Origin of the sequence: Mesonia sediminis (assembly GCF_042684705.1) — a bacterium.
Lineage (GTDB): Bacteria > Bacteroidota > Bacteroidia > Flavobacteriales > Flavobacteriaceae > Mesonia > Mesonia sediminis.
On sequence record NZ_JBHULZ010000041.1, the window covers coordinates 761237 to 818766 of the forward strand.

At 37.7% G+C, this 57530-nt stretch carries 56 protein-coding genes; 25 read left to right on the top strand and 31 right to left on the bottom strand.

Annotation, left to right across the window (positions count from 1 at the left end):
• Positions 1–351, bottom strand: a 351-nt coding sequence (locus tag ACFSQ0_RS11480; RefSeq protein WP_379048395.1) for an HU family DNA-binding protein, incomplete at its 3' end; no start/stop codon positions are given.
• Positions 352–1335: 984 nt separating this feature from the next.
• On the opposite strand from ACFSQ0_RS11480, the gene ACFSQ0_RS11485 reads away from it, so the two are divergent.
• From ACFSQ0_RS11485 to ACFSQ0_RS11505, 5 genes are all read left to right on the top strand, one after another.
• Positions 1336–2097: an NERD domain-containing protein gene (locus ACFSQ0_RS11485; protein ID WP_379048396.1), complete on the top strand. Its 762-nt coding sequence runs from the start codon at positions 1336–1338 to the stop codon at positions 2095–2097.
• Positions 2098–2376: 279 nt separating this feature from the next.
• Complete coding sequence (locus tag ACFSQ0_RS11490) at positions 2377–3645, top strand: chloride channel protein (RefSeq protein ID WP_379048397.1); 1269 nt, start codon at positions 2377–2379, stop codon at positions 3643–3645.
• A 373-nt stretch (positions 3646–4018) separates the two neighbouring features.
• Positions 4019–4576, top strand: a complete 558-nt coding sequence (locus ACFSQ0_RS11495; RefSeq protein ID WP_379048399.1) for a hypothetical protein — start codon at positions 4019–4021, stop codon at positions 4574–4576.
• Between the two features lie 329 nt (positions 4577–4905).
• Positions 4906–5334 carry a hypothetical protein gene (locus ACFSQ0_RS11500; protein WP_379048401.1) on the top strand — a complete coding sequence of 143 codons (429 nt, stop codon included), beginning with the start codon at positions 4906–4908 and terminating at the stop codon, positions 5332–5334.
• A gap of 112 nt (positions 5335–5446) precedes the next feature.
• Positions 5447–6130: a hypothetical protein gene (locus ACFSQ0_RS11505; protein WP_379048403.1), complete on the top strand. Its 684-nt coding sequence runs from the start codon at positions 5447–5449 to the stop codon at positions 6128–6130.
• Here ACFSQ0_RS11505 and ACFSQ0_RS11510 read toward each other — a convergent pair.
• The 3 genes from ACFSQ0_RS11510 to ACFSQ0_RS11520 form a co-directional block, all read right to left on the bottom strand.
• Positions 6127–6825, bottom strand: a complete 699-nt coding sequence (locus tag ACFSQ0_RS11510) for an SOS response-associated peptidase (protein ID WP_379048405.1) — start codon at positions 6823–6825, stop codon at positions 6127–6129. The two genes, ACFSQ0_RS11505 and ACFSQ0_RS11510, sit on opposite strands and share 4 nt — an antisense overlap.
• Before the next feature lie 1342 nt (positions 6826–8167).
• Positions 8168–8488, bottom strand: coding sequence for a type II toxin-antitoxin system RelE/ParE family toxin (locus ACFSQ0_RS11515; RefSeq protein ID WP_379048406.1), 321 nt, complete (start codon positions 8486–8488; stop codon positions 8168–8170).
• Positions 8470–8712, bottom strand: a complete 243-nt coding sequence (locus ACFSQ0_RS11520; protein WP_379048408.1) for a hypothetical protein — start codon at positions 8710–8712, stop codon at positions 8470–8472. Before ACFSQ0_RS11520 ends, ACFSQ0_RS11515 begins: the two co-directional genes overlap by 19 nt.
• Before the next feature lie 1423 nt (positions 8713–10135).
• On the opposite strand from ACFSQ0_RS11520, the gene ACFSQ0_RS11525 reads away from it, so the two are divergent.
• The 6 genes from ACFSQ0_RS11525 to ACFSQ0_RS11550 all read left to right on the top strand — a co-directional run bounded on the left by ACFSQ0_RS11525 (position 10136) and on the right by ACFSQ0_RS11550 (position 16475).
• Positions 10136–11425 (top strand): ABC transporter ATP-binding protein, encoded by a 1290-nt coding sequence (locus ACFSQ0_RS11525; protein ID WP_379048410.1) that lies wholly within the window; start codon positions 10136–10138, stop codon positions 11423–11425.
• Between the two features lie 95 nt (positions 11426–11520).
• Complete coding sequence (locus tag ACFSQ0_RS11530; RefSeq protein ID WP_379048412.1) at positions 11521–12636, top strand: ATP-grasp domain-containing protein; 1116 nt, start codon at positions 11521–11523, stop codon at positions 12634–12636.
• Entirely contained in the window at positions 12626–13270 is a 645-nt protein-coding gene (locus ACFSQ0_RS11535; protein WP_379048414.1) for an acetyltransferase, read from the top strand. The genes ACFSQ0_RS11530 and ACFSQ0_RS11535 overlap by 11 nt, the downstream gene beginning before the upstream one ends.
• Positions 13267–14412: a dTDP-4-amino-4,6-dideoxygalactose transaminase gene (rffA, locus tag ACFSQ0_RS11540; protein WP_379048416.1), complete on the top strand. Its 1146-nt coding sequence runs from the start codon at positions 13267–13269 to the stop codon at positions 14410–14412. Before ACFSQ0_RS11535 ends, rffA begins: the two co-directional genes overlap by 4 nt.
• Positions 14409–15584 carry a TDP-N-acetylfucosamine:lipid II N-acetylfucosaminyltransferase gene (locus tag ACFSQ0_RS11545; protein WP_379048417.1) on the top strand — a complete coding sequence of 392 codons (1176 nt, stop codon included), beginning with the start codon at positions 14409–14411 and terminating at the stop codon, positions 15582–15584. The genes rffA and ACFSQ0_RS11545 overlap by 4 nt, the downstream gene beginning before the upstream one ends.
• A gap of 141 nt (positions 15585–15725) precedes the next feature.
• Positions 15726–16475, top strand: coding sequence for a DUF4382 domain-containing protein (locus ACFSQ0_RS11550; protein WP_379048419.1), 750 nt, complete (start codon positions 15726–15728; stop codon positions 16473–16475).
• 1217 nt (positions 16476–17692) lie between these two features.
• On the opposite strand, the gene ACFSQ0_RS11555 is transcribed toward ACFSQ0_RS11550, so the two are convergent.
• The 5 genes from ACFSQ0_RS11555 to ACFSQ0_RS11575 form a co-directional block, all read right to left on the bottom strand.
• The gene (locus ACFSQ0_RS11555) at positions 17693–18547 is read right to left on the bottom strand and encodes an ABC transporter permease (RefSeq protein ID WP_379048421.1); all 855 of its coding nucleotides are present in this window, start codon (positions 18545–18547) and stop codon (positions 17693–17695) included.
• A complete protein-coding gene (locus tag ACFSQ0_RS11560; RefSeq protein ID WP_379048837.1) occupies positions 18544–19527 on the bottom strand; it encodes an SDR family oxidoreductase in 984 nt (327 codons plus the stop codon). Before ACFSQ0_RS11560 ends, ACFSQ0_RS11555 begins: the two co-directional genes overlap by 4 nt.
• Positions 19528–19805: 278 nt before the next feature.
• On the bottom strand, positions 19806–21092 hold the full coding sequence (locus tag ACFSQ0_RS11565; RefSeq protein ID WP_379048423.1) for a nucleotide sugar dehydrogenase: 1287 nt from the start codon (positions 21090–21092) through the stop codon (positions 19806–19808).
• Positions 21093–21104: 12 nt separating this feature from the next.
• The gene (locus ACFSQ0_RS11570; RefSeq protein ID WP_379048425.1) at positions 21105–23555 is read right to left on the bottom strand and encodes a GumC family protein; all 2451 of its coding nucleotides are present in this window, start codon (positions 23553–23555) and stop codon (positions 21105–21107) included.
• Positions 23556–24347, bottom strand: a complete 792-nt coding sequence (locus ACFSQ0_RS11575; protein ID WP_379048427.1) for a polysaccharide biosynthesis/export family protein — start codon at positions 24345–24347, stop codon at positions 23556–23558.
• Positions 24348–24459: 112 nt separating this feature from the next.
• Here ACFSQ0_RS11575 and ACFSQ0_RS11580 point away from each other — a divergent pair, with 112 nt between their 5' ends.
• The 8 genes from ACFSQ0_RS11580 to ACFSQ0_RS11615 all read left to right on the top strand — a co-directional run bounded on the left by ACFSQ0_RS11580 (position 24460) and on the right by ACFSQ0_RS11615 (position 33167).
• Complete coding sequence (locus ACFSQ0_RS11580; protein WP_379048429.1) at positions 24460–26319, top strand: ABC-F family ATP-binding cassette domain-containing protein; 1860 nt, start codon at positions 24460–24462, stop codon at positions 26317–26319.
• A gap of 36 nt (positions 26320–26355) precedes the next feature.
• A complete protein-coding gene (locus tag ACFSQ0_RS11585; RefSeq protein WP_379048431.1) occupies positions 26356–27126 on the top strand; it encodes an O-methyltransferase in 771 nt (256 codons plus the stop codon).
• 43 nt (positions 27127–27169) lie between these two features.
• A complete protein-coding gene (locus ACFSQ0_RS11590; RefSeq protein ID WP_379048433.1) occupies positions 27170–27874 on the top strand; it encodes an ABC transporter ATP-binding protein in 705 nt (234 codons plus the stop codon).
• A complete protein-coding gene (locus ACFSQ0_RS11595; RefSeq protein ID WP_379048435.1) occupies positions 27864–28049 on the top strand; it encodes a hypothetical protein in 186 nt (61 codons plus the stop codon). The genes ACFSQ0_RS11590 and ACFSQ0_RS11595 overlap by 11 nt, the downstream gene beginning before the upstream one ends.
• Before the next feature lie 151 nt (positions 28050–28200).
• Complete coding sequence (locus tag ACFSQ0_RS11600; RefSeq protein WP_379048437.1) at positions 28201–28779, top strand: cob(I)yrinic acid a,c-diamide adenosyltransferase; 579 nt, start codon at positions 28201–28203, stop codon at positions 28777–28779.
• Between the two features lie 124 nt (positions 28780–28903).
• Positions 28904–29125 carry a DUF2795 domain-containing protein gene (locus ACFSQ0_RS11605; protein ID WP_006989959.1) on the top strand — a complete coding sequence of 74 codons (222 nt, stop codon included), beginning with the start codon at positions 28904–28906 and terminating at the stop codon, positions 29123–29125.
• Positions 29126–29210: 85 nt separating this feature from the next.
• Positions 29211–32570, top strand: coding sequence for a preprotein translocase subunit SecA (secA, locus tag ACFSQ0_RS11610; protein ID WP_379048439.1), 3360 nt, complete (start codon positions 29211–29213; stop codon positions 32568–32570).
• A 120-nt stretch (positions 32571–32690) separates the two neighbouring features.
• Positions 32691–33167, top strand: a complete 477-nt coding sequence (locus ACFSQ0_RS11615; protein ID WP_379048441.1) for a DUF4199 domain-containing protein — start codon at positions 32691–32693, stop codon at positions 33165–33167.
• Between the two features lies 1 nt (position 33168).
• Here ACFSQ0_RS11615 and ACFSQ0_RS11620 read toward each other — a convergent pair whose 3' ends face one another.
• Genes ACFSQ0_RS11620 through ACFSQ0_RS11635 form a run of 4 tightly spaced genes read right to left on the bottom strand, consistent with a single transcriptional unit; the run spans position 33169 to position 36479 of the window.
• The gene (locus ACFSQ0_RS11620) at positions 33169–33861 is read right to left on the bottom strand and encodes a peptidoglycan DD-metalloendopeptidase family protein (RefSeq protein WP_379048443.1); all 693 of its coding nucleotides are present in this window, start codon (positions 33859–33861) and stop codon (positions 33169–33171) included.
• 60 nt (positions 33862–33921) lie between these two features.
• Complete coding sequence (locus tag ACFSQ0_RS11625) at positions 33922–35346, bottom strand: hypothetical protein (RefSeq protein WP_379048445.1); 1425 nt, start codon at positions 35344–35346, stop codon at positions 33922–33924.
• A gap of 1 nt (position 35347) precedes the next feature.
• The gene (locus ACFSQ0_RS11630) at positions 35348–35950 is read right to left on the bottom strand and encodes a hypothetical protein (RefSeq protein ID WP_379048447.1); all 603 of its coding nucleotides are present in this window, start codon (positions 35948–35950) and stop codon (positions 35348–35350) included.
• A complete protein-coding gene (locus ACFSQ0_RS11635) occupies positions 35934–36479 on the bottom strand; it encodes an RNA polymerase sigma factor (RefSeq protein ID WP_379048449.1) in 546 nt (181 codons plus the stop codon). Before ACFSQ0_RS11635 ends, ACFSQ0_RS11630 begins: the two co-directional genes overlap by 17 nt.
• Before the next feature lie 94 nt (positions 36480–36573).
• Here ACFSQ0_RS11635 and ACFSQ0_RS11640 point away from each other — a divergent pair, with 94 nt between their 5' ends.
• The gene (locus ACFSQ0_RS11640) at positions 36574–37134 is read left to right on the top strand and encodes a DUF2911 domain-containing protein (protein WP_379048451.1); all 561 of its coding nucleotides are present in this window, start codon (positions 36574–36576) and stop codon (positions 37132–37134) included.
• Between the two features lie 44 nt (positions 37135–37178).
• Here ACFSQ0_RS11640 and ACFSQ0_RS11645 read toward each other — a convergent pair whose 3' ends face one another.
• Positions 37179–37604: an organic hydroperoxide resistance protein gene (locus tag ACFSQ0_RS11645; RefSeq protein WP_147861306.1), complete on the bottom strand. Its 426-nt coding sequence runs from the start codon at positions 37602–37604 to the stop codon at positions 37179–37181.
• Positions 37605–37704: 100 nt separating this feature from the next.
• Between ACFSQ0_RS11645 and meaB the strand changes: the two genes are divergently transcribed.
• Positions 37705–38796, top strand: coding sequence for a methylmalonyl Co-A mutase-associated GTPase MeaB (gene meaB / locus ACFSQ0_RS11650; RefSeq protein WP_379048453.1), 1092 nt, complete (start codon positions 37705–37707; stop codon positions 38794–38796).
• Here the strand turns inward: meaB and ACFSQ0_RS11655 are convergent.
• The 5 genes from ACFSQ0_RS11655 to ACFSQ0_RS11675 all read right to left on the bottom strand — a co-directional run bounded on the left by ACFSQ0_RS11655 (position 38793) and on the right by ACFSQ0_RS11675 (position 42330).
• Positions 38793–39368 (bottom strand): phosphatase PAP2 family protein, encoded by a 576-nt coding sequence (locus ACFSQ0_RS11655; RefSeq protein ID WP_379048455.1) that lies wholly within the window; start codon positions 39366–39368, stop codon positions 38793–38795. The genes meaB and ACFSQ0_RS11655 overlap by 4 nt on opposite strands.
• A 4-nt stretch (positions 39369–39372) precedes the next feature.
• A complete protein-coding gene (locus tag ACFSQ0_RS11660; protein ID WP_379048457.1) occupies positions 39373–39600 on the bottom strand; it encodes a hypothetical protein in 228 nt (75 codons plus the stop codon).
• 12 nt (positions 39601–39612) lie between these two features.
• Complete coding sequence (locus tag ACFSQ0_RS11665) at positions 39613–40974, bottom strand: MATE family efflux transporter (RefSeq protein ID WP_379048459.1); 1362 nt, start codon at positions 40972–40974, stop codon at positions 39613–39615.
• Positions 40975–41061: 87 nt separating this feature from the next.
• Entirely contained in the window at positions 41062–41784 is a 723-nt protein-coding gene (locus ACFSQ0_RS11670) for a hypothetical protein (RefSeq protein WP_379048461.1), read from the bottom strand.
• Between the two features lie 117 nt (positions 41785–41901).
• Complete coding sequence (locus tag ACFSQ0_RS11675; protein ID WP_379048463.1) at positions 41902–42330, bottom strand: hypothetical protein; 429 nt, start codon at positions 42328–42330, stop codon at positions 41902–41904.
• A 170-nt stretch (positions 42331–42500) separates the two neighbouring features.
• Between ACFSQ0_RS11675 and ACFSQ0_RS11680 the strand changes: the two genes are divergently transcribed.
• On the top strand, positions 42501–43106 hold the full coding sequence (locus tag ACFSQ0_RS11680; RefSeq protein ID WP_379048465.1) for a hypothetical protein: 606 nt from the start codon (positions 42501–42503) through the stop codon (positions 43104–43106).
• On the opposite strand, the gene ACFSQ0_RS11685 is transcribed toward ACFSQ0_RS11680, so the two are convergent.
• Together ACFSQ0_RS11685 and ACFSQ0_RS11690 are read right to left on the bottom strand one after the other, a co-directional pair.
• Positions 43101–44630 (bottom strand): GH3 family domain-containing protein, encoded by a 1530-nt coding sequence (locus tag ACFSQ0_RS11685; protein WP_379048467.1) that lies wholly within the window; start codon positions 44628–44630, stop codon positions 43101–43103. The genes ACFSQ0_RS11680 and ACFSQ0_RS11685 overlap by 6 nt on opposite strands.
• A 68-nt stretch (positions 44631–44698) precedes the next feature.
• Positions 44699–45583, bottom strand: coding sequence for a PPK2 family polyphosphate kinase (locus ACFSQ0_RS11690; protein WP_379048469.1), 885 nt, complete (start codon positions 45581–45583; stop codon positions 44699–44701).
• A gap of 152 nt (positions 45584–45735) precedes the next feature.
• On the opposite strand from ACFSQ0_RS11690, the gene ACFSQ0_RS11695 reads away from it, so the two are divergent.
• The gene (locus tag ACFSQ0_RS11695) at positions 45736–46347 is read left to right on the top strand and encodes a hypothetical protein (protein WP_379048471.1); all 612 of its coding nucleotides are present in this window, start codon (positions 45736–45738) and stop codon (positions 46345–46347) included.
• A 43-nt stretch (positions 46348–46390) separates the two neighbouring features.
• Here the strand turns inward: ACFSQ0_RS11695 and ACFSQ0_RS11700 are convergent, their stop codons facing one another.
• The 6 genes from ACFSQ0_RS11700 to ACFSQ0_RS11725 all read right to left on the bottom strand — a co-directional run bounded on the left by ACFSQ0_RS11700 (position 46391) and on the right by ACFSQ0_RS11725 (position 52658).
• Positions 46391–47554, bottom strand: coding sequence for a sigma-54-dependent transcriptional regulator (locus ACFSQ0_RS11700; protein WP_379048473.1), 1164 nt, complete (start codon positions 47552–47554; stop codon positions 46391–46393).
• Positions 47555–48325 (bottom strand): DUF6268 family outer membrane beta-barrel protein, encoded by a 771-nt coding sequence (locus ACFSQ0_RS11705; protein ID WP_379048475.1) that lies wholly within the window; start codon positions 48323–48325, stop codon positions 47555–47557. It abuts the gene before it with no gap.
• 230 nt (positions 48326–48555) lie between these two features.
• On the bottom strand, positions 48556–49842 hold the full coding sequence (locus ACFSQ0_RS11710) for an ABC transporter permease (protein WP_379048477.1): 1287 nt from the start codon (positions 49840–49842) through the stop codon (positions 48556–48558).
• Complete coding sequence (locus ACFSQ0_RS11715; RefSeq protein ID WP_379048479.1) at positions 49835–50764, bottom strand: ABC transporter ATP-binding protein; 930 nt, start codon at positions 50762–50764, stop codon at positions 49835–49837. The genes ACFSQ0_RS11710 and ACFSQ0_RS11715 overlap by 8 nt, the downstream gene beginning before the upstream one ends.
• A 169-nt stretch (positions 50765–50933) precedes the next feature.
• Positions 50934–52061 (bottom strand): molecular chaperone DnaJ, encoded by a 1128-nt coding sequence (dnaJ, locus tag ACFSQ0_RS11720; RefSeq protein ID WP_379048481.1) that lies wholly within the window; start codon positions 52059–52061, stop codon positions 50934–50936.
• A gap of 15 nt (positions 52062–52076) precedes the next feature.
• On the bottom strand, positions 52077–52658 hold the full coding sequence (locus tag ACFSQ0_RS11725) for a nucleotide exchange factor GrpE (protein WP_379048483.1): 582 nt from the start codon (positions 52656–52658) through the stop codon (positions 52077–52079).
• Positions 52659–52817: 159 nt separating this feature from the next.
• On the opposite strand from ACFSQ0_RS11725, the gene ACFSQ0_RS11730 reads away from it, so the two are divergent.
• Positions 52818–53486, top strand: coding sequence for a YceI family protein (locus tag ACFSQ0_RS11730; RefSeq protein WP_379048485.1), 669 nt, complete (start codon positions 52818–52820; stop codon positions 53484–53486).
• Between the two features lie 52 nt (positions 53487–53538).
• Here ACFSQ0_RS11730 and ACFSQ0_RS11735 read toward each other — a convergent pair whose 3' ends face one another.
• Genes ACFSQ0_RS11735 through ACFSQ0_RS11750 form a run of 4 tightly spaced genes read right to left on the bottom strand, consistent with a single transcriptional unit; the run spans position 53539 to position 56124 of the window.
• Positions 53539–54441, bottom strand: coding sequence for a TIGR01777 family oxidoreductase (locus ACFSQ0_RS11735; protein WP_379048487.1), 903 nt, complete (start codon positions 54439–54441; stop codon positions 53539–53541).
• 55 nt (positions 54442–54496) lie between these two features.
• Positions 54497–55159 carry a tRNA (5-methylaminomethyl-2-thiouridine)(34)-methyltransferase MnmD gene (gene mnmD, locus ACFSQ0_RS11740; protein WP_379048489.1) on the bottom strand — a complete coding sequence of 221 codons (663 nt, stop codon included), beginning with the start codon at positions 55157–55159 and terminating at the stop codon, positions 54497–54499.
• Positions 55156–55608, bottom strand: a complete 453-nt coding sequence (locus ACFSQ0_RS11745) for a hypothetical protein (protein ID WP_379048491.1) — start codon at positions 55606–55608, stop codon at positions 55156–55158. The genes mnmD and ACFSQ0_RS11745 overlap by 4 nt, the downstream gene beginning before the upstream one ends.
• Positions 55609–56124 (bottom strand): DUF4920 domain-containing protein, encoded by a 516-nt coding sequence (locus ACFSQ0_RS11750; protein WP_379048493.1) that lies wholly within the window; start codon positions 56122–56124, stop codon positions 55609–55611.
• Positions 56125–56212: 88 nt separating this feature from the next.
• Here ACFSQ0_RS11750 and ACFSQ0_RS11755 point away from each other — a divergent pair, with 88 nt between their 5' ends.
• Complete coding sequence (locus ACFSQ0_RS11755) at positions 56213–57286, top strand: branched-chain amino acid aminotransferase (protein ID WP_379048495.1); 1074 nt, start codon at positions 56213–56215, stop codon at positions 57284–57286.
• The last annotated feature ends 244 nt before the right edge of the window (positions 57287–57530 follow it).

Below are 57530 nucleotides of genomic sequence, written 5' to 3' on the forward strand. Positions count from 1 at the left end.
ATGTTTGCTGGGACGGTAGTTTAAAGCTATACGCTTGATATTGCTTAAACTTACGTCTTCGGCTAAAACACTACCGGTTGAACCTACGCCAATTTGAAAATTGCCCAAGCGCCCTAATTCTACAATACGCCCTTGCTCTAACTCATCGAGCATATTATGTACAAAAGCGTGTAAAACGGCTAAACAATCGGGTTCACGCACGGTTGACTGATTGGAAATTAAATACGCAAGTCGGTCAAGATCACAGGTACCAGTGCTTACGGCCTGTAGATAATACAGTGGCGCAGCGGTTGGATCTTGAGGGTTCTTACGTGTTCTAACTTTTAGTTTTGCAAGTATGTTTTTGCTCATTGTAAAGGTTTTTTTAATTAAAATACACCTTTTGTGTTCGGGAGAGCGCTTACCGCTGGTAAGCTGTGGTCGCAGCAAAGGTTGAAACTGCTTCCTACTTGGTCTCTCGGTGGTTGTTCTAAAGCTAAGTCATCCTATTTCTTTTTTATTTACTTAGCGCTAAACTAGGGACTTAAGCAAAGAATGCCGGTTTAAATTTTACGAGTTTAAAGCAGAATTCATTGAGTTTCAAACAGAATTTTATGCGTCTACCCGAAAATCTTCCGAGTTTACTCGCAAGTTTCCCTACTAGCTGGTAGTCAGTTAGTTATAAAGCTAATTTTAAGCAGCATTTTAATCGGTTGCAACCGGAATTTTTAACCCTTTTCACTGTTCAGAGCATTGTATTCTCGTGACAATTGCATTAAACCTCCGTCTCCCACAAAATTGAATGAGTATAAAATATTGCTCGCTCACCTATGGTTTAGGGTGATAATTGGGGTTACAAAATGCAAGCTAAAAGCATACCTGCTTCGTAACTCCTTCGGTACTTCTTCGTTCATCCCTCGAAATATAAGGATTTATCGATGTTTTATCGAAGGAGTATCGAACTAGCTTCGAGGGAGCTATGGCGTATCCCTGGGTATTTTAAGCGATTTTTATGGCTTAAATAGGCTTCCCTATCGCCAAGAAATGCTAAGCGAGGCGGTACCAGCAAAGGGATGTTTGATTGATTTTGGTTAAAGTCATCAGGTGTTGAGTCGGTTGCCACTGCTTAAAGCGACCCCTTCGTGAGCATAATGAAAAGACTTGATTGCGCAGGTCAAGGCGAAAGTGAAAGGTCTGGGGCAATGTTTATTTAATTCTATTGCTTATTTTTGTTGCTATCGATTGGTCGTACCCTAAATAAAGCACCAAACCTATCTTGTCAAATTTCAAAGCAAATAAGAAAATTATCTGCTTTCATAGTTCAACCGGCACAGGTTTTTTAATTAGTTGATTAGAATGGCACTTTACTTACTACTTAGCCTACTTTTTCTTTTTCTTCTTTATCAACTTTTCAAATTAAACCTATCACCAAAAATTAAAGGTGCTGTAGGTGAATACCGTGTAGCGAACAAATTGAAGCGCTTAAATAAAAAAGAGTATATCATTTTAAACAATCTTTTTTTCAAAACAGCTACTGCCACTACACAAATTGATCATTTAGTGATTTGTAGGAGTGGAATAGTTGTGATCGAAACAAAGTATTATAAAGGATGGATTCACGGGTATGAAAAGGCGAGGTATTGGACTCAAACTATTTATGAGCACAAAACAAGATTTAAAAATCCGATTCAGCAAAACTGGGTTCACGTTTTTGCTTTAAAAAAAATTCTGAATACCACATATCCTGTTCAGTATTTCCCCATTGTTGTTTTTACAGGAAATGCTACTTTAAAGAATATCAGCAGTGAACTGCCCGTAATTTATGCTAGTCAACTGAAACAAACCATTAAGAAATTAAACGATCAAAAATTATTGTCGTATGAACAAATGCAAGATCTTGCCTCTAGCCTGCAATCTCAACATATTTCAGACACCAAAATAACGAAACAACACTCCGCTCAAATCCGAAAAAAAATTCAAATAAATGCGAGGTATGAAAAGCAAAAGGTGTGTCCTAGGTGTAAAATAAAATTAATAAAGAAAAAAGGCCGCTATGGAAAATTTTATGGGTGTGTCAATTTTCCTGAATGTACCTATACCTTAAGTCGTAATGCTTAATCTGATCGTCCACTTTAAATAGTACCATGCAGCCAAAGCGTCTATTTAAATAAAAACACTTTATATTATTGGTACAAATTCAGCTCGCTTAAGTATAAAAAAAACTTTTCAGTTCAATAGCTTAAAACAACGCATTACTTTTTAATTATGCCGATAAAAACTTACATTCGTCGCCGAACAAAATATAGCCGACTACAAAAGAATTGAAAATAAACTATTGACGTACAATTAGCTGATAATTTGCAGCACAAAGCACTCAGGTCACTTAAAAAACAGCTCATGAAATTAAAACAAGGCCGAAAAATTCTCCGTTACCGCGAGCGCCTGGACCAACCTTTAGGTTTTAACCCCTTTGTTTTTAGTCGGTCTTTTTTATTATGGGCTTTACTGGGGCTGCTGGGTGGTGTGATTGCCGGATTGTATTGGATTGTATTGGAATTTTTAACCCATCAAATCGCTTTTTTTCAGGGTTGGTTGGTCATTCCGGTGATGGCCCTTGGCGGATTGTTAGCCGGATTGATTATTCATTTTATCGGCGATCCGGGTGAAATCCACTTGATGGTGAATAACATCCGTTTCAACAAGGGTAAACTGGACCCCAAGAACAATCCGTCGATGATTTTATCTTCGCTACTTTGCGTAGCTTCTGGCGGAAGTTTGGGACCCGAGGCTCCATTAGTGCAAATCACCGGCTCTACCGGAACCTGGTTGGGTAAGCTGTTTCGGCTTAAAGGAGAAGATTTACGCTCGCTTAGTATTGCCGGTATGGCATCGGGCTTTACCGCACTTTTTGGCGCTCCACTAGGCGGCAGTCTTTTTTCTTTAGAAATTTTACACTATAAGTATGCGGTAGAATATTACCGCGCCATTATCCCCGCTTTTGTGGCCAGCTGTTTTAGTTATTTAGTTTTTGCGCTCATCATACACCTGGGATTGGGTCCGGTTTGGGATTTATCGGCTTATGCGTATTCTGGGATATTTGAATTTGCCTATGCGGTTTTGTTTGCAGGCATTGGCGCAATATTAGGTTGGGCTTTTATCGGATGTACCAAAATTTTTAAAGTTGCCTTCGAAAGAAAACCTCTACCCATTTACCTTAAAACACTAATTGGAGGCTTGCTACTTGGTAGTATTGCCTATTATTTTCCGATTACCCGCTACTTTGGTCACCACGAAATCAATACGCTTTTGAGCAGCCCTTATTCCCTAGCCTTTTTAGGCGGAATTCTAGTTTTTAAAATCATAGCGATTTCCATTACGGTTACTTCGGGTTGGCGGGGCGGTTTTATCATTCCTCTATTTTTTGTAGGGGCTACGGCTGGTTTGATTTTACATGAACTTTTTCCTAGTATTAATTTAAGCCTAGCTGTGGTAAGTTGTATGGCGGCGATCAATGCTTGCGTGACCCGAACGCCGATGAGTACTACTATTTTACTGGCTACCTTAACGGGATTTGGACACTTTATACCCATTTTATTCGCTAGCCTTACCGGATATTTTCTCGCACCAAAAACCCCTTTTATTGGTTCACAAATGAAAAAACAATAGACCTCTTTCTTGATAATCAAACTGAAATTGCTAAATACTAATTGCTGATACAAAATAAAAGCTTGGCCAATAAGACTTAAAAGCTACGGGATAGGCCTATACCTTATCTTTATTTTCCTAGATTAAGCCATACCTTTACGGATTTTATCTACACCAGTAATTTTATATCAAACTAGTTTTTCTGCTGGCTATAGCCCCAGACGTTTATTGACATCACAATAAAAATTTAAGTGATTTTAAAAAAAATTATGATTTTTAATCACTTTTTCTAAAAAGCGATTATATTTACGCAAATTTTAAGCTTAATTTAACACAAAACTAATCTTTGCCTTTTCTCCATGGTAGTAAAGGCTAATTTCAAACACACCTAAACATGAAAAATTTTATTTTTGGAATGCTATTTTTAGCTTCCTTTGCAAGTTTCGCCCAAGAAGAAGTTAAAGAACCAACTTTTATCGGAGAGGCGTTTATTCTAAAAGATAACAATGAAACCTTAGATTTACAAAAAGAACATGTGCAATTAAAAACCCGTGCTGGTGCTGGCGTTTACTTAGCAGGAATAGGTAAAGTGAAAACTAAAATTGATATTCCTAATTGTTGTTCGGATACCTCTTATCGTCCTAAGAAGGAAATAAAATTGGTGGTACGGGCAGTAGATAATGAAACGGATCCGTTATCGATTATTCAGGTTTTTAAATTCAAAAAGAAAAAGAAAAAGAGATTGGCTGAATTGTCTTCGGTAGGTACTTTTTCTGGTGGTTCTTCGAACAACTTGGATTATCTAAAGTTTAAAGCCGAAAAGTTTGGTAAAAATTCATACCTGCTTTCGATTGAAAATTTTGAACGTGGTGCTGAATATGGGGTAATGGTGAGCAATCCTAACTCATTAGACGAAAAACAAACCATTGTTTCTACTTTTGGGGTAATCTAAGCCAAATTATACATAAGGCCTCGTTTTTACTTTTTGACGGGGCCTCGCTTTTTTTATATAAAAACAAAGCGAAAAGTACTTCCCAACGCTTTTTTTCCAAGCATACTTATTCTTTTATCCCGTGTTTATTGCACAAAAGCTACTATAGATTACTCTAAACACCTCCCACCTGCATCAATTTTGTTTTAACCAGTGCCGTAAATGATTTTGCTAAAGCCATCCGCTTTAAGCGAAAAATAAAATCTAGTTAAATTCAACCTTCTTTTAACTTAAGCGGAAAAACTTGATAAAAATTTTATAACTTATCGCCTAAAACTTTTTAGCTTATTATGTTGAGTACCGAACAGAAAAAACTAATATATGCCATAGCGCAAGAATTGGATTGCGGAATGGATTGTTATTATAATGTAGCAACCAAAGAACTCATAAGCGTACCGGGCGAAGGCTATGAAATGAGTATGGATTTTGAAATGGAGGAATTTTTTGAGGAAGACCTCGAAAGAGTCAAAGAACAGGAGGAGGACTTTATTTTTATTGAAGCCCCAGATTCACGAACTTCTTTTGCTATTATGGAGTCTTTTGTAGACCAAATTGATGATTCGCGCTTTAGCACTCAATTGCAAACACTCTTGCAAAATAAATATCCGTTTCGGAATTTTAAAGCTAAAGTAGAAGGCTCTGCTTATCGACAAGCTTGGTTTGACTTTAAACAAAAGGCGCTAGAAAGGCATGTAGCTGAAATTTTGGACTTTAACTAATCCCTATTTTATCCTTGTTTGGTATTGGTATTGCCGTGATTTTTTGTCACTGAGTTACCTTATATGCTGCTTTTTTTTATTTTTGGCGCCTCGAGTCCGCTTATTTTTTGTCATGAATCAACCAGCCCATCACGCCTTTTACCGCAAAAGCGAATCTCAACAAAAACGATTTTTAGTGCGTTTAGCTCTGCTTTTCGTCGGGTTTATATTGCTAACCGTCGCGCTTGGTTATGCTACTGGCTGGTATTTGATACCGGTGCTGAGTATCACCTTAGGCTTATCGATTATCGCCCCGTTTTTCGATATTCCAGCACTGCAGAAAAAGGGTGATTTGGTATACTATTCTCCGCTTTTCCTAGCCGAAAAACCCAAAAATCAGTGCCTTAAAATTCACGCAGGCAGTTTATTTGACTACTATTTTGTACTCGACCGCAATAGCACGCCCCAACAACGAAAGGCTTTTATCATGCAGCAGTTTTTAAGTGGTTTATTGAATTTTATCGAAGCGCATCAAACACATAAGCATCTAAAAGTACGCGGCACCAGCTATATTATAAATGCACGCACAGCAGAAAAAATCGGCTTTAAGCCACAAAAAACAGACGGACTTCAATTGCTCATTTTGGGCTACAACTACTTTAACCTTGTAATAGCCAATTCACTTGCCAAGGGAAAATTTTCTTTTCCTAAACTGAACAGAACCATTAGCTTTGAAGCGGATATCTCAGCGCTTATCGAACATAAAGCCAGTATTCAAAACCTACACGATCGTTTACTGCGCAGCCAAAAAGCTTAATCTTGTGTTGCTATAGGCTTTAGGATTTGTGGTGTATTGGTATCGATTTGTCTTTTATAAAGGTCGCTACTCACCGCATGAGCTTTAAAATCCTGCTGTATAAATCCGTTGTTGATGAGCTCTTGAATATCGGCATCGCTAAGATTGGGATCGAGCCAATCTCCCTGCTTACTCGGATCTAAAACCAAAGGCATACGTTTTTTGGTGTTGTGAATTTCGGCGAAAAAAGGATTGGCTGCCGTGGTTAAAATACTTACGGTATAGGCTCCCGAAGCCATTTGCGTATAGATGCCTGCAAAGCAAAACAAGGCTTGCTGCGGTAAATAACAATAATAAGGTTGTACCCCACCCGCCTGATGATGGGGTTCAAAAAAACCGTCGGCCAAAACCAAACAGCGGCGTTGACGAGCAGCCGATTGATACATACGCGAACGCAAAACACTTTCGCTTTTGGCATTTAGGGTATTGTATTTTTTTCGAAAAGCCTTTACATCGGCTTCACCAAAGGGAGCCACTAGGCCCCATTGCATAGCATAAACCAAATGTGCCTCTTCTTGGGGTATCACAAATAAATTGGGATTGGTAAATCCCGAACGATGATAGTAAGGAGTAAACAAATCGGGATTTTTAAATTCAACCGAATACGTCTTTTGAATTTGTTTTTGCGTTTTATGCAAAGAGGTTTCATAACACATAGGGCTTACTTTTTTGAAGATAGCGGAAGATACATAATTTTATGGGATTATGGAATGGGTAAAACCCTGCTTTGAATCGCTTTTTTGCCGTGGGTTGAGGCTATGTGAGAATAGTCCAAATCACGCCTTGTTAGTTCGAGTTTCGGATTTTTGGGCGATAGAACAAAAATGCGAAGTATCGAGATCCCGAATACTCGGGACTCCCATAAGGTCGCACTAATTCGGTATAAAACCTACCTTGTCATGTCGAGTGCGATTTTATGGCGTGAGCCATAAAAACGTGTATCGAGACACGGTCGAAAAGTAGCGAGTTTATTTTCTTTTTCATAACCTACATCATAACAATTCATCAATCTTGCTATGTCCTAATTTTCATTTTCTTTACTTGTATAAAGAAAACGAAACAAAAGAAAGTACACTTTTTCTGAGGTATTTTTCAGGCAAGCTGAAAACCACTTGTATTTCGCTAAATTGGCTCCAAGGCTTCACCAATTCTTCACGCAAAACACAAGTTATACTGAAGAAAAAGATTGCAAAGCGCTGCTTTGAAACGCTTTTTTACGTGGGCTGCTGGATATTGTTATTTCTATATTCACGTGAATAAAAAAGCACTGCCAATTTTATGGCTATTTTCGATAGGCCGATTTTAAAAAGTAGTTATAATTATCACTTATTAGAAAAATAACCTGCCTTGTCAGTTCGAGTTTCGAATTTTTGGGCGATAGAACAAAAATGCGAAGTATCGAGATCCCGAATACTCGAGACTCCCAAAAGGTCGCACTAAATACGTAGTAGTATAAACCACGCCTTGTCACACCGAGTGAGGGTTTTTGACGGTAGACAAAAACTCTTGTATCGAGGTGCAGTCGAAAAGTAGCGAGTTTATTTATATTTTCAAAAGTTACTCTTTTACAATTCATTAATCTTACTATGTCCTAATTTTCATTTTCTTTACGGTGTATTCCTCTCGCTGCGCTCGTCGGATACAGGAGAAAACGAAACAAAAGAAAGTACACTTTTTCTAAGGTATTTTTCAGACAAGCTGAAAACCACTTGTATTTTGCTAAATTGGCTCCAAGGCTTTCCCGAATGCTCGGGACTCCCAAAAGGTCGCGACAAGTAGATAGAAGTATAATATCTAATTTTATATACTCAAGCCTATTACACTAAAACATTTAAACGCAAATCACAAGTTATACTGAAGAAAAAGATTGCAAAGCCCTGCTTTGAAACGCTTTTTGAATTGCGCTGCTGGATACTGTTAATTCTAAATCCACGCGAATAAAAAAAGCACTGCCAATTTTACGCGTTATTTTCGATAGGCCGGGTTTGAAAAGTATAGCTACTCCTTATTTTTGGAACTCAATATTTTTAGAAGTTTTTTAGGGCTTTGCCTATTGTCCCAAAAGGCTGTGATAATAATTTCTGTATCACTAAATTGATAGTAAATACTATAATTACCCAATGATGCCACTCTTGTACTCTTAAAATTTGTGGCTTTGTAGATTAGTGGATTCTCCGCTATCTGATGGGTTCTATCCGAAACTAATTTTAATAGTTTTTTCGAGTAGTTATTTGACTTGTTTCTTTTAACCCAATACGCTAAAATTCCTACGAACTGTATGTCAGCTGTGCGTGTCCAAATTACATTGCGTCGAGCCACTCCAAATTTCTTTTGTTCATCGCTTCTTGTGAAATCAGTTTCCCTTCTTTTATATCCCGTTCACTCATTTCTAGCATTAGTTGCTGTTCTTTGGTTAATTCAATAATTTCAGATTCAGATGCACTCGAAGTGATTATTTTATCAAGAGCGATTAAAAAGTCTTTATTTTTAATCGATAGAATTTTCTCAATTAATCCGTTTCGTATATTATCTACTGAGGCCATTTTTATTTGATTTATTGTATAAATATCCGAATAATTAATCATTTTTCCTAATGTCGTACCCGTTCCAATATAGTATTTTATAACTACAGTTTGGGGTTTACTTAGAGATATTAGTATTTCACTCTTTGCCGAGGTAATACGGAAAATTAGCGTATTTATTTTCAATTAAAAAACAACGCCTTCACCGTCCGATTTTCGGATTTTTGGGCGATAGAACAAAAATGCGAAGTATCGAGATCCCGAATACTCGGGACTCCCAAAAGGTCGCACTAATTCGGTATAAAACCTACCTTGTCATGTCGAGTGCGATTTTATGGCGTGAGCGATAAAAACGTGTATCGAGACACAGTCGAAAAGTAGGGAATATCTTTATAGTTACCATTATTATACGCTACTAATCGAAAGCCACAGATATCTAATAATTAATTCTCTACTTTTTTCCATCGCCGAAAAAAGTAGCAAACCCCGAAGTATCGGGACTACGAAAGTCTAGGCTTACGAAACTAGTGCTAAATTGTAAGTTTGCAAGCTAAATTTTAGGAACTCACCCGATTTCCAATCGGGCTCAAACAGCCTAAAATTTTTAACGCTTACTGCACTGCCAATTTTACGCCCTATTTTCGATAGGCCGGGTTTGAAAAGTAGTAGTAATCATCACTTTTTAGTAAAATAACCTACCTTGTCATGCCGAGTGGGAGTTTTTGACGTTAGGCAAAAACTCTTGTATCGAGGTAAAGTCGAAAAGTAGCGAGTTTATTTTCTTTTTCATAACCTACATCATAACAATTCATCAATCTTGCTATGTCCTAATTTTCATTTTCTTTACGGTGTATTCCTCTCGCTGCGCTCGTCGGATACAGGAGAAAACGAAACAAAAGAAAGTACACTTTTTCTGAGGTATTTTTCAGGCAAGCTGAAAACCACTTGCATTTTGCTAAATTGGCTCCAAGGCTTTCCCGAATGCTCGGGACTCCCAAAAGGTCGCGACAAGTAGATAGAAGTATAATATCTAATTTTATATACTCAAGCCTATTACACTAAAACATTTAAACGCAAATCACAAGTTATACTGAAGAAAAAGATTGCAAAGCCCTGCTTTGAAACGCTTTTTGAATTGCGCTGCTGGTGTATAAAATAACTCTAAAACACGCCTTGTCAGCTCGAGTGCGTTTTTATGGTGAGAACCATAAGAACGTGTATCGAAGTGCAGTCGAAAAGTAGCGAATACTTTTTTAGTTTTAATTGAACCACTTCTCGATACAACCCAGCAAGTCCAACTGCGGTATAAATGCCTGTTGGCTTATTTAAGTTTGCTTGAAGTGAGAGCAGAAAAAACAATATCTCGAAAAGCGGTGGGGTTTCTATTGAATTTCCTATTTTTACTTTTTGATTGAATTTTGTAAATCCAGCTTTCGAAACAGGCATGAGCGACATCATATTAAAAGCCGAAAACATCAGTAAACAATACCGTCTGGGCCTTGTTGGTACCGGAACCTTAAGTCATGACTTGAACCGCTTGTGGCACCAGCTGCGCGGTAAAGACGATCCCTATGCTAAAGTGGGTGCGGTAAACGACCGCTCGGCTAAGGCTAAAGAAGACTATGTCTGGGCACTGCGCGATATCAACTTTGAAGTAAAACGCGGAGAAGTCTTAGGCATCATCGGGAAAAACGGAGCAGGAAAATCGACTTTGCTTAAAATCCTTTCTCGAGTGACGGGGCCAACCACCGGAAGCATTAAAACCAAAGGTCGAATCGCCTCCCTACTCGAGGTTGGTACTGGCTTTCATCCTGAACTTACCGGTAGAGAGAATATATTTTTAAACGGAGCTATTTTGGGAATGACCAAAGCCGAGGTCAAAGCAAAGCTCGATGAAATTGTAAGTTTTTCGGGTTGCGAAATGTATATCGATACTCCAGTAAAACGCTACAGCAGCGGTATGCGCGTACGTTTAGCTTTTGCCGTAGCCGCACATCTAGAACCCGAAATATTGGTGGTAGATGAAGTCTTGGCCGTTGGCGATGCCGAATTTCAAAAAAAAGCCATTGGTAAGATGCAAGACATTTCTCAAGGTCAAGGCCGCACCGTATTGTTTGTGAGTCATAATATGGCTTCGGTAAAAAGCTTGTGTACCCGTGGGATTGTGCTTGAAAATGGTACCAGCGTCTTTGAAGGAAGCGCCGAAGAGAGTGTAGATTTTTATTTATCTAGGGGTAAAGAGCAGAATAAAGAAGCGCTTGCCAAAAGAACAGATCGACAAGGAAACGGTAAAATGAAACTCATTGAATTGGCTTTTTATAATAAAAATGATGCAGAGGTAAATCAAGTAATATCAGGAGAATATTTAAAAATTAAAATGCGTTTTGAAAAAAACAGCGATGCCATCGATTACAGTCGATTGTTTTTAGGTTTGGTATTTTTTGATGATCAAGAACAAAAGGTTTTGAGCTATTTGAGTGATGAAATGGGCGTTAGCTTAAAATCTTTAGAAACAAAAGATGAAATTACATTAGAAATTCCTCATCTCTATTTAAGAGCTGGAGTCTATGATATCTTAACCCAATTAGGAATTGGTACAGCGCAAGCTGAATTTATTGATGTTATTGATAGCGCCAACAGTATACAAATTCTGCCTGGCAAATTATGGCCTGAAGGAAAGTTAAACCGTCCTGGCAATTTTGCGGTTTTACCGGGCAGATTGGATATAGTATAATTATCTATAAAAATACGGTAATATCTAATATGATAAAACTAGCTATTTTAGGAGCCAGTTATTTGCAAAAACCTCTTGTATTAAAGGCTAAAGAAATGGGTTTAGAAACCCATGTATTTGCCTGGAAAGAAGGTAATGTAGTGCTAGATATTGCAGATTATTTTTATCCGATAAGTATCTTAGAAAAAGAAAAAATATTAAAAAAATGTCAGCAAATTGATATTCAAGGTATTCTATCAATTGCTTCAGACATTGCCATGCCAACAGTTAATTATATTGCTGAAAAGCTTAATCTTGTTGGGAATTCAACCGAATCAACACTTAACTCTACCGACAAATTTGAAATGCGGAAAACTTTAGCCGCTAACGGAATACCTTGTCCGGAATTTAAGCTTTATCAAACCGCTAATTTTGATAAAAAAGAAAAACTTGAATATCCGCTTATTGTCAAACCAACAGATAGATCTGGTTCAAGAGGAGTTAGCAAAGTGGTTAATTCGTGCCAAGTGAATGCCGCTATAAAAAAAGCACTCGAAAATTCGATTAATAAAAGGGTGATTGTAGAAGAATATATTAACCATAGCAGAGAGTTCTCTGTTGAAACTATATCCTACAAAGGCAATCACTATCCTTTGGCAATAACCGATAAAATAACAACCGGACCTCCTCATTTTGTAGAAATTGAACACCATCAACCAGCCCAAATAAATTCATTTGAAAAAAAAGCTATTTATAATTTAGCGCAAAATTGTCTTCAGGCTTTAGGAATAGAAAATGGCGCCTCTCATATTGAACTCGTTTTAGATAAAAATGATAATTTTAAGATAATAGAAATAGGAGGTCGGATGGGCGGAGATTTTATCGGTTCTCACCTCGTTCACTTATCAACTGGTTTTGATTTTTTAAAAGCGGTAATTGAAGTATCTTTAGACAGTTTTAATATAAATAACTACAAAAATAGTTTCAGTGGCTATGCGGGTGTGTATTTTAAATTTACTCCAGGAGGGATTGTAAAGGATATCTCAATAGACAAAAATTTAAACCCCCATTGTATAGAGGTTTTACCACTAGTAAAAATAGGAGATAAAGTTGATGAAGTATTGGATTCTTCCAACAAAAGAGCTGGCATTTTAATTTACCAACATCCAAAAAAGAGACTTGACTTAGAAATCAATGCTATTTTTAAAATTAAGGTTAAAGATGAAAAGTAATAAGAACAAAATTATCATATTGGGGGCTGGTGATTTAGGTCTTCAAATGGCCCATTTCATAACACATTATTCTAATGACGAGATTGTCGGCTGGTTAGACGATTCCAAAGAAAAAGGCGCAATGTTTTATGACAAACCAATTCTTGGGGGATTTGCCGAATTAGCCAATTTAAACAATTACGATGCTGTCTGTTTAGGTATTGGATACAAACATCTTACTTTTAAAAATAAGCTACTAAAAGAGCTAGAGTCTAAGAAAATCAAACTCTACACTTTTATACATCCAACAGCATACATAGATTGCAGTAGTAAAATTGAAGATGGGGTATTTATTTATCCGAAGGCCAATATTGACCAGCGCGTAATCCTTAGGGCTGGAACCATTATAAATAACTCTGCAGTAGTCAGCCACGATTCCCTAATAGATCGCTGTACATTTATTGCTCCTGGAGTTAATATTGCTGGAAACGTGCTAATAGGTGAATCTTGCTTTTTGGGTATCGGTAGCACCATAATAGAAAATATCAAAATTGCAAAGGGTGTGAACTTAGGCGCTAAGACTTTAATTTGTAGAGATATATTAGAACAAGGAACCTATGTGGGTGGGCCGAAACTAAAAAAAATTAGTAAATGAAAATTCCATTTAATAAACCTTTTCTTACAGGAAAGGAAACAGCTTACATAGAACAAGCAGTAAACCAAGGTCAGCTTTCAGGTAATGGTCCTTTTACCAAAAAGTGTCAGCAATTTTTTGAAACACGATATGGTTTTAAAAAAGCACTATTAACCACCTCTTGTACAGATGCGTTAGAAATGTGTGCTTTGTTGTTAGAAGGAAATCCGGGCGATGAAATCATTGTACCTAGTTACACCTTTGTTTCTTCTGCTTTAGCTTTTGAAAGGCAAGGATTTACCATAAAATTTGCCGATTCACAAAAGCAACATCCAAACGTTTGTGCTTCGAGTATAGCTGCCCAAATAACGGCTAAAACGCGAGCTATAGTGGTTGTGCATTACGCTGGCGTGGCTGTAGAGTTAGATGAAATAAAGCGGCTGGCTACGGAACAAAATTTGGTATTAATTGAAGATGCAGCGCAAGCAATTGATTCATTTTATATATGGAACGGCAAAAAGTATCCTTTGGGTAGTTTAGGAGATTTAGCCACCTTTTCATTTCACGAAACAAAAAATATCATTGCAGGCGAGGGAGGGCTATTAGCCATAAACAACGAGCAGTATATCGAAAAGGCTGAAATTATTTGGGAAAAAGGCACAGATAGAGCGTCTTTCTTTCGAGGCGAAATTGACAAATACGGTTGGGTTGATTTAGGTTCTTCATTCTTACCCTCAGAAGTTATTGCTGCATTTTTATATGCACAGTTAGAAAACCTCGACGAAATTCAAGCAAAACGACTATTGATTTGGCAACGTTATTTCATGGGATTGCAAGAGCTTTCAAAAATTGATAAGAATATTTTACCCAAATTACCTGTTTTCGCCACAAATAATGCGCATATGTTTTATTTGGTTTGTCAGGATGAGCAAAGCCGAACCGATTTGATTCATTTTCTTAAAGCAAACGGCATTCACGCGGTTTTTCATTATCAGAGTTTACATAAAAGCAAATACTATTTAAACAAATATGATGAGAGGCCAGAACTACCTCAATCAGATAAGTACACCGCTAATCTCGTAAGACTACCCTTTTATTACAGTCTTAGTGAAACCGATCAAAATTACATCATAGAAAAGGTACTAGAATTCTTCCAGAAATGATTCCTACTATTTTACATATCAGTCAGGATGAAAAATTTATTGAATCGGCTAAACATCAGTTTAATAAACTTTATGGTAAACAGAACCAATACTATATTCTGGTTAAAAATAAAACCGATTCTTTAAGGTATGTAAAAAAAGATGTACAAACCCATAAAATTGAAGCCGAAAACCTAGTTTCTTTATTAGATAATTTACGTCTAGGTTCAATCTTGATATTTCATAACCTACCAACGGCCACCTATTCGCTAGTAGATAAGGCCCATGAGAACTACACCTTGATTTGGATATTTTTTGGTATGGAGGTATATAATGATCATTATTTTTATTCACAAAACAAACTTTTTGGGACTTACACCAAAAAAATAGCGCCCTTAAAAAATACTCGAACTAAAAAAGTATTTAAAAATAAGCTTCGACCATATTATCGGTTAATTCAACCTAATTTACCTTTAGGACCACAAGAGCACAAAAAGAAAATAATGGAAAAGTTTGATTATATTGGTTTATTATATCGCGAAGATTTTGACAATATAAGACGAATCGTCAAACTTAAGCAACCGGAGCATCTGCATTTTAGCTACTATCCAATAGAGAAAATTGTAAATACAAAAAGCCCAATTTACCAACCAAAAGATATTATTTTAATTGGAAATTCTGGTCATCCTACCTCAAACCACTTTGATGTATTAAAACGAATAGATAGGTTTAAACTTATAAGTAAAAATGTGGTATTACCTATAAGTTATGGAAATGCACCATATATCAAAAATCTAAAAAAATATATTGAGGATAATATAACCACACCCCCCACTTATTTAGAGGAATTTTTACCCTTAAAAGAGTATAATAAATGGCTGGTACGCGTTTCAATTTTTATTCTATATACTAAAAGGCAACAAGGAGTTGGTAATACGATTGCTTTACTTTATCACGGCGCCAAAGTATTCTTGAGTAAGCATAACACTTTTTACCACTATTTAAAACGTTTAGGTGTTTTGGTATTCTGCTATGAAACCCAGTGTAATGCCAAAGAATTATCCGAAGGTCTTACACCAGAGCAAATCCTTCACAACCGTAAAATTTTATACCAAGCGCTTAACGAGCAACATCTGCTGCAATCTTTAGCCCAACAACTTCAGCCACTTTTAGAAGATGCAAAAGCAGATTAAAATCTTAAATATTTACTAACCACAAGTAAAAAAAAACTTAAAATATAGCGCCTAACAGGGATTTTAAGAAATGTTTATCAATGCGCCTATACTAAACCGAGAATCAGGCGTTATATTAGCACGAACAAAAAACACATACTTATGACATTAGTAAGAAATTTAAAATTAGCCGGTATGGCTTTAGCCTTAGGCGGAATTTTAACCGCATGTTCTAGCGACGATGACGGCGCAAAAAACACCAATGAGGGTCAGTTAAAAATAAAATCAACTGCCAGCTATTCGGGCGAAACCGCTCGTAATGCCAATGCGGTTGTGTTAAGCAGCTTTATGGTAAACTTCAAAGAAATCGAATTGGAGTATGCCGAGGAAGACAGCAATGGTGTAGACCTTTATTTTGATAGCGAAGATGAAGTAGAATTACGCGGACCTTTTGAAGTAGATTTGTTAGCGCAAAACAGCGTGAGCTTAGCGACCGTAAATGTTCCTAATGGTGTTTACGAAGAAGTAGAGTTTGAATTTGACAAAAGCGAAGACAGTAACTCTGCCCTTTTCGGAAAAAGTATGCAATTAGAAGGAAGCATCAACGGTACTCCTTTTGTTTTCTGGCATGATTTTGACGAAGAGATCGAAGTAGATTATGAAAATCAAGGTACCAACTTGGTAATTGACGGTAACAGCAGCGAATTGGTAATTAACTTTGATTTAGATGCTGTGGTAGGAATCAACGGTTTGGTTGATTTAAGTATCGCCACCGATTTAGATGGTGATGGTACCATTACTATAAGTCCAGAAGATCAAGACGGCAACCAAGCCTTGGCTGCTGCGCTTAAATCGGCTATCAAAGCACAAATCGAGTTGATGGATGATATGTATGACGATGATGAGGACTAATTTATAGTTCGCTTTCGCGGAATAAAAAACTGCGTTTCCCCAAAGGAAACGCAGTTTTTTTTTATCTAAGCTATACAGCATTATACTTTATGCTTTATCGCTAGTCAAAATGCGGCTTCACTCCTACCCGCTACCAGATTTTTTCTCCTTAAGCCCATTCCCTACCCAATAGACGTTTAGGTGGTACCGAGAAATGGTTTTCAGTGAGAACTAAAAAATTATACGTTACTTTTCGACTGCACCTCGATACAAGGGTTTTCGCCTATCGTCAAAAACCCTCACTCGGTGTGACAAGGCAGGTATTAAACGCCCTGTCACTTCGAGTGGGCCAGCCTAGCCAACAAGCATCTTTAATGCCGTAGTTGGACTTGCTGGGTTGTATCGAGAAGTGATTTAGTTGGAACTATAAAAGTATTCACTACTTTTCAACTTGTTCTCGATACTTCGCATTTTTGTTCTATCGCCCAAAAATCCGAAACTCGAACTGACAAGGCGTGTTATTTTACTAAAAAGGATAATTAGAAATACTATTTTAACCCGGCCTATCGAAAATAGCGCGTAAAATTGACAGTGCAGTAAGCGTTAAAAATTTTAGGCTGTTTGAGACCGATTGGAAATCGGTTGAGTTCCTAAAATTTAGCTTGCAAACTTACAATTTAGCGCTAGTTTCGTAAGCCTAGACTTTTTTGCTACTTTTTTCGGCGATGGAAAAAAGTAGAGGATTAAAAAATGGATTTCTTTGTTTTTCGATTAGCAGTGTATTTTAATGGAAACTATAAAGATATTCACTACTTTTCGACTGCACCTCGATACAAGGGTGTTTGCCTATCGTCAAAAACCCTCACTCGGTGTGACAAGGCAGGTATTAAACGCCCTGTCACTTCGAGTGGGCCAGCTTAGCCAACAGGCATTTTTAATGCCGTAGTTGGACTTGCTGGGTTGTATCGAGAAGTGAATGAAGTGGAATTATAAAAGTATTCACTACTTTTCGACTTGTTCTCGATACTTCGCATTTTTGTTCTATCGCCCAAAAATCCGAAACTCGACATGACAAGGTAGGTATTAAACTACTACCTACTTGGCACGACCTTAAGGGAGTCCCGAGAATTCGGGGCTTCGATACACGGGTGTTTGCCTATCGCCAAAAACCCGCACTCAGTGTAACAAGGTGGGTTTACTAACTGTATCTTCAAATGATTTAGCTTAAAACCAATCGGTTAAACCGTATCGATAAAATTCTTCTCGGTTCGGTTAAAAATTATGAGGCCGATAAAAAATATTAATACCGAGAAAACCAAAGCATATAGCAATCCGCCCCAGCTAAATTCGCCAAAATCAAGACTGATAAAACGGAATCCTTCGATGATTTGTGTAATGGGGTTGTACTCAAATGCCCAGCTTAGCTCTGGTAATTTCTCTTTGGCTTTGGCCAACGGAAAAGGCACGGCCGAAACGTACATCAGTAAAGAGGTAGCAAAGCCTACCAATACCGTTAAATCGCGATACTTGGTGGTAAAGGCCGAAATGGTCATTCCCAAACCGAGCCCCATCAGCGCCATCATCAGGACATAAACTGGGAACAAAAACAAGTAAACATTAGGAGCAATCGATTTTCCCGTGAGTACAAAATACAGGTAAAAACCTATGAAAATACCCAGCTGTATCCCAAACTTTAATAAATTAGAAATGGTAATACTCAAAGGCATAATGGCCCGCGGAAAGTAGACCTTACCAAAAATCGCTGCATTGCCACGAAAAATATTGGAAGTTCCCGTAAGGCAATCTTTAAAATAATTCCACGCCGTAATCCCCGCCAGGTTAAATAAAAATGAGGGGATGGCTCCGGTAGTTACGCCCGCCACATTATTGAAGATCAGGGTTAAAATTACCGAAGTAAAAAGCGGCTGTATGATATACCATAAAGGCCCTAAGATGGTTTGTTTATAAAGCGTTACAATATCGCGTTTTACAAACAAAATCAGCAAATCGCGGTAGCGCCAAATCTCCCGAATATTAAGATCGATGAGTTTTTTACGCGGACTTATTTCATACAACCAGTTTTCTTGTTTCATGCCTTTATAAACTTTTCCCAAGTAATGGCCAAACCTTCATCTACACGCACTTTAGGACTATATCCCATTTGGGTTTTAGCTTTGGTAATATCGGCTAAACTGTCGCGCACATCTCCTTTTCTTGGCGCACCGTATTGAGCTTCCACCTTTTTCCCAGAAGTATCCTTTAAACTCTCCCATAACTTATTTAGGCTAATACGTTCGCCTACCGCTACATTATATACCTCATTGGCCGCCTCATCGGGCGCAAACATGGCTTTGATATTGGCTTGCACCGCATTGGCTACAAAAGTAAAATCTCGGGTTTGTTCTCCATCGCCATTGATGGTGGGCGCTTTTTCTTCTTTTAAGGCTTGCATAAATAGGGGGATCACTGCTGCATAAGCGCCATTCGGACTCTGTTTGGGTCCGAAGACATTAAAATAACGCAATCCTATAAGTTGAGTGCCATAAGTTTTAGCAAACACATCGGCATACAATTCATTTACATATTTGGTTACCGCATAAGGCGATAAGGGTTTCCCGATAGTAGCCTCTACTTTGGGTAAAGCTTTAGAGTCACCATAAGTTGAACTCGAGGCGGCATATACCAATCGCTTTACGGAAGTACTTTCTTTTTGAGCGACCAACATATTAAGAAAACCACTTACATTCACCTCATTTGAAGTCACCGGGTCATCTATTGAACGCGGAACCGAGCCCAAAGCCGCTTGGTGACTCACATAGTCTATACCTTGCATGGCTTTTTGACAGGTAGCTAAATCTCTGATATCACCTTCGATAAATTCAAAGTTAGGCAAGTCTTCAAATTCCTGAATATTGGCATAATAACCATTAGAAAGGTTATCTAAAACCCGAACTTTTTTAGCTCCGTGGGTGAGTAGGTATTCCACTAAATTAGAACCTATAAAACCTGCTCCTCCTGTGACTAAAAATGAATACTCTCCTAAATCTCCTTTATGAAAGGCTTCTGAATACATCATGTGTGCTGCGCGTTTGTCTTTGCTTGCAAATATAGTTTTTTCTGTTTAATGCTCAGAGATGCAATGTCTTTTCTTTGCTCCTTAACTTTGCCAAAACTATTGCTTTGCTGTGGCAATTTAATAATAATACTGCTACTCACCTATGCAGGTATTTTACACTATGCTTTACGGAATAAACCCAACAAAAATCCCCCTTAAAGGGGGAATTGTTGACCAATTAGGCATATTAATTTTTCTTTTTCATTTGTACTTTAACCCGATAAGCATGCGTGAATTTATAAACGCGCATCGATATGATCAAGGGGTAAGCAAGACTTTACGTCAAAAACCACGGTTTCTGGCTTTTTAAGTCGGTTTAAATCCATTGTTAAAAACTCGTTATGACTTACACACAAAACTACCGTATCGTATTTTTTGTCGAGCTTATTGCAATCGCCAATGAGATTAATACCAAAAATACTTTTCACCTCATCGGGGTTGGCCCAAGGGTCGCACACGTCAACATTTAAGTTGTATGTTTTTAATTCTTCAATCACATCAATGGCCTTGGTATTGCGCACATCGGGACAATTTTCTTTAAAAGTAATTCCTAAAACCAAAGCGTTTCCGCCTTTGATCTGGGCTTCTTTTTTTACCATTAGTTTTATCACTTCTTGGGCCACATAGCGTCCCATCCCATCATTCATACGCCTTCCCGCCAAAATAATTTCAGGATTATAACCGGCTTCTTGAGCGCGTTGTGCCAAATAATAAGGGTCTACTCCAATGCAGTGCCCGCCTACTAAACCGGGAGTGAATTTGATAAAATTCCATTTTGTAGCGGCAGCTTCTAAAACCGCATCGGTATCGATATCGAGTAGTCTAAAGATTTTACTCAATTCGTTTACAAAGGCAATATTGATATCGCGTTGTGAATTTTCGATCACCTTTGCCGCTTCGGCCACTTTAATACTTGGCGCCAAGTGCGTGCCAGCGGTGATTACCGAAGCATATAATTGATCGATGCTTTGGGCAATCGCTGGTGTAGAACCCGAGGTCACCTTTAGAATTTGGGTTACCGTATGCTTTTTATCGCCCGGATTGATACGCTCGGGAGAATAGCCGGCATAAAAATCTTTATTGAACTTCAGCCCGGATACTTGCTCTAAAATCGGTACACAAACCTCTTCGGTTACCCCTGGGTAAACAGTAGATTCGTAAATCACCACATCGTCTTTTTTAAGGTATTTGCCTATGGTTTCACTGGCTTTTTCTAGCGGAGTAAGTACCGGGCGGTGGTTTTTATCGGTAGGCGTAGGTACCGTAACAATATACACTTGGGCGTCGTGCAAATCATCGGCTTGCGCACTAAGGCTAAGCCCCTTATCACCCGACAGGTGGAGCACCTCTTGCAGCAACTCATCACTTACTTCTAGGGTGTGGTCGTGACCGCCTTGCAGCTCATTTACACGTTGGGTATTGATATCAAACCCCAGTACCTTATATTTTTGAGCAAAGGCAACCGCTAAGGGTAAACCTACATATCCTAAGCCTATAATGGCAATTTTTGGAGAATTATTCATAGTGCAATAATCTTATTTCTTGTTTTTAAATAATCGGCTGTACCAGCTTCGTTTGATTTCGGGTTCGTGGTAACCGTTGCCATAGTTGCCATAACTGTAACCGTAACCATAGCCGTAGCCATAACCATAGCCGTATTTGGCTTTTTGCTGGAAGTAATTCAGTACAAAACTGATGTTCTTAACCTCGCCCGATTTGTATTTTTCGTTGATTACATTCAACATTCCCTTACGGGTATAATTTTGACGTACAATATATAAATTGGCATCTGAGAATTTAGTCAGATTCAAAGCATCCGAAACGAGTCCGATAGGTGGCGTATCCAGTATAATGTAATCGTAACGCTTTTCGAGTTGTCGAATCAGGTCTTCCATCTCTTCTTTCATCAATAACTCAGAGGGGTTAGGCGGTACCGCACCCGAGGTAATCACATCTAAATTATCATAGCGTGTTTGTTGTATAATATCATCGATACCATCTTGGTTGATTAAATAATTGACCACCCCTTTATCGTTATTGATTTCGAAATCGTCAAAAATTTTAGGCTTACGTAAATCCAATCCCATCAATAAGGTTTTCTTTCCGCTTATAGCAAATACCGAGGCCAAGTTCATAGATATAAAAGTTTTACCCTCTCCCGAAATCGAGGAGGTCACCAGCACGGTTTTACAACCTTTTAATTGTCTTTGGCGGTAGATAAATTGAAGACTGGTACGCAATCCGCGAAAGCTCTCGGCTATAGCCGATTTAGATTTATGATAAACCACCAAATTGGAAGATAAACGACTTTTGCCCACCATACCCAAAATAGAAATAGGCGATAGTTTTTCAACATCTTTAACGCTGTTCACCTTGTTATCTAAGAAAACAAGAATAAAAACAAACACCAGCGGTATGGCACTACCCAATAAAATGGCCATCACATAATTAAGCTGAGTATTGGGTCCTATTTTTCCTCCGCCTACATCTTTGGCCTCATCGATTACCTGCACATCGCTTACATTGGCTGCTTTTACTAAGCCGGCCTCGTTGCGTTTGTTTAAAAACAGGTTATAGGTTTGCTCGCTTATGGTGTAGCGGCGTTGAATATTCAACAGGTCTTGCTCGTCTTGCGGCAGTTGGCGCACTTTAGCTTCGAGCTGATTGATGGTACGCTTTACGGAATTGATCTCGTCTTGCAACAAGCCGGTTGAACTGGCGATATTCTCTAGCAATACCTCTTTGGTAGCATTGATTTGCCTATCGATATCTTTAAACTTGGGGTTATTGGCTTTGGCGCCGTATTCATAGGCGCTGCGCTGCTCAGACAATTGCACGATGCGCCCCACTCCGCTTGAAATGCTTGGCTCTTCGATACCCGAAACACTAGGTGCGGGCACATTAGAATAATCGGTACGCGACTGCAAATAGTCTTTTAAAGTATTGAAATAGTTTAGCTTGCGACTTAATTCTTGTTCTTGCTCATCGAGCACGGTTAGGCGGTCTCTTAGTTGTTGCGCTTCGCCAGTGATGTCTATAATCGAATTGTTCTTTCTAAAATCATTGAGTTCGTCTTCTACCCCACGTAATTCTTCGGCACGTTTTTGTAAACTGCTATCGATAAACCGAATGGTTTTGGTCGCAAAAAGGTTTTTTCTATCAAGCATATTACGGCTTAGTACGGCAGCGGTGGTATTGAGGTAATCTACAATTTTAGCTTTATTGTTTCCGCGTAAAGCGAGACTCAATACCGAAGAACCTTTTTCTTCTGGTCGAATTTGAATGTTTTGGTAGTTTTTAACCACCTGATTAAAATTATGTAACTCGATATAATAGGGCTTACCTATTATTAAAGGCATATCATTAGGCAAGAGTCGGCCTTTTAAAAAAGGCAGTTCGATAGGCTGCTTAAGTTGGTATTGTTTTTTAAAAGCTCCTGCGGGAAGCCCTACTTGTCCCAATTTCTTATCGCTATACCGCATTGCCGAAGCCTGAACGGCTTCTTCTAAATTATAGGAGAGCTCAAAATGCTTTTCGTCTTTAAAAACAACTTTAAGCGGTGTGTACAAAACCTGAAAAGCGCTAGTGTCCACTTCAAATTGAAAAGGCACCGAGCCATAGGCATCGATGAGCTGGTATTTACCTTCTTGCAGGTAATTGACATAGTAATTTAACTCCTCAACCACCTGCTCGTTATGCGAGCGTGTTTTTAAGGTGGTAACGGCGGTACTTACTTTATCGGAGGTTCCGCCCCAATTAAAGGTGAGGCTAGTGTTGGAGGTGAAAAACGGATTTTGATCGTCTTTGATGCTGATAAGCGAACTCAGTTGATAAACCGGTAATTTGCGTACATTAATGTAGTAGGCAATTCCCAAACCCACAGCAATACTAATGGCAAAAATATACCAATAGCTAAAGACTTTAAAGACAAAGCCTTTAAAGTCAAAATTTTGTTCTTGTTCTTGTAGGGCAAATTCTTCTTCCATCTATAAACGCGTTGACAATAAAATGATCGAAGTAAACAAAGTAACCACAGAAGCTATGGCGCTAAAGGTTTCTAAACCGTTGGCCCCAAAGCCTAGACTCTTTTGCGGCAGCGGTTTTACAATAATCAAATCGTTGGGTTGTATATAGTAATAAGGAGAATGAATAGCATCGAGATTGGTAAGGTCGATGCGGTGTACCTTTTGGCCTTCGGGATATTGACGTAAAATTACCACATCGGTACGGTCTCCCGTCACTTCGATATCGCCTGCATTGGCAATGGCCTCCATAATGGTAACTTGATCTTTGTAAATAACCTGGCTACCCGAACCAATTTCACCAATGGTAGTATAGCGAACGCCAGCCAGTTTTACAGTTACAAAAATATTGGCCTCCTCTTTAAAGTAATCGGCTAGCAAGCGTTTCTCAATTTTCTCTCGAATCTCGTCCAATGTATAGCCGAGTACATTTACTTCGCCTAAAGTAGGAACGCGAATATTCCCGTGATCATCTACTCGAAAACCATCGTAATACAAACGCTCTTCGCCAGTAGCCGAAATTTCGCTATCGTTTATGGGGTTAAACATCGCCACCAATTCTTGATCGAGTGCCTTGATACGGATACTCAACAAATCATTGGTTTGCACGCGATAAGGCGGTTGCAACTTGCGCACAGCCATCAAACTGTCTATTTGACTTTTTTCTTCTTGCAAATAGGTTAATCGTTGCGTACTGATACACGAGCTCAATCCCAGTATTAGCAATAAAAAGACGATTAATTGGCTGTATTTCATAGGCATAAATTAGGCTGTATAAGCCACAAATATAAGTTTTAACAAGTAATAATAAAACCCAAAAGAAGTAAACTCAAATATTTCTCGTTTATTTGTGTAAAAATCTTACGTTTTGAATTACGCTTCTATAGAAAATATCTCCAAAGCTTATGGAGAGCGGGTCTTGTTTACCGGACTTTCTTTTGGCATTAACCAAGGACAAAAAATAGCCTTAATCGCTAAAAATGGAACAGGAAAAACCTCTTTGCTCAATATTTTATCTCAGCAAGAATTACCCGATGAGGGGCAGGTGGTTTTTAGAAAATCGATCAAAACCGCATTTTTGCCACAAGAACCTCAACTCGACCCCAATTTAAGTGTAGAGCAAACAATTTTTAGCAGCGATAACGAGACTTTACGGATTATCGCCGCTTACGAAAAAGCATTAAAAAACCCCGAAGATACCGAAGCTTACCAAGCGGCCTTTGAAAAGATGGAAGCACAACAAGCTTGGGATTTTGAAACCGAATACAAGCAAATATTATCTCAGCTTAAATTAGACCGCTTAGACCAGCCGGTTGCTAGCCTGAGTGGAGGCCAAAAAAAACGATTGGCATTGGCGACGGTGCTATTAGACCGTCCCGATTTATTGATTCTTGATGAGCCCACCAACCACCTTGATCTAGAAATGATCGAGTGGTTAGAAGATTTTTTTAAGCGCGAAAACTTCACCCTGTTTATGGTTACCCACGATCGTTATTTCTTAGAACGTGTGTGTAATGAAATCATAGAATTAGAAAACGGAAACCTCTATACCTACAAAGGCAATTACTCATACTATCTCGATAAAAAAGAGGCACGAGTAGCGCTAGAAGAAACCAATACCGATAAAGCCAAGCAGTTGTATAAAAAAGAATTGGATTGGATGCGGCGTCAACCCAAAGCCCGTACCACCAAATCGAAATCGCGTATCGCCGATTTTAGCGACATCAAGGCTAGAGCGCATCAACGTCGTAAAGACCACCAAGTACAGCTCGAAATAAATATGGAGCGTATGGGTAATAAAATTGTCGAGTTGCACAAGGTGAGTAAAAGCTATGACGATAAAGTTTTATTAGACCAGTTTAGCTACAACTTTCAGCCGGGAGAGCGTGTAGGCATCATCGGTAAAAACGGAACAGGAAAATCTACCTTTTTAAATATCGTCACCGGCGCTTTAACGCCCGATGCGGGAAAAATCACACTAGGAGAAACTATAAAATTTGGCTATTACACCCAGAAGGGAATTGCCATAAAAGAAGGTCAAAAGGTAATCGATGTGATACGCGAGTTTGGCGATTACATTCCGCTTAAAAAAGGAAGGCAAATTTCGGCAGCGCAATTGCTGGAGCGATTTTTATTCGACCGTAAAAAGCAGTATGACTATGTAGAAAAATTAAGCGGAGGCGAGCGCAAAAGGCTTTATTTATGTACGGTACTCATACAGAATCCTAATTTCTTGATTTTAGATGAGCCTACCAATGATTTGGATATTGTAACCTTAAATGTGCTCGAAAGCTTTTTATTAGATTATCCGGGTTGCTTGATTGTAGTTTCGCACGACCGTTACTTTATGGATAAAATTGTAGATCATTTATTGGTATTTAAGGGAGGCGGAAAAATCGAAGATTTCCCCGGCAACTACTCCGATTACCGCGCTTACGAGAGCAGTAGCACCCCAGAACCAACGCCAGATAAAGACTCCAGCGCCAAAGCAGCTTACGCCGAACAAAAGCAAGCTAAAAAATTATCTTACAACGATCAAAAGCTGTTTAAGCGTCTAGAAAAAGAAATCACTCAATTAGAAAAAAAGAAAGAGCAGTTGCAGCAGGCTTTTTTAACAGAATTGAGCGAAGAAGAAATCAAAGAAAAATCTATTGCACTGCAGCAGCTCGAAAAAGAATTGGAAGAAAAAACCGAACGTTGGTTTGAACTGAGTATGGAGCTGGAGTAAAGCTATCCGCTTTAAGCGGAAACAAAGAAATAGAATATGAATCACTTGTTAAAATCATATCCTAGATTTTGGTTAAAAAGCACCAATGCCCACGGGGTACACTCTCCCTTTGTGTACGATTGGGTAACCCGATGTTTATACGACAAAAAAGACTACGCGGCTTATCGGCTTATCAAGGCATATCATAAAGCTATGCGTAGTAATCACCATGCGATTGAGGTAAAAGATTTTGGTGCAGGATCACGGGTATTTTCGCCTAATAAAAAAAGAAAGGTAAGTGCTATTGCTAAGCAAGCGGGTAGTACGCTTAAACGCAGTCAACTGCTTTATAGAATTTGCCGTTATTTTGATATCAAGCAAGCGGTTGAATTGGGCACTTCATTGGGTTTGGGAAGTATTGGGATGGCCGCTAATTCGGGCACGCAAGTACACAGCTTTGAAGCCTGCCAGGCCACGGCAAAATTAGCCCAAAACCAAATGCAAAAAATGCAACGCAACAATTGGCAGTTGCATTTGGGCTTATTTAAAGATACTTTAAAGCAAGTACCCGATAAAATTGATTTGGCATTTATAGATGGGCACCATGATGAGCAGGCTACTTACGCGTATTTTTGTACCTTGTTGGCGCATAAACACAACGACAGTGTATTTATTATAGACGACATTTACTGGTCGGCTGGTATGCAGCGCGCTTGGGAGCGGATTAAAAAGCATCCCGAGGTAAGGGTAAGCATAGATTGTTTTTATTGGGGCTTGGTATTTTTTAGAGCTGAGCAAGCTCGAGAAGAATTTAGCATTCGCATGTAACAAAGCTGCCGTGCTAACGTCTTATAAAACAGAAAGCAGAAGTATGAATAAAGTTATTGATATTACTAAAATTACCCGAGATTTTAAACTTGGCCAAGAAACCGTACACGTTTTAAAAGGCATAGACCTGGTTATTGAAAAAGGCGAATACGTTGCGATTATGGGGCCGTCTGGATCAGGAAAATCAACTTTGATGAATTTACTAGGCTGTTTAGATACCCCTACCGCCGGAAAGTACATATTAAACGGGCAGGATGTTTCGCAGCTCAGCGATGATGAGTTAGCAGAGATTAGAAATAAAGAAATCGGCTTTGTATTTCAAACTTTTAATTTGCTTCCGCGAACCACAGCTTTAGACAATGTGGCTTTACCTATGATTTATGCCGGCAAATCAAAACAAGAACGCAACGAGCGGGCGGCCGAAGTATTGCAAGACGTTGGGCTAGGCGATCGGATGGACCATAAACCCAATCAGCTTTCAGGTGGACAGCGCCAAAGAGTAGCCGTGGGGCGTGCTTTGGTAAACAAGCCTTCTATTATCTTAGCCGATGAACCTACGGGAAACTTGGATTCTAAAACCTCTGTAGAAATCATGCATCTTTTTGATGCGATTCATGCCGCTGGCAATACGGTAATTTTGGTTACTCACGAAGAAGATATTGCAGCCCACGCGCATAGGGTTATTCGTCTGCGCGATGGTCTTATAGAAACCGATATCAAACAAAAGCCAAAAAGCTATGCAATTTGAGAATCTCTCTCCGCTCACACAAATCTTACTTGTTTTTGGTGGTCTAGTGGTATTATTTCTGGCCGTAATCGCTAATAACAACCGCAACAAAAGCAAGCGTAAACCCAGAAATACGCGAGCATTTAAAGAGCGTTTAAAAGCCAAAAGAGAAGAAAAGGAAAAAGAGAATGCATAAGGAATTACTATAAATGGTTTAGGCTACCAATTTGAACCGAGTCATTCGCATCCTTTAAAATTTTGGCTTCATCTCTCAATACATTTAAATTGATTATATAAAAATTCTACATTTATCTTTTTCTTTCTTACTTTGTAGGCAAAAAAAGAAAATGAAAATTTACACCAAGACAGGAGATCAAGGTACTACTGCCCTATTTGGCGGAACACGTGTACCCAAACATCATATTCGCATAGAAAGTTACGGCAGTGTAGATGAACTCAATGCCCAAATTGGTTTAATCAAAGATCAAGATATCGACCTGGATACAAAACAAGATCTATTTGCCATACAGCATCATTTATTTACGCTTGGCGCGGAATTAGCCACCGATCCGCAAAAAGCCCAATTAAAAAACGGCAAAGAGCGTTTAGCCATTAAAAAAGTCAACGATCAAGAGATAAGCTTTTTAGAAGAACGCATCGATCAGATGAATGAGCGTCTCCCGCAGATGACGCATTTCATTTTACCAGGGGGCCATACTACCGTGTCATATTGTCATATCGCACGCTGTGTTTGCCGACGTGCCGAGCGCATGGCTGCCGCTTTAAACGAACTCGAACCTTTTGATCCGAGTATTTTGAGTTATTTGAACCGATTATCGGATTATCTTTTTGTGCTGGCACGAAAATTGACAAATGATCTAGGTGTAGACGAAATAAAGTGGATTCCAAAGAAGGATGAAAATTAAGCTTAAAACCAGCTTTATTTGTGAAGCACAAGTTCTTATAAATCAAAAAAATAAAATAATAGATTTTTTTCTTGGATTATTCAATTAAAAATTTATTTTTGCAGAAATTAAACACGAGTATCAGATGTATTGGACTTTAGAATTAGCATCCTACTTAAGTGATGCCCCTTGGCCGGCAACCAAAGATGAATTGATAGATTATGCTATTAGAACGGGAGCTCCTTTAGAGGTGGTTGAAAATTTACAATCTATAGAAGATGAAGGTGATTCTTATGATTCAATAGAGGAAATTTGGCCAGATTACCCCACCGATGAAGATTACCTTTGGAACGAAGATGAATATTAAAAATCAGCAAAATAACTAGAAAAAAGTCTCCCTGTGAGGCTTTTTTTTTGCTTACATTTGACACTTATAAAAACAATTACAAGTTATGGGGTTTTTAGACTCGGTATTAAAAGTATTTATTGGCGACAAGTCTGAAAAAGACATCAAAGCCATCAAACCTATTGTAGAAAAAATCAAAGCTTTAGAAAAAGACTTTGAACAACTTAGCCTCGATCAATTAAGGCAGAAAACAAGCGATTTTAAAGCTAAAATAAAAGCGGCTACCCAAAATTTAACCGAAGAAATTGCGGCTTTAAAAGAAAAAGCTAGTCAAGAAGAAGACATCAACCTTAAAGAAGACCATTACAATAAAATAGACAGCCTCGAGAAAGAGGTTTATACGGTTTCTGAGCAAGTTTTAAATGATATATTACCAGAAGCTTTTGCAACGGTTAAAGAAACCGCCAAACGCTTTTGCCATAACGAGCGTTTAGAGGTAACTGCCACCGCCTATGATCGCGAACTTTCGGCCAGCAAAGACTATGTAAGTCTAGAGGGAGAAGATAAAGCCATTTGGTTAAACCGATGGGATGCCGCCGGTAAAGAAGTGCAGTGGGATATGATTCATTACGACGTGCAGTTGATTGGTGGTATCGCCATGCACCAAGGTAAAATTGCCGAAATGCAAACGGGTGAAGGGAAAACCTTAGTGGCAACCCTACCGGTATACCTTAATGCATTAACCGGAAAGGGTGTACACTTGGTAACGGTAAACGATTACTTGGCCAAACGAGATAGCGCTTGGATGGCCCCGATTTTCCAATTCCATGGGCTTACGGTAGATTGTATCGATTATCATAAACCTAATTCTGAAGCTAGAAGAAAAGCTTATAATGCCGATATTACCTATGGTACCAACAACGAGTTTGGTTTTGACTACCTGCGTGATAATATGAGTCACTCCCCTAATGATTTAGTTCAGCGTAAGCACAACTATGCCATTGTAGATGAGGTCGATTCGGTATTGATTGATGATGCTCGAACTCCACTTATTATTTCGGGACCGGTGCCTAAAGGAGATGTGCACGAATTTGATGCGCTAAAACCTCAAATCAGTAAAATAGTTGAAGTTCAGCGCAAGTATCTAGTTGGCGTATTGGCAGAAGCCAAAAAGCTCATCGCTGCAGGAGATACCAAACAAGGTGGATTTTTATTGCTTCGCGTTTTCCGCGGATTACCTAAAAACAAAGCATTAATCAAATTTTTAAGTGAAGAAGGTATTAAGCAACTACTGCAAAAAACCGAAAATCACTATATGCAAGACAACAACCGCGAGATGCCTAAAGTAGACGCTGAGTTGTATTTTGTGATTGAAGAGAAAAACAACCAAATTGACTTAACCGATAAGGGAGTTGAGTTTTTATCGGGTAAAGAAGATCCTAACTTTTTTGTGATGCCCGAGATTGGTATGGAAATCTCTAAAATTGAGCAAAAAAATCTACCTAAAGAAGAAGAAGCTGCTTTAAAAGAAGAACTCTTTAGAGATTATAGTGTAAAAAGCGAAAGAATTCACACCCTGCGCCAACTTTTAAAAGCCTATACGCTTTTTGAAAAAGATACCGAGTATGTGGTGATGGACAATAAGGTGAAGATTGTAGATGAGCAGACAGGGCGTATTATGGATGGACGTAGATATAGCGACGGGTTACACCAAGCTATTGAGGCCAAGGAGAATGTAAAGATTGAAGATGCCACGCAAACCTTTGCTACCGTAACCTTACAAAATTACTTTAGAATGTACGGCAAGTTATCGGGTATGACCGGTACAGCGGTAACCGAGGCGGGCGAATTCTGGGAAATTTATGAATTAGATGTTGTTGAAATTCCTACCAACCGTCCTATTGCACGTAAAGATAAAGACGATTTGGTATACAAAACCAAACGCGAAAAATACAATGCAGTTATTGAGGAGGTAACCAAATTATCTCAAGCAGGACGCCCCGTACTTATAGGTACAACCTCGGTAGATATTTCAGAGCTGCTTAGCCGTATGCTTAAAATAAGAAATGTGCCGCATAATGTATTGAATGCAAAATTACACAAGAAAGAAGCAGATATTGTAGAAGAAGCGGGTAAAGCTGGAGTGGTAACCATTGCAACCAATATGGCTGGTCGTGGTACCGATATTAAACTGAGTAAAGAAGTGAAAGAAGCTGGTGGTTTGGCCATTATTGGTACCGAACGCCACGATTCGAGACGAGTAGACAGACAGTTAAGAGGTCGTGCTGGTCGTCAAGGAGATCCAGGTAGCTCACAATTCTACGTTTCTTTAGAAGATAACTTAATGCGCCTATTTGGTAGTGAACGTATTGCTAAATTAATGGACCGCATGGGGCTTGAAGAAGGTGAGGTGATACAACATGGTATGATTTCTAAATCTATAGAACGCGCCCAGAAAAAAGTAGAGGAAAACAATTTTGGTGTAAGAAAGCGCTTGTTAGAATATGATGATGTGATGAATGCGCAGCGTGAAGTGATTTACAAGCGTAGATACCACGCTCTATTCGGGGAGCGTTTACGTGTTGATTTGGCCAATATGATTTTCGATCTATCGGAATCGATTACCGAAACCAACAAAAATGCTGCTGATTTTAAAAACTTTGAATTTGAGTTGATTCGTTATTTCTCTATGGATTCTCCTGTAGATGAAAAAACTTTTGAAAAACTAAAGCCACAAGAGTTAGCGGGTAAAGTTTATAAAGCTGCTTATGCCAATTACGAAGAGCGTATGCGGGCTAATGCAGATAGAGCTTATCCTGTAATAAAACAAATTTTTGAAACCCAAGGTGATCGTTTTGAGCGTATTGGAGTACCTTTCTCTGATGGTCAAAAAACCTTACAGGTTGCCACCAATTTAAAAATGGCTTATGAAACCGAAGGTAAACAATTGGTTCAAGATTTCGAGAAAAATATCACTTTGGCTATTATCGATGATGCTTGGAAAACCCATTTGCGTAAAATGGATGAATTAAAGCAAAGTGTACAACTTGCGGTTCACGAACAAAAAGACCCCTTGCTTATTTATAAATTTGAGGCGTTTGAATTGTTTAAAGCAATGCTAGACGAGGTAAATAAAGAGGTGATTTCTTTCTTGTTTAAAGGAGAAATACCTCAGCAAGAAACCAATATTCAAGAAGCTAGAGAGCAAAGACCTAAAGAAAATCTAGAGACTTCTAAAGAGGAAATCCCTAATATGGATGAGCGTGCCGCTCAAAACAGAGCCGCGGGTCAACAAGCCTCACAACAACCACAAGTAACCGAAACCATTGTTCGTGAACAACCTAAAATCGGTCGCAATGACAAGGTGACTATTCGCAATGTTGCCACTGGAGAAAGCAAAACTTTAAAATACAAACAAGCGATCCCCTTATTAGAAAAAGGGCAATGGGTTTTAACTAAACACTAAAACACCATACCTTTTAAAAACAAAGCGGTCTTATACCTTAAAAGTCTTTTGTAGAACTTTTTTTGATAAGGCCGCATTTTGTATTTTTACTTCATACAATAAGTCAACAGAGCAACTCGCATGAAAAATTTTAAAATAGAATTTAAATGGGCCATTTACTTTAGTATTCTAACATTATTCTGGTTAAGTATAGAAAAAGGTGTAGGGCTTCACGACCAGCATATCGATTTACATCCCATTTACACCAACTTAATCGCTATACCTTATATATTGTTGTATTACCTCGCATTACGACAAAAAAGAGAATGGTTTTATAATGGCAAAATCACTTGGTCGCAAGCCATGATCTCTGGTGCCGTTTTATCGGCAATAGTTGCGCTTCTATCCCCACTAGTACAATACATCGGAGCCACCTTTATAACTCCCGATTATTTTAAAAATGCCACCGAATACGCCATCGAGCAACGTAATATGAATCCAGATTTAGCCAAGCAATATTTTAGTATGCGCAGCTATATCATACAATCTATATTCTTTGCCTTGGCCATGGGTATTGTGACTTCTGCCCTAGTAGCGCTTTTTGTCAAGAAAAAGTAGCTTACGCGGATTTATATTTTAGCAGTAAATTAGGATCGGGACAATTTTTCAGGTAGTAGGGCTTTTCTAAAGCCGTTGCTACGCCTGGATAATCTCCCTCATAATTTTCAAGATCTAAAATCAATTGAAAATGTAAATGCGGCGCATAATCACCATTTACCAATGTCTCTCCTAGAAAACCAATGGTACCTCCTGCTTTTACAAAATCGCCTTGTTTTAGAAGCGATAGACTGGCTATACTCAAATGACCGTATAAACTGAAGAATTGACGCCCATTTATTTGATGTTCTAAAAGTAGTGTTGGACCATAATTTCCGTACCCTTCATTGTTCGCTAAACTGTGCACACGACCGGCTATAGGAGCCACAACAGGTGTTTCTGCAGGTGCCCAAAAATCAACCCCCAGGTGTAAATTTCTCTTTTGTGCTTCATCTGTCAAAAAATGCATACTCCGATCATAAATTTGTCGCAATTCCATATATCCGCCAAAAGCGACTTGAGCTCCTTTTTTATGCAACCATTTCGTCAAGTGATCTTGCATTTGCTCCGGGTGAAACAGAGCCGTGGTACTAAACAATTTTTGATGAATTGAAAGGTCTAAAGGAATATAAGTCTGATGTGAAAAGCCTTTAATTACCGGTGTAAAATCCGTAGTAAGCGATGATAAAAAAGCTAAAGAAGGTTTATTAGACATAAAAAAAATAGTTTCACTTATAAAGCAAAACTATTTTTACACAAAAACCAAATAAAAAAACTAATTAAAAACAACTTTACTAAATTTCACATCGAGATTGATTCGATTATCGGTTGCTTTATCTTTAAAGTAACCTGTAACCAACTCTGTGCCATAAGTGTTATCTCGAGTAACTTTAATACTAGTGGGTAGTTTCAAATTGCTTTTACTACCCGTATAATTGAGCTCAAAGGCCAGTTTTGGCATTGCTATACTCATATCGGTATTACTCAAGTTCATATCAAGACGATTAAAATCGGCTCCTATTTTCAAAATTTTTATCTGTCCGAAGGCACTGGTTAATCTACCAAAGCCATTCCACTCTTCTATACTTAAATCACTTGCGTTCGCTCTTAAGGCCATACTTTTCACCTTGCCTATTTGAGCTTTTTTTACATAGTTTAAATGCAGTTCTCCGTGTTCCCAAAAACTAATATTTATGGGAGCATAAGCTACCTCTACCCTGTTGTTTTCTCCTGTTATCAAATCCGCTTTAAGCGATGCATAGGCCAATTGCACCTGAAGGTTACTAACCGGTTTTAGCATATCTAAACTGCCATAGCGCTGATTGATTTTTATACTAGATTGTGAAGGAATTTTAATTTTTATAGTAGGAACGATTAAGGTTTTCTCTGCTGACTTATTTGCATTAGGACTCAGCGTAGAAACCATAAAAATTTGGGTTGTTTTTCTTCCGTCAGGATGCTCTATAACCTCTTTTTTTATGTGCGTATTGGAATTATTTTCGCTCATTGACCAAGCGGTAATTCTTTCATTGAACTGGGCTTCCATTTGCTGCATTTTGCGCTCTAACTCTTGGCGCCAGGTTTGATTGCCTGCATTTTTTTGCAATTCAGATTGACGTTGAAGCACTGCGGCATTTTCTTTATCTTCTAAGAAAGATAACACCAAATTTTCATAAGCCCTTAAGTATTCTTTTCCTTGCTTCTGGTAGGCGCTATAATCAAATTTGAGTTTACTGATGTTTTGAAGTGCGCTAGTGGTAATATTAAGCGCATTTAACTCGGCTAGCAAATTCTGCATCAATTTCATTTCGCCTGGCTTAGGATAATCTGCTGCTGTTTCGCTGGTCAATGTTGCTTTTTGTAATTCGTAGGCGATTTGCTGTGCAGGCCGAGCAAAAGAACGCAAAAAAATACGGTCTTTATCCGCTTTAAAGCTCACCCCCCAGAGTTTTTTAATTTGTTCGATTTGTTTTTCAGACAAATCTATACCTTCAACAAAGGCTTCAATCTCGGTTCTATTTTGGTCCCAAGTTTCAATGATAACTCGGGTGTGCCTAGACTCTAAATCTAAACTCGGTTTGGCATTAACCTCTAGTTTTTCGTGTAATAATGTGGTTTTTTGGGCTACCAAAGCAGTAGTCGTCAAACCAAAAAAACTAAGGATTAACACTTTACAATAATAAATAGCTAATTTTCTCATGCTATATGCTTATTCCCGTTAACTGTTGCTGCTGCTCTTGTTTAAGGGATTTTAATTTACTTTTTAGTCGTTTTAACAAGTCGAGTCTTAGCTCTAAGTTTTGAATAAGCGTACCTATAGAGGCCTCGCTCACGCCATATTCTTTAATTTCTTCATTAAGCCTTAGGTATTCGTCATCGAGTTGCTCTAATTGTAGCATAAAATCATCTATTAATTCTTTATTTTCTGAGGTAATGGTTAAAGCGGCGAGCTCTGTATGCAAGTTGGCCAGATAAAAATCTTCTATCTTTTTAAATTCTGGCGAACTCTGGCTCAACATAGTAGCTGGCACAACAGGAAGACTGCCTGGATTCACAGACTGACCTTCAACCAACTGCTCTTGATTTAATTGCGACGATGTAGGCCAAAACAGCACTCCGCTTACCAACGCCACTACTATAACAGCAGCAATTTTATACCAAAGAAAATAGTCTCTTTTCTTTTGAGATTCAGGAAACTCAGCCTCCAACCGACTTAAAAATCTATCTTTATGTCCATCTGCCAGGGGCGGATTTGCTTTTTTCTGGGCCTCAAACTGCAACATTTCTCTAAGATCCTGTGCCATGGTAAATATGTTTTAATTGTTCTTGCAACTTTTTCTTTCCTCGGTGCACAAGTGTACGCGACGATACTTGTGTTATATTCAAAATTTGCGCTATTTCTTCGTGGTCATAACCTTCGATTAAAAAGAGCATTAATGCAAAGCGATATTTATCGGGTAATTGAGCAATACAGTCTTTAACCTGCTCAACACTTATCTCGTCTGCAATACTCCAATTATCTTCTTCTTCTACCTTACCTAAGGTTTGCTCGTTAATCGCAATTAAATTTAACTTTTTAGCTTTAAGCATATCTAAGCTAGTATTAATCACGATTCGTTTTAACCAAGCGCCAAAAGTAACTTCTCCTGTAAATTGATGCAGTTTTGAAAAGGCTTTGATAAAACCTTCTTGCATCGCCTCTTCGGCCTCGTGTTGATTTTTTAAAAATCTCAAGGCGACATAATACATGGCATCACAGTATTTGTTATAAATCTTCAACTGTGCGCGTCTGTCTTGCTTTCGGCAGCGTTCGATTAAATCGTTTTGAAACAAAATAAAGCTTAATTAGTTTCTATTCATTTTTAAATACGATGGCCTTTTCTTATTGTTGCAGTTTCTAAAAAATTTTTATCTTCACTTAAAAAATATGAAAAGAAGTATTCGTATCTTCCTTATTCTGCTTATTGGAGGCATCATTGGCTTCTTTTTAATCAAAAATCAAACCAAATCACATAGTCCTGAGGAAACCGTACATTATCGTACAGGAAATTTAAAAGTAGAAGTTTTTTACAACCGCCCCGCAAAACGAGGTAGGGAGATTTTTGGCGAGCTAGTACCTTTCAACCAAGTTTGGCGAACAGGAGCTAACGAAGCTACTACCTTTTCTGTAAATCAAGCTGTTCAAGTTGACGGTTCGCTGCTCGAGGCGGGACGATATACTCTATGGACGATACCCCAACCGGATTCTTGGAAAATTATTTTTAATAAAAAGATGTATGCTTGGGGTATTGATTTAAGTACACAAGAAGCCGCTCGAGACGAAGCTTATGATGCTTTAATCATTGAAGTACCAACCCAAAAATTACCCGAGACCGTAGAACGCTTTAGTATTCATTTTGAAAAACAAAACCATTTGCATTATATGGTTTTTAGTTGGGACCAAACCCAAGTAAGCTTTGCATTTGATAAACTCAACAAAAAAGCCTAGATGCAAGAGCAACTAGGCTTTTTCTTGAATAAATATTTATTAGATTACTCGTCTAACAACAGATTTAATGTCACGTCGATATTATCTCGTGTAGCGCGAGAAAACGGACAAATTTCGTGTGCTTTATTCACTAATTTTTCTCCTGTTTCAACATCAACTGTTGGTAGATAAGAATCTAAGATTACGGCCAATTGAAAGTCACCTTCATCTGTGCGCCCAATACTCACCGAAGCCGAAACGCTATAATCGCCTAAATCTATATTATCTTCTTTAGCCACAGCCTCAAGCGCACCCCCATAACAAGCCGAATAAGCGCAAGCAAAAAAGTGCTCTGGGTTTACTCCATCACCATCGTCTCCGCCCATGGCTTTAGGAACACTCAAGTTCATATCTATCTTACCGTCTTCGGTTTTTACGTGTCCGGCTCTACCTCCTTTTGCGGTGGCTTGTTCTGTATAAAAAGTTTTCATCTTGTTTAAAATTTAAGGTTTAATTTATGGCTTGAAGATAAAAAGCTTTTCATCCGTTTTCAAGAATGAATTCATAAATTTGTGCTAAATAAAAATGTATATGCCCACCCCCAAGAAAAACAAATCCGCTTTAAGCGAAAAGACATCACAGCACTCTCAATCTATTGGTGCCAAAAGTGCGGCACGCATTAAGGCTTTACGAAAAAAACGCATTGATGCCACCGATTTAGCCCAGCAGATTTTAGCCGGTAATAAAACAGCATTGAGTCAAGGCATTACCCTAGTTGAAAGCAAACAGGAGAAGCATTTTGAATCGGTAAAAACGATTATCAACACCTGTTTGCCTGCATCGGGAAAATCTATTCGCATAGGCATTACGGGGGTGCCAGGTGTGGGTAAGAGTACATTTATTGAAGCCTTTGGTAATTATCTTATCGATAAACATGAAAAGAAAGTTGCCGTTTTGGCTGTAGACCCTACCAGTAGCGTTTCGCACGGAAGTATTTTGGGCGACAAAACCCGCATGGAAGAATTAGTAAAACAAGAGAATGCTTTTATTCGGCCAACGGCATCGGGAGATTCGCTTGGTGGGGTTGCACAGAAAACACGTGAATCGGTTATTTTATGCGAAGCGGCAGGCTTTGATGTTATTTTAATCGAAACCGTGGGCGTGGGACAAAGTGAAACCTTGGTGCATAGTATGACCGACTTTTTTTTGTTGCTCAAATTGGCTGGTGCGGGTGACGAATTACAGGGTATTAAACGCGGTATTATGGAAATGGCCGATGCTATTGTTATTAATAAAGCTGATGGCGAGAACTTAAAGCCGGCGCGACAAGCCCAAGCAGAATTTAAAAAAGCGCTGCATCTTTACCCGACCAAGGAAAGTACTTGGAAACCTTTGGTAAAAATGGCTAGTGGCTTGCATCAAAAAGGTATAGACCGCATATGGGAAATGCTAGAGACTTATTTTAAATTAACCAAAGGCAACGGGTATTTTGAACAATTGCGTTTAGAGCAAAACAAGCATTGGCTTTTACAAACCATACAAGACCAATTAAAAGCGGACTTTTATGCCAACCCAAAAATAAAGCAAGCTTTGGCTGAAAAAATAGAAGCTCTAGAGCGGCAAGAAATTTCTCCGTTTGAAGCCGCTTTTGATTTACTCCAATTGCACAAAGAAATAAGCTAAACTTTAGCGTTTAGCTTATTTATACTGATTTGATGCAGTTTATAAAATAAAAACCCAATTATACTCCCAATGAGTATACCCGTTATAACATCTCCTGGGTAATGTTTACCTACATAAATACGGCTATAGCTGACCAACATGGCCCAAATAAATAACAAGGGAAAAGCTAGCTTATACCATTTTTTTAGAATGTTACCTAGAAAGATGGCTAAAGCTGTTGAGCTGGCTGCATGTGCAGAAAAATAACCGTACTTACCGCAATAATCCATTAAAAATCGGCCTTGAGCCATAAAATCTTCTTTACATGGTCGGGGTCTGGCAAAGGCATCTTTGAATACATTAGCCAATTGATCTGTAGCCGTTATTAAAAGCGCGATAAAAACCAGCGTAATTCCGAGTGTTTTTAAGTTATAGTTTTTATAAAGTAAATACAGCAAGTAGGCATACATGGGTATAGCAGCAAACTTATGCGTTATAAAAATCCAGAACCAATCCCAAGTAGGCGTACCTAAGTTATTCAGATACAAGAAAAGCTCTTGGTCCCATTGCAGCAGTTGTTCTATAGTGGGCATAGTTTTATTCTTGATAGCGTGCCACTTCACGGTCGTAAAACTGCGAAGCCTCTTCGATTAAATTTTCTACTTCACTTTCCAGTTCTTTTTGATCGTGTGCATCAAACTCCTCCAGCCATTCAATCTCGTCGTTTTGCAAATTGATGATAAACCTTGGGTAGTCGGTATGCACAATAAATATAGCCTCGGGAAAATCGGTATTATCGGCTAGTAAAAATTTTGGAAATTCCATAGTTTGAATTTTTTATAAAGGTAAAGAAATACTTCCTTTTTCAATTAATTTTTTGCTAAGGTAGTTAAATCTAAAGTATAGCATTACCGCCGAAGCAGAAAGCCCAACCAAAAGACCAATCCAGATTCCCATACTTCCTAGTACATCTTCTTTGCCGAGAAAGAAACAAATAGGAAACCCTATTACCCAATAGGCAATAAAACAAAACAAAGTAGGTATTTTTACGTCTTGCAATCCGCGTAAAGCACCTAAAATAACAACTTGCAAACCGTCACTTAACTGAAATAAAGCGGCTATGATAAGCAATTGAGAGGCTAGATAAATTACTTGTGTATTGTCTATATAAAAAGTAGGCAACCAATCTTTAAGCACGATAAAACCTACGGCAAAAACGGCTTCGATTAAAAATACTAACAAAAACGTAGATAAAGCGATTCGTCTTAGCTCTTTGAAGGCCTTTTTCCCTTTTTGATTACCCACCCGAATGGTTGCGGTTACGCCTAAACCTACAGCAATCATAAATGTCATGGAAGCTAAGTTTAAAGCCACTTGATTTGCCGCTTGAGGATCTGTACCCAAGGTACCTGCAAGAAAAACCGAACCGGTAAAAACACCCACCTCAAAAAGCATTTGTAAAGCAGTGGGAAAGCCTAAATTAAACAAGCGTTTAAATACTTTCTTTTGTAATGATTTTTTCGCCCAAACGAAGTAGGTAGCAAATTTCTTTTTTGATCTTAAAATATAATACAAGAAGAAAAGCATAAAGAAACGCGAAATCAAAGTCCCTAAAGCGGCACCTTCTAGCTCTAATCTCGGAAAAATCCATATTCCATAAATGAGCAAATAATTAAAAAGTACGTTAACCACATTGGCCCCAATGGTAGCATACATCGCGTATTTTGTTTGTGATAACCCGTCGCCAAATTGCTTAAAACCCTGAAAAACCATTAGTGGAATCATTGAGAACGCTACAATATCTAAATAAGGCATTGCTAATTGCACCACCTCATCGGGCTGATTGAGATAGAACAATACAGGTTTGGCAAGCCAAAGTGCTAGAAACAGCGCAACACCTGTTGTTAAGCACATGATGATACCGTGTTGAAAGTAAGAACGACCTTTTTCTATATTACTAGCACCATCGGCCTCGGCAATCAAAGGTGTAATGGCAAAACTAAATCCGACCCCAATAGAAAGCGCAATAAAAACCAATGAATTACCCAGAGAAACCGCTGCCAAAGGGGCAGCACCCAGCTTACCAACCATAATATTATCGGCAAGACCAACTAATACATGACCCAATTGACCCAACATCACTGGTAAAGCGATGGTTAGGTTCTTTTTGAATTCTTTTGTGTAAGCAGTAAGATGCATCGCTCGATTTTATTTGGCGTGCAAAGATATTGGAATTAGCGGAATTCTATTTTAAAATATAATGAAGTTTTAGAAACTTAAACTTCATCATTTATCTATCCATTTGTAGCCTTCTTTTCCTTGAAAACTCCCATACAAAGCATTTGTAAAATGCATTTTACCGTAAACAAGTGCTATTTTTTGATAAGGACTTTTCTTGACTGCTTGACGAATTTTATCATTTCTAGCATATAGAATAACTTCATCTTTATAAATTTCTGGTAGAACATCACATTCATATTTATCGTTAAGCGGAGTTTCTAAATCACAATCTGTTAAAATTATTTTACCGTGATTGGTTTCATAATTAGTAATGATTTCTGAAACGGAGAAATCTACATTAATGTCATTCTCATTTATGCCTATAGATTCTCTTGTCTGCAAAGCATATTTTTTGTTTTTAAAAAATTTTGGAAATGATTTATTAGTTGAGTCTTTATAATTAGTAAAATTAAAACCTAACAACTTTCGCATTTTTCGTTTTAAACTATCAATTTTAGGTTTCGACATTTGCAAACTATCAAACTTTATTCCCTCATAATAAACCACATAACCTTCTTCACGTAAATTGGTTAACTTCTTTCTTACATCTTCATAAAATTCCGGTTTATTAAGGTGAACCATAGGAAAACATACCAATGTTTTATCTAATTCTTCATTATAAAAAGTTTCTGTTTTTACACTTTTAGAACTTACTAAACCAAGGTATATTCTACTGCAAGAAGTAAAAAAAAGAGATAGTAAAAAAAAATAAAAAAAAATTTTCTTCATATGTTTATATAAAAAAGCTCTTTCAAATATTTTTAAAAGTATCTTTCCAATTTTTATAATAATAAATTTTAAAAAATTAAAGCCCTATATCAGAAGGATAGGGCTTTAAAATTCTATTTACGCAAATGGCACTAGTGCCTCTATAATTCTAACAGTAGTATCTACCCAACAACCTGCTTTACAACCTCCTCTACCTTTAATCTTTTCTCCATTTTCATCTGTATAATGTTGATTACACCATTGAATACAAGATGCATGTGGAGAAAGCTTTGGTTCTTCCGGATCTCCATTAACAACATTATTAATTTCAGATTGTAATTCTTCTCTGGTAATATTTCCTGCTTCTAGAAAATTATCGCTAACTTCTAAAGAATATAATCTATCATCATAATCTGATAAACCAATTAAAAAAGTCACATTAAAAACCTCACCAGTTTCTGTATTTTTCACAGTAGTTTCTTTTTCATAAATTTCATAATTATTTTCAGAAAAGGTACTATTTGTACTGTTTTCATCATAATTAATATCTAATTTGATAAATTGCATAGGTTCTGATGATTGAATTTTAGAGTTATCATCATTGGAACATGACATTAACGACATCACTTAAATTAAACTTAAAAAAAAATTTTTCATACTCATAATAAATAGTTTTAGTTATACATAACGAATATATATATATACTTTAAAAAAAAAAATAATTTTTAAAATAAATTATGCAAAATTACACCAACAAAGAAATACCGCTTTCCATAAAAGATCAAGTTGAAGTTGCTCTATCCCATTACCCGCAACTCAAAGATACGCCCATTGCATTTCGGTTTAAAAAAGAGATTAAAAAATCGACTATGCAAGCGCAACCTAGCTTTGCAAGTTTTCTTAAAAGCCGAAAAAATAGAGCTTATATAATTTTTATTTCTGAAAAATTTCATATTGAAGATGAAGAATTTTCTATTTTAGATGTGGAGGACGATGTACTTATTGGCTGGATTGGTCACGAGTTAGGGCACGTGATGGATTATCGCGATCGTGGCACTTTGGGAATGGCAGTATTCGGACTTAAATATTTATTTTCTACCGCTCACATTCAAGAAGTTGAGCGCACCGCTGATACATATGCCATAAAACACGGTATGAAAGACTATATTTTAGCCACCAAAAATTTTATTTTGAATAATGCAGACCTTTCACCTGCATACAAAGCCCGAATTAAAAACCTATATATGTCTCCCGAAGAAATCATGGAACTTGTAAATGAGCTAGGGGCTGATAAACTAGAGCAAGAAGTAGCAAAAAAAGTAATTCAAAAACGGGCGCTATAAGTGACTTTTTACAAAATCTCTAAAAGCGGTATATTTTTCTTCATCCATCACTTTCTCCATTTTTACTTGTCCGCCTTTTTTCTTATTGGCACCACTCCATTCATAAAATAGGTCGAGCGGAATGGTATGTACTTTTATACCCTTGAGTGCTTTAGATCTGGCTACGCGGTAGTTTTTATTCGCCGCTTTTAAATTCTCATCTAAGGCTTGAGCGAGCTTCTCGTTTTCAATTATTCCTTTTTCATTAACTCCTAGGTGCCAAACATGATAAAATTCATCATTTTCTTTAACAGCACTCACGGTAAATTCGGGTAGTTTTATGCTGAATTGTTTTTCAAGCTCTTGGATAGCCTGATTCATCTTATTCACAGAAAGCTGAGAGCCGACTACATTAAGGAAGAACTTAGTTCTACCCGTAATTTTTATTTCGGCCTTACTTACATCCGTAAAGGCAATGGTATCGCCAATTAAATACCTCCAAGCTCCCGAAACGGTACTAATAAGCAATACATAATCTACGTTTTCTTCGACTTGATCGAGCCTTAAAACAGGGGCATCTTGACACAATGAACCATCGGCGTTAATGTAGTCTGGCTTAAAAGGTACAAATTCAAAATACACTCCATTATCGGTAACCAATTTCATGGCGGTTGTTTCGGGACGATTTTGAAAAGCTAAAAATCCTTCTGAAGCCAAATAGGTATCAATTACAGTTATTGGTTTACCCAGCAGGGCATTAAAACTTTTTTCATAGGGTTCAAAAGCCACCCCTCCCGAGGTATAAACTTGTAAATTAGGCCAAACTTCATGAATATTATTTACCCCGTGATACTTAATTACCTCTTTTAGCATTAGCTCCATCCAAGATGGAATCCCACTTAGGGCACCGATATCCCAATTTTTAGCGTTTTCGGCTATGTGCTTTACCCTCTCATCCCAATCGTCTATTTGAGCAATTTCTTCACCTGGTTTATAATAGCCTTTAAACCAAAAAGGAATATTACTAGCACTAATACCACTTATTTCACCTTCGAGGTGCCCCTGATTTTGTTGTAGGTTGGTGCTACTCCCCAACATCATGATCTCTTTTTCAAAAAAATCAGCGGGCAGCTCAAAATTAGCTAAAGCGCTCACCTGCTTTATCCCGGCTTGACGAATAGCTTCTATCATTTCATCGGTTACCGGAATACGTTTACTTGTTTTGCCGGTGGTGCCTGAGCTTAACGCAAAGTATTCTGGAGCACCAGGCCAAGTGATATCAGGAAGTCCCTTTTGGGTTTGCCCCCACCAACGCTCTTGCATTTGATGATAATCAAAATAAGGAACGGTTTCTTGAAAAGCGGCAACAGGCTCTTCTGTAGCTAACAATTCTTTAAAGCCATAATACTTGCCAAATGCGGTATCTTGAGCCGTTTTAAGCAAGTGCATTAAAACTTCTTCTTGTTCTTTAACCGGGTTTGAATTTTGATTGAGCGTACCGCTTACATCGATAACTTTTTTAATAATAGATCCTAAAAGTGGCATAAACGTGGTTTTTACCAAAAATAAGACCTATTTAAAAAGTCCAGCAAACCCAGCGTAATAAAACTATGTTAATTTGTCTCTTGTTCAAGTTCTTTAATATAATTGGTCAACTCACTTTTAATATCTAGCGGTAGCATGGGTTCTTTAACATCTTTGAAAGTGGTAAGGCGTTCAAACAAAATTTTAGCCACCAAATAGCGTGCGTATTTTTTATTATCGGCTGGGATGATATACCAGGGGGCTACTGGAGTACTGGTTTTTTGAATGGCTTCTTGATAGCAGTCTTGGTAGTTGTCCCACAGTTTGCGTTCTTCAATATCTCCGGGTGAAAATTTCCAGTTTTTTTCGGGTTTATGTAAACGCCGCAGCAGTCTATTTTTTTGTTCTTCTTTAGAAAGATGAAGAAAAAATTTAAAAATAAGCGTACCATTTTGAACCAACGTTTGTTCAAACGAGTTGATTTCCGCAAAGCGTTTTTCCCAAAATTTAGGCGTGATATCCTTTACGGAATTAATTTGCGGCAAATTTTCATTTAGGATGTACTCGGGATGCACGCGAGTTACCAAAACATTTTCATAGTGGGTTCGATTAAAAATCCCGAATTTTCCACGCTCTGGCAAACTCTTGTAGTGTCTCCATAGATAGTCGTGCTTCAATTCATTTTTAGAAGGAGTTTTAAAGCTATGTACTACCACCCCACGTGAATTAAAGCCTTGAAAAACCTCTCGGATCAAACTATCTTTTCCTGCCGTATCCATTCCCTGTAAACAGACCAAAACCGAATATTTACCGTGTGCATATAATTTATCTTGCCAGGCAGCAAGCTCTTTACGGATAGGCTTAAGGGCTCGTTTAGCCTCCTTATTGGTTGCTCCTAAATCGATGTGAGTAGGTGCATTTTTTAAATTCAAATTTTCTGAAGCGATAAAATCGTTTATATCAATTGATTTCATAATGTTTAGTATTATAGCTATAGCTGTCTGATGAGTATCTGGCTTAAAAGTAAAACAAATCTCACAACATACCTTAGTATTCTCGATAAACCAGAAGAGCCCTATTAAAATAAAAGTGAATTCAGTATCTTTGCGCCTTAAAACATTTTGATTTGGACAAAAATACTATCGTAGAGCGCATGGCCGAGATTTTGAAAGAGACGCCAACCTCTATGGAAATCGTAAAGAAAGATGCGAAAACCGAACAGCGGTTCAAATATTTAGCTACTTATATGATTGATAAAGCAATAGCTAAAGACGCGTTGGTGTTATCTGAAAATGAGATGGGTATTGGTATTGTTATTCAAAACAGTAAAGACAAGCCTAATTTTTTCAAAGATAAATGGGAAGATTTAAAGTTGGTTTACCATGTAACGGGTTTCAAAAATATTCCTAAAATTTTACGAAACCAAAAATATGTACGCCAGCAAAGACCAGCCAACCAAGATTATTTATATTGCTGGTTCTGGGGCATTAGCAAAGATAATCGCGGTGCAGACACACAGGTAGCTAAACAAATGAAAGATGAGTTTTTAAGACGAGCGCATAAGTTAAATTTGCCCCTATTTGCAGAAACGCAAATGCGCCGAAATACCATTGTATATCAAAAATTTGGCTTTGAATTATTTCACACTTGGAATAGAGAAGATGGTAAAACTATGTATTTCTTAAAATACGACCCTAAAAAGCATCCTGAATACGAAGACCAGCAAAATATAGAATAAAAAAAGCAGCCTTACAGCTGCTTTTTTTACTTAAATGGATTTTTTATTTGCTCGCAAAAGCTTCAACATCGCGTTGAGTGATTTCTTTTCCTCCCAAAATCATCAAGCGCTCAACCACGTTTCGTAACTCCCGAATATTACCTGTCCAATCATAATCTTTAAGTTGGCTTAAAGCGTCCTCACTAAAGGTTTTGGGCGTAGTGCCCTGTTCTTTGGCTATTTTTTCTGAAAAATAATTCACTAAACTAGGAATATCTTCTCTTCTATCGTTTAAGTTAGGAACAGCAATAAGAATAACCGCTAGCCTATGGTATAAATCTTCTCTAAAACGCTTGGCTTTTATTTCTTCCTTTAAATTTTTATTGGTGGCTGCAACTACGCGTACATCAACTTTTAAATCTTTATCTGATCCTACCCTTTGCACCTTATTCTCTTGTAAAGCTCGCAGAACTTTAGCTTGTGCGGATAGACTCATATCGCCTATTTCATCGAGAAACAAAGTACCGCCATTAGCCGCTTCAAATTTACCTGCGCGGTCTTTGTTGGCAGAAGTAAACGCACCTTTTACGTGACCAAAAAGTTCACTTTCGATCAATTCACTTGGAATAGCAGCGCAATTCACCTCAATCATTGGCCCTTTGGCTCGTTCACTTTTTTGGTGCAACCAGTGTGCTACCAATTCTTTACCGGTACCGTTTTGCCCAGTTATAAGTACCCTAGCCTCGGTTGGCGCCACTTTTTCTATGATTTCCTTTATTTGTACTATAGCTGGCGATTCACCAATCATTTGGTAATTTTTACTTACCTTCTTTTTTAGGCGTTTATTTTCGGTAACCAATGATTTTCTGTCTAGCGCGTGGCGCACAGTGTTGAGTAATCGATTGAGGTCTGGTGGTTTGGCGATATAATCAAATGCTCCCTTACGCATGGTTTCTACTGCGGTTTCTAAATCACCATGGCCAGATATCATGACCATAGGAATTTCAGGCTTTATCTTCATGACTGCATCGAGCACCTCAACACCGTCCATTTTTGGCATTTTGATATCGCATAATACCAAATCATAGTCGTTGTTCTTTATGAGTTCTATTCCTATCAAGCCATCTTCGGCTTCACTGACTTCATAATTTTTGTTCTCCTCGGTTAATATTTTTTTAAGCACCCTCCTAATGGCTGCTTCATCTTCTATGATTAAAATTTTTCCCATTTATATTTTAAATTTAAGCCCTGAACGAATGTACCAAGTATTATCGTTTTCAATAACATAAACATCGTCACGGTTATTGTCTCTTATTCTGTATTCATTATAAACTGTATGGCCAACATACAAATAATATTGTAAATGGTCGGTAAAATAAAACTCATATCCTAGACCTAAAGTAACGTTGGTCATAGAAATATTTTCGCCTACGCGGTTTACATTATCTATACGTATATTGTTTTGAATATTTGCGAAATGATTATCTAAGGAAGCGAAAGCATGAAGATGGTGCTTATCATTAAACGAATATCTTAATAAAGTCTTCGGCACACCCAAAGTGTATGACCAAGTATCGTTAGGTTTTCTAAAAAAATTAATTAGGGGTAAGGGAAAATTTCTCCCCGGGGTGCTGGTATAAACCAAGCCGAAAATCCAACGATAAGGTTTCCCAATTACTGTACCGTTTTCATCGCGTTGTTTCACATCGTTAATCGCATATACAGCACCTATATATATTAGGTCATCCTGCACTAGTGAACGCTCAAAATTTGAGGTCAAGCGTATTCCGCCCCTAAAGGCTAAACGCCAATTACTTGCTTTAATTTTTTTAATATAGCCCAAGGTAGCATCTATGCGTTGCGTAGATTCTAATCGGTTATATTCAAAAGGGATGTCTTCTTTAAAATCTAAATCGGTTTTTCTATACTCGCCCCCGAATACTAAATAATCTTCCTTTATGGGAATTGGGGCCTGTATAAATGCCCGAAATCGATTCATGGATTGTTTTCCCTTAGAAAAAGGTATACGTGTATATTCAATTCTTGCAAGATCTGTAGTTTGTGCTTTTAAACCACAAGAGTAGCTTAAAAACAGGATCAGCCAAAAATTGAAAGCCTTAAAGAAATTTCTCATAAAATGATCGAAGTGTCCGTTATTACCGAATATAAGTATTTACAATAAACCTCTTAAAGCATTAACGTTTATTTGACGTGATTTCGTTCATTTTATTAATTTTTTAACCATTTGAATAATTCCTTATAAGTTGGCTTCTTTCCATACATTAAAATACCTATGCGATAAATTTTTGCTGCCATTATAATCACTAAAAAAACCGAAGCAAATAAAATACTTAAAGATATTAATACTTCCCACCAAGCCACTCCAAATGGAATTCGCATAAGCATAACAATTGGAGAAGTTAAAGGAATATGCGAAAAAAGTGTTGCTACGGTGCCGTGTGGGTTTTCAATTACAGTAAAAAAGCCAACATAAATTCCCAGCATAAGTGGTACAATTATAGGAAACATAAATTGCTGGGTATCGGTTTCGCTATCCACCGCGGCCCCAATGGCCGCATATATGGCACTGTATAAGAAATAGCCACCGATAAAATAAATGAAAAATGAAAGGCTTATTTTAAAGAGCGGGAGTGCCATAATGTTTTGAAAAAGCAAGGCTATCTCATCGCTATCAACGGGTGTCGCCGCGCTTGCTATTCCTGGCTCATTTGGTGCTATAAGGCTGCTGCTAATTAGTAAAATAACTCCGCCAAAGATCAGCCAAATTAAAAATTGCGTAAGACCTGCCAAACTAGTACCCGTAATTTTACCCAACATCAATTGAAAAGGCTTTACCGAAGAAATAATAATTTCTACAATACGGTTTGTTTTTTCTTCAATTACACTGCGCATAACCATATTGCCATAAATAATGATAAACATCATAAGCAAATAACCCGCGGCACCACCAAAAATCATTTTAACATAGCCCGCCAATTTAGAGGTTGACTGTCCGTCGAAATCTTCGATTTGTAGGTTTACTTTTGTTTGTGCTTGTTGCAATTGAGTTTTGTCTATACCTGCATTGGCCAAGTTGGTATCGGTTATAATACGACTGATTTTTTGTTCTAAATCTGAAACCAAAAAACTACTGGGAGCCTCTTTAGCAAAGAACTCAATATTTTGATTGGGAATAGCATCCTCTTCCAAAGCAGGCACATATAGCAACCCATAAAGATTTTCTTTGTCTACACGCTTTATAGCATGATCTAAAGGTATATCGGAGTAATCTACAAAACTGAGTTGATCAGTATTTGGTAGTTTTTTATAAATTAACTCTTGCACATCGTGAAGAGCAATTGTTTTCTTCTCATCGTTATTTAGATTACTGAGATAGGCGACTAAGAAAATCATCCCTACCGCGAGAAGCGGACTTAAAAAAGTCATAATGATAAAAGCCTTGTTTTTAATTCTGGCCAGATATTCGCGCTTTATAATAAGGCTTAAGTTACCCATGTTGCTCTACCGTTTTTATAAATATATCATTTATCGAAGGAACCAACTCACTGAAATGAGTGATTTCTACTTTTGTATCAATAAGAAATTTCAGGAGCGAGGTGGTAGATTGATGATCATTTAATTTAACCTGCAGCTTAGCTTGGGCAGTAATATCCTTGAAATAAGCCGGTTGTACTGTGAAATTACCCGATAATTGCCTAGTGATTTCCTCAGCTCTTTCCGATTGAAAACCTACCTCATAAGTTTGCGTTCGGTAATTATTTTTAATGGTCCTTACAGAGCCGTCTAAAACTTTTTTAGACTTATGAATTAAAGCTATATTATCGCAAAGCTCTTCCACATTCTCCATTCGATGGGTTGATAAAATTATAGTTGCACCCTCCTCCTTTAAAGTTAAAATTTCATTTTTGATCAAATTTGCATTCACAGGATCAAAACCACTAAAGGGCTCATCTAAAATTAACAAAGGCGGGTTATGAATCACCGTGACAATAAATTGGATTTTTTGCGCCATTCCCTTTGATAGCTCTTCAATTTTTTTGTCTCCCCAGCCCTTTATATTCAGACGATCAAACCAATAATGCATACGTTTCTTGGCATCCTTTTTAGACAAACCTTTTAATTGAGCCAGATAGATAATCTGTTCGGCCACTTTCATGCTTTTATACAGGCCTCTTTCTTCGGGCAAGTAGCCAATGAGTTCGACATCTTTTGGTTTAAGTGGTCTACCGTCAAGGTTAATTTCACCTGAATCGGGTTGAGTAATTTGATTCAAAATTCGAATTAAGGTTGTTTTCCCCGCACCATTAGGTCCCAAGAGTCCAAAAACGCTATTTTTAGGCACCTTAAAAGAAAAACCATCCAGAGCCAATTTGTCTCCGTATTTCTTGGTAAGGCCTTTTACTTCTAAAAGATTCATACGCAATATTAAGGGATAAATTTACTAAACAAATGGCTAAAAAAACAAAACCCATCCTTAAAACTTCTTTGAAATAAGGATGGGAAAAAAATTGCTATGAAAAAGAAAAATATCACCAATATGCAATCGGTGATATTCAAATATATATAAAATTTTGTTAATACTGCAATTATGAGAACATATCTTTCACTTTTTCAAAAAAAGATTTATCAGATTTTTCTGGATTAGGTTCAAAATTATCATCTCCCTGCATTTTTTCGAAAAATTCTTTTTGTTCTTTATTTAGCGTTTTGGGTGTCCAAACATTAACATGCACCAATAAATCTCCTTTACCATAGCCGTTTATGCTTGGAATTCCCTTATTGCGCAAGCGCAAAATTTTACCGCTTTGCACCCCAGCTTCAATCTTTATACGTACTTTACCACTAACAGTTTGTATTTCTTTAGAAACCCCAAGCGCTGCCTCAGGAAAACTGATATAAAGGTCATAATGTAAATTATCGCCCTCTCGCTGTAAATGCGGATGTTCTTTTTCTTCAATAGCGACCAACAAGTCACCAGAAATGCCATTACCGGGTGCTTCATTTCCTTTTCCTGAAACCTTCAATTGCATTCCTTCTACTACCCCAGCTGGAATTTTTATTGAAACCGTTTCTTCTTTTTGAATCATACCCTGTGCATCGGCTCCAGCAGGTTTTTTATCAATAACCTGTCCGCTACCTCCACATTGAGTACAAGGAGAAGCGGTTTGCATACGACCTAAAATGGTGTTGGTTACGCGGGTAACTTGCCCCGAACCTTGACAAGTAGAACAAGTACTATAAGTTGTTCCTGGTGCTTGAACCTTGCGTTTTACTTTGATTTTTTTCTCTACACCATTGGCAATTTCTTCTAAAGTAAGCTTTACACGAATACGCATATTACTCCCTTTGCTACGACGTTGACCTCCGCCAAAGCCTCCACCAAAACCAGAAAAACCACCTTGACCGCCACCAAAAGCAGATCCAAATATATCTCCAAACTGACTAAAGATATCATCCATATTCATTCCACCGCCGCCAAAGCCGCCAGAACCATCAAATGCTGCATGCCCCATTTGGTCATAACGTGCCCTTTTATCGGGGTTGCTCAATACATCATAAGCCTCGGCAGATTTTTTAAACATCTCCTCGGCTTTCGGGTCATCTGGATTTTTGTCGGGATGGTATTTCACCGCCATTTTGCGATAGGCCTTTTTAATTTCGGCTTCGGTCGCATTTTTATTCACTCCTAATATGTCGTAATAGTCTTCTTTCATCAATTTTATTTTTAATTACTTACCGGTAACCACTTTTGGATAACGAATAATTTTATCCCCTAAGGTATAACCTGTCTCCACCACATCGATTACCTTACCTTTTAATTTTTTGTCGGGTGCCGGAATTTGTGTCACAGCTTCGTGTATATCGGCATCGAACTTATCGCCAGCTTTAACAGCGATAGGGGCTAAGCCCTTACTTTCTAAAGTTCTGCGTAGTTTATTACTGATAAGCTCTACTCCCTTAAGCATATTTTCGTCTTCGGACTTCTGAATTTCTTTTAAAGCTCTATCAAAGTCATCTAAAACAGGAAGCATGACCTGCATGATTTCTTCACCCGCTGTTTTGAATAATTCAATACGCTCTTTGCTAGTTCTGCGTTTATAATTTTCAAATTCTGCAAATAGGCGTAAAAACTTATCTTTTTCTTCTTGCAAATCATTTTTTAGCTTATCCAACTCATTAATCTCTTGATTGGTTTCTTTATCGGCTTCAGCCTGATTCCCTTCGACATCCTTCTCTATAACATCATTCATTTCCTGATCTAGTTGCTCTTTATGATTTTCGCTATTTTGCTTTTCTTGTTCTTTGCTCATGATTAGTAAAATTAAATCTCTGTTGGCTAAGAGCAAAACTGTTGCCATTCTTATAAAAATGCCAAAATGTCACTTGTGCTTTTTTATCAAATTTTTATGATTTTTTAAGTGTCAAAAATTGTATTTTTGGGCACATTTAAATCAATTATTTATACAACTATGAAAAAAGTATTATTAAACGGTATGGTATTAGCCTTTTTAGGATTAAGCACCGTAGCTTGTAAAAACGAAGCTAAAAATGAAACCAATCCGAAAGAAGCACAAGAAGTTGCCGAAGCTGGTGCTGAATCTGCAACTTATGCCATAAACGCTGCAGAGTCAAAAATTGACTGGGTAGGTTCTAAGCCTGCTGGTAATCACACGGGTACAGTTATGCTAAGCAAAGGAGAATTTACTGTTGACGGCGATAAGCTTTCTGGCGGTACGGTAGTTATAGATATGACCAGTATTGATGTTACCGATCTTGAAGGTGAAGACCGTGATAAATTAATGGCACACTTAAAAGGAACAGCTGAAGGACAAGAAGATCACTTTTTTAATGTAGCTGAGTTTCCTACTGCTATGTTTCAAATCACTGAAGTAAAGGAGATGGATGGCAAAACAATGCTTGCAGGAAATTTAACTATGAAAGATATTTCTAAAAATATTGAAATCCCTGTAAACTATGAGGTAAGTGAAAATAAACTTACTTTAAAAAGCGAGCCGTTTACTATTGATAGAACAAAGTGGAATGTAAACTATGCCTCTAAAAGTGTTTTTGACGACTTGAAAGATAAGTTTGTTAACGACGAAATTGAGTTAAGTTTAGTAGTAATTGCTACAAAATAATAACGGTAACTTTTTACTAAAAAAAGCGGTGAAAGATTTTCACCGCTTTTTTTTATAGTAAATCTTCTAAGGCTGGTTTAATATGGGTGAACTTAAATAAAAACCCTTGACTATCAATTTTATTATTAGAAACAAGTTGACTCCCAAGTACAATGGTGGCCATTTCTCCCAATGCGGTTTTAAGAACAAATTTTGGGACATTAGGCAGCCACAAAGGCTTATCTAAAACCTTAGCTATTTGAACAGTGAGTTCTTTGTTGGTAACTGGATTCGGAGCAACACCATTATAAACACCCTCTAATCTATTCTTTGCAACAAATAAAAAGATACTTGCCAAATCTTCAATATGAATCCAAGACTGCCATTGCTCACCACTACCTAAAGGTGCTCCTACACCATATCGCACAGGTTTAGCTATTTTTTCTAGTGCGCCACCATTTTTTGATAAGACCAAACCTATTCTAATTTTAGCTACATCTATTCCAAGTTGTTCAAACCCGTCAACTGCAGCTTCCCATTTTTTAACCACCTCACCTAAAAAATTATCAGCAATTGGGTGCTGGTCTTCATGATATAACTTTTGAAAATCGCTAGGATAGATACCAATGGCACTCGCCGAAATAACATGTTCTATATTATGCTCAATACCCTTTAAGGTATCGATTAAAAGTTGGGTAGTAGCTAACCTACTGGATAAAATAATTTCTTTTTGCTTTTTTGTCCAACGCTTAGCCACACTTGCCCCTACCAAATGAATTATCTTAGTCACCCCTTCAAAACAAGATTCGTCTATCTTTCCTTCTTCAGGATTCCAATAAAAGCCTTTGTAATAGTCTTGGTTTTCTAGCTTCTCTTTACTGGTAGTCAAATAATTCACCGCTATGTTTTCCTGTTGGCATAGACTAACAATTTGTGAACCAATAAGCCCCGTCGCCCCCGTAATTAAAACCTTCATTTTTTATTTTAAATTTACAATTTAAAAACAAACCTATAAAAGGTTTTGCAAGGGTTTAACAAGCTTTTATGGCGCGTAGCATCTCGCGTTTACCTGGCGGACCAGGAAGTCGTTCTACCTGAAATCCTACTTCTTGCAACGCTCTGCGAACACTGCCCTTCGCAGAATAGGTAACCAAGACTCCTTGAGAATTAAGTGCTCTATACATTTTTGCCATAATATTCTTGTCCCATAGTTCAGGTTGCACCCTTGCACCAAAAGCGTCAAAATAAATTAAATCATAGGCTGTCTTATCTTCAATTTCTTGGAAAAATAGCTTTTTTTTGTGTAGGTGAAAATTGGGTTCTATGAGCTGTAGGGATTCCCAAGTTGACTGATGGATTTTATTAACCAGTGGCTTAAATTCGGTTTTAAACAGGTCGCTATAGTTTAAAAGTTCCAGTTCGTTTGAGCTTACAGGGTAAGCTTCTACCCCTGTATAATTAACTTTTCGATTTGCTTTTTTTGATTCAATAGCGGTAATGATAGCATTTAAGCCCGTACCATAACCAATTTCTAAAATAGATAACTCAGGTTTGCATATAAATTGAAAACCCATCTTTATAAAAACATGATAGGCCTCTTGCAAGGCCCCATGTTTAGAATGATATTGTTCGTTCCAATCAATAATCTGAATGGTCTTTGAACCATCTGCAGTGGTAACTATTTGGCGTTTCACGGTTTAATAATCAGTTTTTTAATCCGTGGCAACGGTCCGGCACACTTCACTTCATGACAACTAATACACGCCTGAATGGCTTGATTATAATAATGCTGCGCTTGCTCAGGATTTTCTATCATTTGTACTTCATATTGCTTAAAACGATCGGCCCAAGTTTTAAAAAAAGCATCATAGTCTTTAGGGTCGGTAAATGCTGCAGAGTGCAAGTTTTCTAAATCAAAACTCAGTTTAGTAATCTCCTCTCCGTCTAAGATTTGCTGTTTCATTTGTTGATGCGCGGCATACATTTGTTCCATATAAGCTGCCATTTCAGACATTTGGTACATCTGCATAGGTTCCTTTTCTTCAGCCACGGGAGTCTGAGGTTTAAGCTCGCTTTGCCTTTCTTTTTTACAAGCCATTAAAACCAGCAACAATAAAAGCGTATATAAAGATTTAGCTTTCATTTACTCTTGCATTAAAACTCCATCGGCCATAAAGGCATACTCTACCTTAGGCTCGGTAATAGCATCTATTTCTTCTTGAGATTTCCCGGCATCTTTCGCATAATGTTTTAGCTCTTCGACGCTAGTTTTACTAATAAAAGCTTTTCCCTTTACTACGGTTTCACGTTCTTCACTGTTGAGTGGTACAAAAAAAGCATAGTCTTTAAAGCGAACAAAAGTAGCTTCATCTTCGCCAAGATCTAAAGACATCCAGCATCCTTTTTTCTTACATACTTTTTCTACTTCACTTTTAAAGGCAACATTAAGCGTATCTCCTTCGGCCAATTGCTCATATTGGGCTTTCATTTCGGCTCGCGTTAACACATTAGCGTCTCCTATTTCTTCTCCAAAATTTACAAAATTAGCATCGGTTTTTTCAACCACTTCTGGCGTTTCTTGATTTTCGGTCGGGGCCGGATTATTCTCTTGCTTACAAGCCATAAAGGCCAACAAAATTAAAAAAGAAAACTTTTTCATTATATTAAGATTTTAGATAAGCCAAAATTAAAAAAAGCATCTGTATAAAAGTTGTTTTATTTTAATACTTTTGTGAAAATTTTTAATTATGCACTCCACATCCGATATTTTAGATATACGCCAAGTAGAAAAATCAAAAATTGATCAAGTTGATTTTGATAATTTAGCCTTTGGTAAAAACTACGCCGACCATATGATGGTATGCGATTACAAAGATGGTGCCTGGCAAAAACCTAAAATCTTGCCTTATGGTCCTATGGAGTTTGAGCCCTCGGCTAAAGTTTTTCATTATGGGCAAGCGGTTTTTGAAGGGATGAAGGCCTTTAAAGATGAGAATAACAAGGTTTGGCTTTTTAGACCAGAAGAAAACTTTAATCGTATTAATATTTCTTCTAAAAGAATGGCAATACCTGAGTTTCCCAAAGACTATTTTTTCGCTGCCTTAGAAACCTTACTTAAGTTAGATGAAAAATGGGTACACCCAGGAGACGGAAATTCGCTTTATATCAGACCTTTTGTAATTGCTTCTGAAAACGGAGTTTCGGCTTCACCCTCTAACGAATATAAGTTTATGATTATCTGCTGTCCGGCCAAAGCTTATTACAATTCACCAGTAAAAGTTTTAGTGGCCGATCATTATTCACGTTCTGCAGATGGTGGTGTAGGTTTCGCTAAAGCAGCAGGTAATTATGGCGCACAGTTTTACCCTACTAATCTAGCCAACGAAAAAGGTTATCAGCAAATTATATGGACCGATTCTAACAGCCATAAATATCTTGAAGAGGCAGGAACTATGAACCTTTTCTTTAGAATAAACGATAAATTAATCACGGCCCCTACAAGCGATCGTATTTTAGATGGGGTAACCCGTAAGAGCATTATAGATTTAGCTAGGCATCAAGGAGTTGAAGTAGAGGTAAGAAAAATTACTGTAGAAGAATTAGTAAGTGCTGCGGTGGACGGTTCATTAAAAGAAATTTTTGGAACGGGAACTGCCGCGACTATTGCTTTTATCGAAGGTTTTGAATATGCTGACAAATACCACGATTTACCTCAAATAGAAAATCCTTACAGTCTTCGCTTCAAAAAAGGACTTCAAGATATTCAGTACAACCGTGCCGAAGATCCATTTGGATGGCGATACGAAGTAAAATTAGATTAATTTTACATTTCATAAAAAAAGCTTTCTAGCGTTCTTTTTACAGAGCGCTTTTTTGTTTTCTTTTTTTTCATTAACCTAAAACATTTGGCTTTTTATACCTAATTTTGTGAAAAACAAAGCTATGTTTACGCAAGGTCAAATTACTTTTACCCTTTTTTTTATTGTGGCTTTCGCCCTTTTATTGCTTTATAGTTACCGTAAAGATTTAAAATTGCATCAAAAATATTACAAGCGTAGTTGGCTC

What these genes read in the sequence shown, in the direction of transcription:
- ACFSQ0_RS11565 (WP_379048423.1), bottom strand. Translation starts at nt 21,092, where the DNA reads ATGAATAATTCTCCAAAAATTGCCATTATAGGCTTAGGATATGTAGGT.
- ACFSQ0_RS11595 (WP_379048435.1), top strand. Translation starts at nt 27,864, where the DNA reads ATGCAATTTGAGAATCTCTCTCCGCTCACACAAATCTTACTTGTTTTT.
- ACFSQ0_RS11605 (WP_006989959.1), top strand. Translation starts at nt 28,904, where the DNA reads ATGTATTGGACTTTAGAATTAGCATCCTACTTAAGTGATGCCCCTTGG.
- ACFSQ0_RS11495 (WP_379048399.1), top strand. Translation starts at nt 4,019, where the DNA reads ATGAAAAATTTTATTTTTGGAATGCTATTTTTAGCTTCCTTTGCAAGT.
- ACFSQ0_RS11630 (WP_379048447.1), bottom strand. Translation starts at nt 35,950, where the DNA reads ATGGCACAGGATCTTAGAGAAATGTTGCAGTTTGAGGCCCAGAAAAAA.
- ACFSQ0_RS11600 (WP_379048437.1), top strand. Translation starts at nt 28,201, where the DNA reads ATGAAAATTTACACCAAGACAGGAGATCAAGGTACTACTGCCCTATTT.
- rffA (WP_379048416.1), top strand. Translation starts at nt 13,267, where the DNA reads ATGAAAATTCCATTTAATAAACCTTTTCTTACAGGAAAGGAAACAGCT.
- ACFSQ0_RS11715 (WP_379048479.1), bottom strand. Translation starts at nt 50,764, where the DNA reads ATGAATCTTTTAGAAGTAAAAGGCCTTACCAAGAAATACGGAGACAAA.
- ACFSQ0_RS11570 (WP_379048425.1), bottom strand. Translation starts at nt 23,555, where the DNA reads ATGGAAGAAGAATTTGCCCTACAAGAACAAGAACAAAATTTTGACTTT.
- ACFSQ0_RS11530 (WP_379048412.1), top strand. Translation starts at nt 11,521, where the DNA reads ATGGGTTTAGAAACCCATGTATTTGCCTGGAAAGAAGGTAATGTAGTG.
- ACFSQ0_RS11670 (WP_379048461.1), bottom strand. Translation starts at nt 41,784, where the DNA reads ATGAAGAAAATTTTTTTTTATTTTTTTTTACTATCTCTTTTTTTTACT.
- ACFSQ0_RS11725 (WP_379048483.1), bottom strand. Translation starts at nt 52,658, where the DNA reads ATGAGCAAAGAACAAGAAAAGCAAAATAGCGAAAATCATAAAGAGCAA.
- ACFSQ0_RS11545 (WP_379048417.1), top strand. Translation starts at nt 14,409, where the DNA reads ATGATTCCTACTATTTTACATATCAGTCAGGATGAAAAATTTATTGAA.
- ACFSQ0_RS11745 (WP_379048491.1), bottom strand. Translation starts at nt 55,608, where the DNA reads ATGAAAGCTAAATCTTTATATACGCTTTTATTGTTGCTGGTTTTAATG.
- ACFSQ0_RS11590 (WP_379048433.1), top strand. Translation starts at nt 27,170, where the DNA reads ATGAATAAAGTTATTGATATTACTAAAATTACCCGAGATTTTAAACTT.
- secA (WP_379048439.1), top strand. Translation starts at nt 29,211, where the DNA reads ATGGGGTTTTTAGACTCGGTATTAAAAGTATTTATTGGCGACAAGTCT.
- ACFSQ0_RS11520 (WP_379048408.1), bottom strand. Translation starts at nt 8,712, where the DNA reads ATGGCCTCAGTAGATAATATACGAAACGGATTAATTGAGAAAATTCTA.
- ACFSQ0_RS11550 (WP_379048419.1), top strand. Translation starts at nt 15,726, where the DNA reads ATGACATTAGTAAGAAATTTAAAATTAGCCGGTATGGCTTTAGCCTTA.
- ACFSQ0_RS11535 (WP_379048414.1), top strand. Translation starts at nt 12,626, where the DNA reads ATGAAAAGTAATAAGAACAAAATTATCATATTGGGGGCTGGTGATTTA.
- ACFSQ0_RS11560 (WP_379048837.1), bottom strand. Translation starts at nt 19,527, where the DNA reads ATGTATTCAGAAGCCTTTCATAAAGGAGATTTAGGAGAGTATTCATTT.
- ACFSQ0_RS11735 (WP_379048487.1), bottom strand. Translation starts at nt 54,441, where the DNA reads ATGAAGGTTTTAATTACGGGGGCGACGGGGCTTATTGGTTCACAAATT.
- ACFSQ0_RS11665 (WP_379048459.1), bottom strand. Translation starts at nt 40,974, where the DNA reads ATGCATCTTACTGCTTACACAAAAGAATTCAAAAAGAACCTAACCATC.
- ACFSQ0_RS11645 (WP_147861306.1), bottom strand. Translation starts at nt 37,604, where the DNA reads ATGAAAACTTTTTATACAGAACAAGCCACCGCAAAAGGAGGTAGAGCC.
- ACFSQ0_RS11585 (WP_379048431.1), top strand. Translation starts at nt 26,356, where the DNA reads ATGAATCACTTGTTAAAATCATATCCTAGATTTTGGTTAAAAAGCACC.
- ACFSQ0_RS11620 (WP_379048443.1), bottom strand. Translation starts at nt 33,861, where the DNA reads ATGTCTAATAAACCTTCTTTAGCTTTTTTATCATCGCTTACTACGGAT.
- ACFSQ0_RS11690 (WP_379048469.1), bottom strand. Translation starts at nt 45,583, where the DNA reads ATGAAATCAATTGATATAAACGATTTTATCGCTTCAGAAAATTTGAAT.
- ACFSQ0_RS11730 (WP_379048485.1), top strand. Translation starts at nt 52,818, where the DNA reads ATGAAAAAAGTATTATTAAACGGTATGGTATTAGCCTTTTTAGGATTA.
- ACFSQ0_RS11710 (WP_379048477.1), bottom strand. Translation starts at nt 49,842, where the DNA reads ATGGGTAACTTAAGCCTTATTATAAAGCGCGAATATCTGGCCAGAATT.
- ACFSQ0_RS11750 (WP_379048493.1), bottom strand. Translation starts at nt 56,124, where the DNA reads ATGAAAAAGTTTTCTTTTTTAATTTTGTTGGCCTTTATGGCTTGTAAG.
- ACFSQ0_RS11755 (WP_379048495.1), top strand. Translation starts at nt 56,213, where the DNA reads ATGCACTCCACATCCGATATTTTAGATATACGCCAAGTAGAAAAATCA.
- ACFSQ0_RS11555 (WP_379048421.1), bottom strand. Translation starts at nt 18,547, where the DNA reads ATGAAACAAGAAAACTGGTTGTATGAAATAAGTCCGCGTAAAAAACTC.
- ACFSQ0_RS11625 (WP_379048445.1), bottom strand. Translation starts at nt 35,346, where the DNA reads ATGAGAAAATTAGCTATTTATTATTGTAAAGTGTTAATCCTTAGTTTT.
- ACFSQ0_RS11485 (WP_379048396.1), top strand. Translation starts at nt 1,336, where the DNA reads ATGGCACTTTACTTACTACTTAGCCTACTTTTTCTTTTTCTTCTTTAT.
- ACFSQ0_RS11500 (WP_379048401.1), top strand. Translation starts at nt 4,906, where the DNA reads ATGTTGAGTACCGAACAGAAAAAACTAATATATGCCATAGCGCAAGAA.
- ACFSQ0_RS11675 (WP_379048463.1), bottom strand. Translation starts at nt 42,330, where the DNA reads ATGCAATTTATCAAATTAGATATTAATTATGATGAAAACAGTACAAAT.
- ACFSQ0_RS11490 (WP_379048397.1), top strand. Translation starts at nt 2,377, where the DNA reads ATGAAATTAAAACAAGGCCGAAAAATTCTCCGTTACCGCGAGCGCCTG.
- ACFSQ0_RS11680 (WP_379048465.1), top strand. Translation starts at nt 42,501, where the DNA reads ATGCAAAATTACACCAACAAAGAAATACCGCTTTCCATAAAAGATCAA.
- ACFSQ0_RS11705 (WP_379048475.1), bottom strand. Translation starts at nt 48,325, where the DNA reads ATGAATCGATTTCGGGCATTTATACAGGCCCCAATTCCCATAAAGGAA.
- ACFSQ0_RS11510 (WP_379048405.1), bottom strand. Translation starts at nt 6,825, where the DNA reads ATGTGTTATGAAACCTCTTTGCATAAAACGCAAAAACAAATTCAAAAG.
- ACFSQ0_RS11525 (WP_379048410.1), top strand. Translation starts at nt 10,136, where the DNA reads ATGAGCGACATCATATTAAAAGCCGAAAACATCAGTAAACAATACCGT.
- ACFSQ0_RS11660 (WP_379048457.1), bottom strand. Translation starts at nt 39,600, where the DNA reads ATGGAATTTCCAAAATTTTTACTAGCCGATAATACCGATTTTCCCGAG.
- ACFSQ0_RS11685 (WP_379048467.1), bottom strand. Translation starts at nt 44,630, where the DNA reads ATGCCACTTTTAGGATCTATTATTAAAAAAGTTATCGATGTAAGCGGT.
- ACFSQ0_RS11615 (WP_379048441.1), top strand. Translation starts at nt 32,691, where the DNA reads ATGAAAAATTTTAAAATAGAATTTAAATGGGCCATTTACTTTAGTATT.
- ACFSQ0_RS11655 (WP_379048455.1), bottom strand. Translation starts at nt 39,368, where the DNA reads ATGCCCACTATAGAACAACTGCTGCAATGGGACCAAGAGCTTTTCTTG.
- ACFSQ0_RS11700 (WP_379048473.1), bottom strand. Translation starts at nt 47,554, where the DNA reads ATGGGAAAAATTTTAATCATAGAAGATGAAGCAGCCATTAGGAGGGTG.
- ACFSQ0_RS11505 (WP_379048403.1), top strand. Translation starts at nt 5,447, where the DNA reads ATGAATCAACCAGCCCATCACGCCTTTTACCGCAAAAGCGAATCTCAA.
- meaB (WP_379048453.1), top strand. Translation starts at nt 37,705, where the DNA reads ATGCCCACCCCCAAGAAAAACAAATCCGCTTTAAGCGAAAAGACATCA.
- ACFSQ0_RS11575 (WP_379048427.1), bottom strand. Translation starts at nt 24,347, where the DNA reads ATGAAATACAGCCAATTAATCGTCTTTTTATTGCTAATACTGGGATTG.
- ACFSQ0_RS11640 (WP_379048451.1), top strand. Translation starts at nt 36,574, where the DNA reads ATGAAAAGAAGTATTCGTATCTTCCTTATTCTGCTTATTGGAGGCATC.
- dnaJ (WP_379048481.1), bottom strand. Translation starts at nt 52,061, where the DNA reads ATGAAAGAAGACTATTACGACATATTAGGAGTGAATAAAAATGCGACC.